Here is a 57,671-nt window from a genome sequence, read left to right on the forward strand (position 1 = left end):
GAGCCAAAAAAAGACATGTTTCCATGCCTCTTTTTTATCTTACAATTCGATATCTCCGAAAAGATCCGCCATTGAGAATCCAGATTGAGTTTCTGGAAGTTCGAAGTCACGTTTTTCTTGACGTTTTGGACGACGTGGACGTGATTGACGTTTTTCGTTGTTTTCGCCTTCTGCGTTAGCTGGACGTTCTTCAAGAGCTTTGATTGAAAGTGATACACGTTCTGCATCAGCGTTTACTTCAAGAACTTTAACAGTAACGTCTTGACCTACTGAAAGAACATCTTTTGGATTTTCAACACGTTTGTGTGAAATTTGTGAGATGTGAACAAGTCCATCGATACCTGGCAATACTTCAACGAAAGCACCGAAGTCAGTCAAGCGTTTAACTTTACCTTCGATAACATCACCAGCAGCAAGTTTTTGTTCAACGCCATCCCATGGTCCAGGTGTTGTTGCTTTAAGTGAAAGTGATACACGTCCTGCTTCTTCGTCGATAGCAAGAACTTTAACTTCAACTTCATCACCTACAGATACAACTGATTTAGGTGAAACGTTACGTTCGTGAGACAATTCAGTCACGTGAACAAGTCCGTCAACACCACCAAGGTCGATGAAAGCACCGAAGCTTGTCAAACGAGCAACTTTACCAGTTACGATTGAACCAACTTCAAGTTTAGAGAAGACTTCTTTACGAGCTTCTGCAGCTTCTGCTTCAACAACTTCACGACGTGAAAGGATGAAACGGTTTTCAGCTGGATCAACTTCTTTAATTTTAGCGTCAAATTCTTGACCTACAAATTGTTCAGTGTTACGAACAAAACGAGTATCGATCATTGAAGCTGGAATAAATCCACGAAGACCTTCAAATTCAACAGAAAGTCCGCCTTTAACAGCGCGTGTTCCTTTAACAGTAACAACTTCTTCTTCACGACCAACAAGTTTATCCCAAGCTTTGCGAGCTTCCAAGCGTTTTTTAGATACAAGGTAAGTTACAGTATCAGTATCTTTACCAACAACTTGACGAAGAACAAGCACTTCAAGTGTTTCACCAACTTTAACAAGGTCTGCAACGTTTGCGTCACGGTCGTTTGTCAATTCACGACGTGTCAAAACACCTTCGATACCAGTTCCTTCGATAACAACATTTGCTTGATCATTATCTACTGAGATAACTTCAGCTGTTACAACGTCACCTGTGTTAACTTCGCTAACACTGTTTAGCAATTCTTCAAATTCGTTCATTCTAAAAAGATCCTCCAACAAGAGCCAGCCAATTCTGACCCTTGATAACAATATATTTTTAAAGGTACCCGCAAAGACAATGGTTAACATAGACGGTGCCAATGCACCCGATACCTTTTACTGGGGTAGCTGGATTCGAACCAACGCATGAGGGAGTCAAAGTCCCTTGCCTTACCGCTTGGCTATACCCCAATAGCAAAATGCTATAAAAAAACATCTAAGTACTTGATATCGACTATCCCGATTCAGTTTCTTAGACATGGAGAGAGAGGGATTCGAACCCCCGAACCCGAAGGAGCGGATTTACAGTCCGCCGCGTTTAGCCTCTTCGCTATCTCTCCTTAAGAACAAGAAATAGTATATCACAGTTTCTTGACCAAAGCAAGCCTTTACTTTGGATTTTAATGATTAAGATTGTATGATTCAATAATGGCAGCTACTGCATCATCCATTTTTTTGTGGAAACCTACAACATTTTCCTTGTCAACAACGGCAAACTTACCATCAATTTCCACAATTTGTCCGATGACTTTCTTCCCAACAAGAAGTTCAAAACCTTCAATAGTTGCTTTATTGACGACTACTTTAGCATCATTAATTTGGATTTCAATTTTTTTATCTTTTTTACTCATAGATTTATACCCGATCCTTGGCTCGAGCCATCCTTTCTTAATGTATCTTCTTAATTCTACCGAAAAAGAAAAAAGCTTGCAAGAGCAAGCCTTAAAATAATCGTTTATCTCTTAAGAATTAGTCAACTTTGACAATCCATCCTTCTGGTGCTTCAACATCACCAAATTGGATACCTGTCAACTCATCATAAAGTTTACGTGTTACAGGACCTACTTCTGTTTCTGAATAGAAGACATGGAAGTCATCACCATGTTGTACCCCACCAATTGGTGAAATAACGGCAGCTGTACCACAGGCACCTGCTTCGACAAATTTATCCAATTCGGAAATCTTAACATCACCTTGGATAGCTTTCATGCCAAAGCGATTTTCAGCCAAGTATAGCAATGAGAACTTAGTGATAGATGGCAAGATAGATGGGCTGAGTGGTGTAACGAATTCGTTATCGGCTGTGATACCAAAGAAGTTTGCAGAACCCACTTCTTCAATCTTAGTGTGAGTTGCTGGATCAAGGTAGATTACATCAGAGAAGTTACGGTCATGTGCAATCTTACCTGGCAACATACTTGCTGCGTAGTTACCACCAACCTTAGCAGCACCTGTACCATGTGGAGCAGCACGGTCATAATCATCTTGGATAAGGAAGTTTGTTGGAGCCAAACCACCTTTGAAGTAGTTACCTACTGGCATAGCAAAAATGGTAAAGATATACTCATCTGCTGGATGCACACCAATGATATCACCAACCCCAATCAAAAGTGGACGGAGATAAAGTGTTGCACCTGTACCATATGGTGGAACATATTCTTCATTTGCACGTACAACTTGTTTACATGCATCTACAAATTTGTCAACTGGAACTTCTGGCATCAAAAGACGATCCGCAGTACGTTGCAAACGTTTAGCATTTTCATCTGGACGGAACAATTGAATAGAGCCATCTTTAGTACGGTAAGCCTTGAGGCCTTCAAAAGCTTCTTGACCATAGTGAAGGGCTGGAGATGCTTCTGAAATATGCAAAGTCGCATCCTCAGTCAATTGCCCCTCATCCCATTTACCGTCTTTGTAATATGAGATATAACGGAATGGAAGTTTACTGTAATTAAATCCTAGATTTTCCCAGTCTAAATCAACTGTCATGTGTATATCCTCTTTTCTGTTACTATGTGCTTTCTAGTATAGTCCTTTTCATTGAAAATTTCAAGGTTGTGTTGCAAAATTCTGACAATTCTTTTTAAAACAGTTCTTTAGTCTCTTAAAGAAAAAAACTCTGCTCCCTAGTAAGAGAACAAAGCTTTCTTATCATTATTTTTCAATAATCTTAGCAGAAAAGACTTCTTTGTCTGCTAAACCTTCAATAAAGCTTCCATTGCTAGTACGATCTGAAAGATTTAGAAGGGACAAATCAACCTCTGCAGTTTCACCTGTCGTGGCTGTCACAAGCAAGGTCTGAGGAGTCTCCTCTACTGGTGTTGCTAGAAGATCTATCTCACCACCAGCATTTTCTGTAAAGACTGGACCAGCCGTAAAGACGCGATGTGGTTTCGTCTTAAGCTCACGAAGAACTTGGAGACCTCGACCAGCTCGCTTAGCCTGTGGGATATCAGCTGTAGCCACACGTTTGAGACTGGCTCTTTGTGTTAGAAGGTAGAAACTTTGAGTATTTGCCACAAAAACAGCCTGAACGATATCATCATCCTTAAGATTGATTGCCTTAACACCTGCTGCCTTGGCCCCAACTACTGGCACTTCGTCCGCGTTAAAGCGAAGGGCATAACCTCTTTGAGTGATAATCATGATATCATCCAATTGAATTGGAGTGACTGTGACAATAAAATCACTATCATCCTTGAGTTTAGCGTATTTAACCGACTTAGACTTGTAGGTACGCCATGGCGTAAATTCCTTGCGTTCGAAACGTTTAATCTGACCCAACTTGGTAGCTGCTAGGTAGGTACCAGCTTCAAAATCATCCAGGATTTCAGCGTAAAGCACTTCTTCATCCTTAGATAAATTAGTGATGGTTTGTGATAGATGCTCTCCCAAATCCTTCCAACGAATATCTGGCAACTCATGGATTGGACGATAAATCACATTGGCCTGGTTAGTGAACATCAAGAGATGCTGTGTCGTCTTAGCCTGCTGAACCAGAATCAAATCATCATCATCACGTTTTCCGACTTCATCAATCGTTGAAGCATTGAAAGAACGTGGGCTAGTACGTTTGACATAGCCACCACGAGTGATGCTGACATAGGTTTCTTCTTCAACAATCAAACTTGCGGTATCAATTTCAATGGTCTTGGTTTCCGCTTGCAGCTCTGAACGACGGTCATTACCAAATTTCTTCTTGATATCACGGAGTTCACGTTTCATGACATTAAACATGGTACGCTCGTCTCCAATGATGGCAGCCAAGGTCGCAATCTGCTCACGTAAATCGGCTTCCTCATTTTTGAGAGTAACGATATCCGTATTGGTCAAACGATAAAGTTGCAAGGTCACGATAGCTTCGGCCTGTTCTTCTGAAAAATCATAGCTGACTTTAAGATTTTCCTTGGCATCTGCCTTATTTTCAGAAGCTCGGATAAGGGCAATAACCTCATCCAAAATAGAGATGACACGGATCAACCCTTCAACAATATGAAGACGTTTTTCAGCTTTTTCCTTATCAAATTTTGAACGGGCAACGATAATATCGCGACGGTGGGCAATGTAGCTAGACAAAATCTTTTGCAAGCCCACTTGACGTGGAGTGAAATTGTCGATAGCTACCATGTTGAAATTGTAATTGACTTGAAGATCCGTATATTTCAAAAGATAGTTAAGAATGGTTTGGCTGTCAGCATCCTTCTTAAGTTCGATAGCAATACGCAACCCCGTACGGTCAGACTCGTCACGAACTTCTGCAATGCCAGGAACCTTGTTATTGACACGAACATCATCGATTTTTTTAACAAGAACTGCCTTATTAACATCGTAAGGAATTTCAGTAACAATGATTTGCTCCTTACCACCTTTGAGTTGTTCAATTTCAGTACGTGAACGCACAACGACGCGGCCCTTACCAGTTTCGTAAGCCTTGCGAATCTCATCTTTACCCTGAATGATAGCCCCTGTTGGAAAATCTGGGCCAGGCAAGAATTCCATCAATTTATCCAGTTTAGCAGATGGGTGATCAATCATGTAGACAACAGCATCAATGACCTCTGCCAGATTATGTGGTGGAATGTCTGTGGCATAACCAGCAGAAATCCCTGTAGCCCCATTAACCAAGAGGTTTGGAAAGGCGGCGGGTAAAACGGTTGGTTCCTTCTCTGTATCATCAAAGTTCCAAGCCCAAGGAACGGTGTTTTTATCAATATCTTGAAGAAGGTAGCCAGCAATCTCTGACAAGCGTGCCTCTGTATAACGCATAGCCGCTGGTGGATCACCATCCATAGAACCGTTGTTACCGTGCATTTCAACTAAGATTTCACGATTCTTCCAGTCCTGGGACATACGCACCATGGCGTCATAAATGGAACTGTCACCATGGGGGTGAAAATTACCCATAATGTTACCCACCGACTTGGCAGATTTACGATATCCCTTGTCATGGGTATTGCCATCCTTATTCATGGAATAAAGAATACGACGTTGAACGGGTTTCAGACCGTCACGAATGTCAGGAAGCGCACGCTCCTGAATGATGTATTTGGAGTAGCGCCCAAAACGCTCCCCCATGATGTCCTCAAGGGACATGATTTGAATATTAGACATATAAGATACAAAGGGACGTTTCGGCTTGCCGAAAAATTCTGTAGAAAAATAGGAAATCGATGGAGGGTTCCATGAACCCAAAGCGATTTATCTTTTTTCCTAGGAAAATAGTCCCGTGTTCAGTTACTACAAATAACTAAACGATCCTTTCTGTAGTTTTAAATACGTAGTTAAATGATGGAATCATGAGCTTCACACACTTTTAGGGCGTGTTCAACTCCTTTCAAAGAAAATTGAGTAGTTTTTTGTGGAAAAGGAATTCAGTTACTACAAGTAACTAAACGACCCTTTCTGTAGTTTAAGGTTTTTAAAATAAACTATTGGATCAATGGTTCGAGAGGTTATCCTCCGCATACTTAATCATCTTCTCAGCCACTTCCTGATCATAGTCAAATCCCATCTTTTGGGCTAGACTTTGAGCTTCCCGATAAAAGATATTCATGGTAGCAAACAAAGACTGAGTAATCTGTTCTAGACTAGATAAATTAAGTAGCTTTGAGAACTCCTTCTCTTTCTCATCTGGTAGATAGTGAAAAAGATTCTTGTAATTCTTCCCGATATCAACTGCTCCCCTATCACTTACTACCTGCCAAGCCAAGATCTTGAGGAGTTCTTGCTGACAAATGCCATAGAGGTGATCAGTTGCATAGATAAGCTGATTTCTTCGTACCCCTTTGACGACATAAGTCGATACCCACCAAAATTCATTGCAAGATGCAGCAAATTCCTCTTCAGTAGGTGGATAGGTCAAATAGCGCTTGGAATTAGGCTGATAGGCTTCAAACAAACCTTTGTCGTCTTTTAGTACTCCGAAACCTGCCTCGCTATCCACCCACTCTTGGATATATTCTTTAGGACAGAGGGTCAAATCGATGCGGTTACCATCTTCAAAAAGCATAAGATAAAGATATCGATGACCAAGTAAATTGTGCTGTTCAATCAGACGGTTACCAAACTGGTTTAGCCAAGATAAATCAGAAATTAGCTCTTCCAGATTCTCAACTATATAGACCACATCATAATCTTGAAACTCATCTTTTGGGAAATCTGGAGTAGTCCGTGAACCAGACATGGCGACAGCCACGATTTGTAAGGTTTCAGCAGTCTTGAAAATTACATCGAGCATTTCTGTTTCAGTTCTCATGGGAATACCTGCCTTTTTAGTGGAGATTGAAATTAACTATATCAATTCAAAAAAGTTTCATAAAGATAGAAAGATCACACATCAAGAAACATAAGTAATTCTTCTCTAGCTATCTTTATTCTTGAAAACTCATCAAATATAAAATTTGTACATTGAATATCGTCAAAGTTTGTCAAATAATATTTTGATGAAGAATTTATCGCTCTTAATAATTTGTTAAAACTACCTAAAATTATTGGAGGGATTTCTGAATTGTTCAGATGATTAATTTCAGCTTCAATCAGATCTTCCATTGCTATAAAAATTTCACCTACTTCATCCTTAACATCAGACGACATTTTCTTCTTATTTTGTTAGTTCTCGTTGAACTCTGAGTAACTCAGTATCCGAAAAGAGTTCGTCAATCGTAATCACATAACAAGTTGAAATATACTTCTTTATTATTTTTTTGCATTCTTTAGTAATACTCGGATCTTGCTTCAAAAAACTCATATAAGAGTCTACAATTTTTTTTAAATCCATATACTTAAGAAAAGTAAGCTCATCAATAATTTTTTCGTCAATATAATCATAGAACTGCGGATTAATTTTCAAATCTTTTTTTAAAGCGAAACGGTCTTTACAGTCTATATTTTGTATTAGCCTATGTCTAATCGTTTTTTCACTTCTAAAATGTTTTTCTAAAATGCTTTTAAGAATTGTTAGATATGAAGCTAAATCATCATGATAAATCAGGATAATATTTTCTATACTATAAAAATCTATCTGATAAATTCTTTCCAGATCTTCTTTTAAAAAATCACCATCTATTACTCCGTAAAAAGCGCTGTTTTGGGATACTTTCCTTTTAATATTTGAACAAGGACCACCATTTTCCAATGTATACCTTCTAAATAATGCTATATTTTGATAATATTTTTTATTTATTTCTCCTTCAAAGAATATTTTCTTATCAGAGGAAGGCAACATTTCTTCAGCTAAATGATTTAATTCCGCAATATTTAAATTAGAAAGCGATATCTCTGTCATAGCTCTAACCTTTCAAAATCATTAGCAATACAGTCTTTAAAAATGTATGGTGCATGAGTTGCTAAAACAATTCTACTGCCTTTTCTTTCGCACAAATATACTAAGTCATTAATAAGTTTTGATTGAAAATTTAATGATAAAGATACTTCTGGCTCATCAATTAGATAAATATCTGCTTTCTCAAATACAACTGATAGAAATAATTTTATTATCCTCTTTTCTCCTGAAGAAAGTTTCTCATAATTTATAACTTCCGAATTCTTTTTGACTTTAATTCTACCAGATTGAATTACAATCTCCAATCCTCCATAGCCGGTTGACAATAATTTATTGGTAATAATAATATTATCTTGAATTTCTTTAATTTTATTGGTTATACTTTCTCGAGTTCTTTCAGCTATATCTTCCTTTTCAAAAAAAGTAAACCCATACTTCTCTATGTTTTTTTTGATTTTTTCATCAATTTTATTCATTATAGCCTCTAAATTAGTATCGGGTGATATATAACAAGTATCATTGCTATTTAATGATTTTTCAAGTCCTTTTTGAAATACCTTAATAGATTTTACTTTCTCATTATTTTCTTCCAATTCTCTGTAATGAGCATCCTCTAAAGTTCTCAATAAATATTCATTAATAGTCGAAGCCTCTCGAATATACAAAAAAACATCCCTTTCATCTGCGACCCCATTAGTAGTAGAATAAAAACCATGTGGAATGTCATTCCTTAGTTTATTTAAAGTTAAACTGCACGTCCTGAATATCCGATCCACTCTTATCAAATTGTTTATTTGCCTACGGTTTCCTCTCCCACTTTCTGCGACTTGTAACAATGATCTCAATTCATCTAAATGTCGGCTTAACAGTTCTTGAAAAACAAATGAAATTCCACTCAATTCTCTAAGTACTAAATATAAATCATTTAGTGCAAACTCTATAGATTTGACATACTTGGTTAAATAATTACTCTCTAATATCTTATTCTTGGATAAAGACAATTCTGTAAAATCTTTTCCATCAATTTTTAAAGTAGATAAATTCAATTCATCTACTAAATTAAAAATCTTACTTTGAAATTCAATACTTGCAATCTTATGCAAATTATCAATCGCAGTTAATATTCTGGTTTTTCCTCGACCATTATTTCCATAAATAACAGTATTTTTAGATAAATCTATATTTCGATGTTCATTCAATACATCCTGTGGAACATCTTTAAATGAAAATTCTAATTTCATAATATTTAACTCCTTTTCTCATCCTAAAACACTGTCGCTTCTTCCAGCGTAAACTTAACGTTATCTTCAATCCATTGACGGCGTGGTGCTGGTTTATCTCCCATAAGGACTGAGACACGACGTTCGGCACGCGCTAGGTCGTCAATAGTCACTCGGATAAGCGTTCTTGTTTCAGGATCCATGGTTGTTTCCCAAAGCTGGTCCACATTCATTTCACCAAGCCCCTTGTAACGTTGGAGAAGAGCGCCACGACCAAACTTTTGACGAAGTTCTTCAAGCTCACCATCAGTCCAAGCATATTCGACAACTTCCTTCTTACCTTTTCCTTTAGACATCTTGTAAAGGGGAGGCAGAGCGATATAGACGTGCCCTGCTTCAACCAGTGGACGCATATAACGATAAAAGAAAGTAAGTAACAAGGTCTGGATATGAGCTCCATCGGTATCAGCATCGGTCATTAAGATTTCTCTTTATTTTTTTATTTTAAATAGTGATTGGAATAATATAAAAGATGAACAGTAATCACTCCTCAGTTTACAATGTCCTTCCTTGACTTTGTAACTGTATCAGAATCGCTTTAACCTTCCTGGTTTCTATTTCGCCAACCACCAATTGAAGCATTGCACTTATCGCAATTAAAATGAAAGATACACAAGATAGTGTCAATGAGGTGGAGAGTTCGCCAAAGAATAAGATAAGGTTTAAGATTGATAGACAAGTCATGATAGATGCATTGGTTACTAAAACAATAGCCAATGGCATACGAAATAGCCTATAATGGTAAATACTTTTAATAAGAGATGTGATACTACAAGCAACACTTAGAGGAGAAAAAACATAGACATAATAGAAAGCCAATAACAAACCCGAATAGGTCCTCTGTGAGAAGGGATTATCTATCAACGATAGAAGGAAGGTCACAAATACGACTATTGGAAGGGCCACGAAGCGTGTTTTTATTGGTCTCTTTTTATAAACACTTAAATAAGCTATTGCTCCTCCACAAACAGGAAGAACTACTTGAGGATAGTAAAGTAAAAAACTTAATACCTTAAATACCATAGGTCTACCTCACACTGTCTTTTCCTGACTTAGAAATATAGTCTTTATTTTTTTCATTTGTCTGCCTCCAATTTCATTTCCTCAACCGAAAACCATTCCCAACAAAACTAAACCCTAGCGCTTTATAAAAACCGTCTTCTTCTGACACCAGCTCAATCCGTGTCGCTGGAAGCCGCGCCTCTATTTCCTCAATCAAGTGGCGCCCCAGACCTTGCCTGCGGTGACTTTTGGCAACGATGATTTCGCCGATGAAGGTCGTCTCCACATCGTCGGTGATGTAGCGGGCAAAACCAACCAGCTCGCCTGCCTCTTCCAATACCAGATAAATCGAAGCGGGCGCTTCAAGCATAGCTGCCACTTTTTCCTTGGTAAAATTCATCCACTGCTCCGCCTGATAAAGAGCGAACAACCCGTCAAGGTCGGAGGGAATAGCATTTCGTAAATTGACATGTTTCATAAAGATACCTCTTTCTTTTGGATATAAACGAGAAAAAGATATTTAACGCAATTTTACCATGATAGTCCTATCTCCTCTCTTACTTTTGGAAAATTGCAGAGCTATTTACTTGCTGGCTTCTTCCTGCTTGGGTTCTGCTTTCTTTGCGGGTTTGCGTTTTTGGTAGCGGCTGCGGATAGCATTGAGCTGGTCGCGCAGGCTAGCAAAGTAGGCTTTGACTGGGTAGGCGTAGGCATTGATTGCTGTGAAATCAACAAGAAACTCGTACAACTCTGTCAATTCAACACGCAAAGCCTTTGCTTGGCTAAGTGTTTTCCCAGCTTGCTCAGCCAAGCGCTCCTTGTAGACCTTCTCAAATTTTGCTTGGGCAGCTTTTAAGTTTTGGACGTGTTCCGTCAAATTTAGTGCTTGTATGGAGGACTGGTAGTCGCTCTGTGCCAACTGTTTCAAGAGGTGGTTAATACTTTCCGTTTCTTTTTAATAACTGGTCGTCGTAATGCCTTTGTATTGTTTGAAAAGCGGATTTAGCTGTTCATAGGCAGTCTGAATAGCTGGAACTTTCACACGCGAAAAAGCCTTGATAAAGGATAACAAAGTCACTAGAGCATCATCACGCTCACGGTCTGTTTTCTGTGAATTTTCCTGCACGAATGTTATGAAGGCATGATTGGAATTGTTCCAATAAAGGCTCCATGACGGAGGTCTTGCTGATATATACTAATTCCGTCTTATTCGCTTTTGCAAAACTATCAACAGCAGCAAAACTGTCGCTCAACAGTTGAAAGAAACTTTGTCCTTCCAATCGAGTTATATCTAAATTTGTAATCTATATTTCATTTTTTCTCCTAAAATTTCATTAAATTGTTTGTTTTTATTTCGGTGGAATTCTCCCACTTGGCAGAATGGATGTCGGTTTTTCCGCTGTTCTTCCTGCCACTTAAACTAACTTGTCGGATTTCCCGACGAGGCGGCTGGGGTCTTTTTTAGTGAATTCTTTCCTCTAATAGTCAGGGTAAAGAGGATCTTTAGCAGGGATAACTTTATCAGAAAGTTCCCTACCGAGAGAATGAAAGTTATCCTCACTCGGCTTTGCATAATCAGAAATATCCTTTTGGGGATCATATTTCATATCCCAGCGATTTCCCATAAGAGTATAAAACCTTTGCTGTTCTTCATTGTTCTTAAACCCCTCCTTTAGCATTGGAATGAATTTAGAAAATTGTGAATCTAAATATGCAAAAGCAGTATCATAAATATTATCATCTCCAACAATTTTTATTTCGTTCTCAGGAAAATGAGCGATATTTCTTGTATAATTTTCTAAATCATTATATCTAGTATCTGAAAGAGGCTCCTTACTCCACGGAGTAGTCACAAAATTCTCTGATATAGGTGTTTCCGGTTTATCTTTGTAAGAATAATTTAATTTTGTAGCTATAGCCAAAAACGGATACACTCGTAACTCACAAGCGATATTATCAATACCAGGATGACCATAAAATCTAGACCTTAAATCCCTGGCTCCTAGTTTTCCATAAAAATTTTTCGGAAGAACTGAGGTAGTAATTTCGTCAATAGTTTTACCTGTACTTGATTGACTGATAACATTATCATAAGATACAGGTAATAAAATTAAATTCGAGAAACGCTTACCGTCTTTAAAAATCCAAAATAGTTTAGCCGGGATATACATATAGTAAGACGGTTTGGGCGGTACAGTTAATGGTTTTGTAGATTCGTTATACAATGTATAGCTTGGATTCTCTTGCCAGAAATTTTGAACAATATTAAAATTTGTTGTATCAAGATATTTGCTTCTTTCCTCTGTCCTAAATCCTAGAAACATCGAAAGTAATAACGATATTATAGAAATTCCCAAAGGCAAAAACTGAATAAACTTATCAAAAGCAGTTTTATCATTATCCTTATTTTCTATCAGTAACGGTTGAGGAATGATGAAACTTGCGTTATCCGTTTTGTTTTCAATATCACTTGTATTTCCCTTTTTCTGATTAGTTTTACTAGATAGATTAACCTTCGCAACAAATTCTTTTTTAATATCTTTTTCTGGAATACTCTTTTGTTTTTTCTTTTTTTTTGCCATACACTTTTCCTTCTACGACGTGAGAAAAGCAAAACGTTATTTTTTGCTTTTCGAGCTAGTAAGGGAGTTAGCTTGTCCGCCTGATAGCGGCAAGTGTTTTTTCATTAGGAGCTTTTGCTCCAATGAAAAGTACTCCGTTAAAACACCCCCGTCTCCTCCAACGTAAACTTGATATTATCTTCAATCCATTGACGGCGTGGTGCTGGTTTATCTCCCATAAGGACTGAGACACGACGTTCGGCACGTGCTAAATCGTCAATCGTCACTCGGATAAGGGTTCTTGTCTCTGGATCCATGGTTGTTTCCCAAAGTTGATCAGCATTCATCTCACCAAGCCCCTTGTAACGTTGGAGAATAGCTCCACGACCAAATTTTTGACGAAGTTCCTCAAGTTCCCCATCCGTCCAAGCATATTCGACAACTTCCTTCTTTCCTTTCCCTTTAGACATCTTGTAAAGAGGAGGCAAAGCAATATAAACGTGTCCTGCTTCAACCAGTGGACGCATATAACGATAGAAGAAAGTAAGTAGCAAGGTCTGAATGTGAGCCCCATCGGTATCGGCATCGGTCATGATGATAATCTTATCGTAGTTGATATCGTCAAGGTTAAAATCAGCTCCAACACCTGCACCAATAGTGTAAATCATGGTATTAATCTCTTCATTTTTGAGAATATCTGCCATTTTAGCTTTCTCAGTGTTTAGGACCTTACCTCGAAGAGGCAGGATAGCCTGGAATTTACGATCACGGCCTTGTTTGGCTGATCCACCGGCAGAGTCACCCTCGACCAGATAGAGTTCATTTTTCTTAGCATTTTTAGACTGAGCTGGCGTTAATTTCCCTGATAAGAGCCCCTTGTCTTTTTTATTTTTCTTCCCGTTTCGACTAGCATCACGCGCTTTTCTAGCAGCCTCACGGGCATCACGGGCCTTGATAGCCTTACGCACCAAGTTAGAAGCTAAGTCCCCATTTTCCATAAGGAAGTAAGTCAGATGCTCTGAAACAATACTATCAACAATCGGACGAGCTAAAGGAGAGCCAAGTTTGTCCTTGGTTTGTCCTTCAAACTGAAGGTGTTCTTCAGGAACCAAAAGCGAGATAACTGCTGATAAACCTTCACGGTAATCTGACCCTTCGAGGTTCTTATCCTTTTCTTTGAGAAGACCCGTCTTACGCGCATAATCGTTAAGAGCCTTGGTAATGGCAGACTTGAAGCCTGTTTCGTGGGTCCCTCCATCCTTAGTACGGACATTATTGACAAAGGAAAGGATATTGTCAGAGTAACCGTCATTATACTGAAGGGCTAATTCCAAGTGAAATTCTTGCTGATCTCCATCAATATAGATAACTGGTGTCAACGTTTCCTTGTCCTCATTCAGGTATGACACGAAGTCTTGAACCCCATTTTCATAGTGGAATTCTTCACGAACTTCTTCTTCGCCACGCAAGTCAGTCAATGTCATAGTGACATTCTTAAGAAGAAAGGCTGATTCTTTGAGACGCTCTGAGATAGTGTTAAATTTAAAGTCAGTTGTTGAAAAGATGCTCGCATCAGGCATAAAGGTAACTTTTGTACCTGTCTTAGACTTAGGCGCTTTACCAATCTTTTCAAGCCCTGTTACAGGGTGACCACCATTTTCAAATCGTTGGCGATAAACACTACCGTCACGGGTAATTTCTACCTCAAGCCAACTAGACAGCGCATTAACAACTGAGGAACCCACACCGTGAAGACCTCCAGAAGTCTTATAACCACCCTGTCCAAATTTACCACCCGCGTGGAGAACGGTGAAAATAACTTCAACTGTTGGTTTACCCATGGCATGCATACCTGTCGGCATCCCACGTCCAGAGTCAGAAACAGAAACAGAACCATCCTTATTTAGGGTGACAGCGATAACATCACCAAAACCAGAAAGAGCTTCATCGACCGCATTGTCGACAATCTCCCAAACTAAGTGGTGAAGTCCTGTTCCATCTGTTGAGCCAATGTACATTCCAGGGCGCTTGCGAACCGCATCCAACCCTTCTAGTACCTGAATGGCATCATCATTATAATTATTTACATTAATTTCTTTTTTAGCCAAGAGTGACCTCCAAAATTTTCATCCTTATTATTTTATAAGTTTTCAGAAGAATTTGCAAAAGAAATCAAGAAAGTTCAAAAGATATCTTAAGGCTGACTGACTTTGTCAATTACTAGGCTGTATGCTATAATTATCTCATGAAAATCTTATTGTTAATCCTAATCGCCTACTTGCTAGGTTCCATTCAGACCGGCCTCTGGATTGGGAAACTTTTCTTCCATACCAATCTTCGTGAGCATGGCTCTGGAAATACTGGAACAACCAATACCTTTCGTGTTCTAGGTAAGACTGCTGGTACCATCACCTTCTTGGTGGATATGTTCAAGGGTACCTTGGCTGTTCTTCTTCCTATCTGGCTTGGTGTTACAGAGGTTTCACCTCTAGTCATTGGTTTCTTTGCCATTATCGGACATGTTTTTCCAATCTTTGCTGGATTTAAAGGTGGGAAGGCCGTTGCGACAAGTGCTGGGGTGCTTCTTGGTTTCGCCCCACTCTACTGTGTCTTCCTACTCTTGGTCTTTGCCCTAACACTCTATCTAACCAGCATGATCTCATTTTCTAGTGTCACTGCTGCAATTGTTGGACTGATTACCTTGGCTGTGTTTCCAGCCATCCACTTCTTGCTAGATGGCTATGACCTTATTTTCACTGGGGTCCTTACCATCATGGCTTTGATTATTATCTTCCGCCACACTGAAAATATGGGGCGAATCCGTAGGCATCAAGAAAACTTGGTACCTTTTGGACTTAATTTAACCAAACAAAATCCAAATAAATAATACAGATCTATCAACCACTAGCAAAAAGCTAGTGGTTTTCTTGTTCTCCTAATCAAACAATGCTTTCCAAGTCAAAGAATAAAGATCCGAAGTCTACACCTCGGATCTTTTTTAGGCTTAAGCTTTAAAGCTGACACCATTTTCTTTCAATTTTTTAACTGTCGCAGGTCCTACACCTTTGAGGGCAAGAACTTCTTCTTCAGTCACAGTAGCAAAAGCCTCTGCTGAAGTCAAACCTTCATTGTAAAGAGTCTCTACAAGGTTTGAACGAAGGCCTTCAACTTCTGGAAGTTCTGCAAAAGCTTCAAGACTAAGGTCTTTAGCTGCTACTTCTTCCTTAGCAACTGTCTTAGTTTCAGCAACAGGTTGTGGTGCTACTGGTGGCACTGGTGGAACAGGCGCAACTGGTGGGACAGGGGCTTTAACATTATTGAAAAGTCCTTGTTTTTTCAAACGGTGTTTAAAAGCTTTCTTTTTATTTTTTACTTTAGCCATGTTTAGTATTCTCCTATTTTAATCGGCGACACCTTTCCATAAAGTACTGTCGCCATTTTCTTTTTCATCCTCTATTAATAGTGACGTTCCCCGAACAAGCCATCTGGCATATCATGGAAACCTTTGCCAGCACGATAGTTGGCAAACTTACCAATTAGGAAATTGTAAGCATCCAATTTGGCTTCATAACGGTAACTTGCATCACGTGCACGCTCATCGCCATCTTCTTCCCAGATTTTCTTGCTAGCGGCCAAGGCCGTTTCGTTTACTTTAACTTGGGTAACAACCCAGGCTTCGAAGTCTTTTAGAAATTCTTGTTCGTAGGTCATATTTTCCTCTTCATTTTAAAAACCAGCTTAACGCTGGCTTCATTTTCTACTAATAGTGTGTAGAGCTCATAGCCTTACAGTCTCCTATTATAACAAATAATTAGAAATTTGACTAGGTTCTAAACTCTGCATATAAGGCTTTAATGTCATTTGGACGTGTGCGGCAGCAACCACCTAAAATCTTAACTCCAAACTGATCATGCCAATCCTTGCTGTGTTCCACTAAGGTCAGAGCATCCTTGTCCTTAGGTTTCCAAGTCTGCGTACTACCATCATAAACCTCACCTGAGTTGGGGTAAGTAATGAGAGCTTTTCCAGCATTTTTAAGAATAGTAAGAGCCTGATTATATAGCAGAGGCGAACTACAGTTGATTCCTAGAGCCAAGATTTGGTCTGACTGGGAAACAAGCTGGGTAATCTCATCTAAAGAAGTCCCATCACTGATAGTTCCTGGTTCTTGGACTGTAAAACTGATATAAGCTTCTGCTTCTGGAAATTCTTCAGCCAGAAGTTCAATCAAAGCTTGTGCTTCCAGATGATTAGGAATGGTTTCCAAAGCCAATAAATCGACACCCTGATCTAAGAGAATTTGAATGCGAGGGCGATGAAACTCCTTAAGTTCCTTGATAGTTATCCGACCATAATCACCAGTGTACTCAGAACCATTGGCCAAATAGGCTGCGTAAGGACCGACATCACCAGAAATCAATGGATAAGGACGCTTAGCTTTCTCACTGTCATCCAAAGTTGCCCAGACCTTATCGCGTGCATTCTTTGCCAACTGAACTGTCAAGGCAATAATCTGCTCCGCTTCTTTCTCAGTAAGTCCAGCGTCTATCAAGCCTGGTAAGGTTGCCTGATAAGACGATGTGGTAATCAAATCAGACCCAGCAGCTACATAGGTTTCATGGATTTTTTGAATAACTTCTGGCTTGTCAAGCAGGTACTTGGCTGACCAGAGTTTCCCAGAAATATCATAACCCAAGCTCTCCATCTCTGTTCCCAGAGCCCCATGAAGAATGAGGGGAGATTTATTCTCTAAATAGTCTTTAAATATTGCCATACAAGATCTCCTTACCATTTTTTAAAGCGAAGATAGTGATAGAGGTAGCAGAAAATCATGAAAGGAATACCAAAGTAGAGTCCCGCACGCTGCGAACTATCCCAAGCAATCCCGAGAACAGAAATGGCCAAGAGAACGATTGTAATATAAGGTAGGATTGGGTTAAACGGCGTCTTGTAGTCCAACTCATCATCAGAATGTTCTAAATTCCACTGTTTACGGAAGTTGATTTGTGCCATAGGAATAGAGAGCCAGACAACAACAACTGCAAATCCAGCGATTGATACCAAAGCTAGGTATACTGTATCTGCTGCATAGATACTTGAAAAGAGCGATAAAACTGCTCCTGCCATAGAAATCAAAAGAGCTGTCATTGGAACACCATGCTTATTAATTTTCACTAGCTTTTTATTGAGCATCCCCTCATTGGCCAAAGACCACAGCATACGGCTTGACGCATAAAGTCCTGAATTTCCAGCAGAAAGGATAGCTGTCAAGATAACAAAGTTCATGATGTCCGCCGCAAATGGAATTCCCATCTTATCAAAGACATCAACGAAAGGTGCTGAAGATACCCCTGCTTCTTTCATGGGAAGAAGCGAAGCCAAGACCACAATGGTCAAGACAAAGAAGATAACCAAGCGTCCAATCGTTGTTTTAATAGCTCGTGGAACAGCCTCTTTAGGATTGTCTGTCTCACCAGCAGCAATACCGATTAACTCTGTACCTGAAAAGGCATAGTTAACTGCCAACATGACTGACACAATGGCAAGTCCACCATTTGGAAAGAGACCGTTGGCCGTCAAGTGCTTGAACATAATAGCCTCACGGTGACCGTCAAAACTGACCAAACCAAACATAGCCCCCAGACCCAGGATGATAAAGACCAGGATAGCAATGACTTTTATTGACGAGAAGAAAGATTCTGCTTCCGCAAATGACCTCACACTTAGAGCATTAATCCCAAAAATCACCAGTGCAAAGAAGGCTGCGAACATCCAGGCTGGTACCAATGGAAACCAACGTTGCATCAGCATGGCTGCCCCCAGAAATTCTGTTCCCAAGGCAACCGTCCAACAAATCCAATAAAGCCAAGCTACCGTAAAGCCGGTTCCCGGACTGATAAATTTAGTAGCATAGGTGTGAAAGGACCCCGTTACTGGCATGGCAACTGCTAACTCACCCAATGAAAGCATGACCAAGTAAACAACGATAGCCCCCACAAGATAAGATAGTATCGCACCAAGAGGGCCTGCTTGTGCAATTGTATAGCCTGAACTCAAGAAGAGACCAGTACCAATGACACCACCCAACGAGAGCATAAAGAGGTGGCGAGAAGTCATCTTCCGTTGGAACTGACCCTCATTTTCATAATTATGGTTTTCCATAGTTTCCTCCAATATATGTGATAAAACAAGCTTAACACAATATTATCCCCTTGGATAATAAGTGGAAACTATCAAAGAGATAGTTAGAGACTATCACAAGAAAAAAACTCGGATTGCTCCGAGCTTTTCTTACAATTCTGCCAAAATCGTATCCCATGCTTCATCATAACCGTCACGTGTGACAGATGAAAAGACGATGAAATGGTCATTTTTATCAAAATTGAGTTTTTTCTTAATAATAGATTCGTGCTTGTTCCATTTTCCGCGAGGAATCTTGTCAGCCTTAGTCGCCACAACGATAACTGGAATTTCATAATACTTAAGAAATTCATACATTTGAATATCGTCTTGAGTTGGTTCATGTCGGAGGTCAACCAAGCTAACAACCACACGAAGATTGTCTCGAGTCACGAGATACTCCTCAATCATTTTCCCCCATTTGGCACGTTCTTTTTTGGACACACGGGCATAACCGTAACCTGGCACATCCACAAAGCGTAGCTTGTCGTCAATATTGTAGAAATTGAGCAACTGGGTTTTTCCTGGTTTCCCAGAAGTACGTGCGAGGTTTTTACGACCAAGAAGTGTATTGATAAAGCTTGATTTACCAACATTCGAGCGTCCTGCTAGGGCAACCTCAGGGAGGTCATCTTGGGGATAGTGACTCTTATTTGCTGCACTGAGCAAAATCTCAGCATTGTGCGTATTTAGGACTTGTTCTTCAGCCATAGGTCCTCCTTACGCTGTTTCCAAAACTGGAGCAGCTGTACCGTCAACGGCTTCTTTGGTAATACGAACCTTAGTCACATCTTCCTGGCTAGGAATTTCAAACATGACATCCATCATGACTTCTTCAATGATAGAGCGAAGCCCACGTGCACCAGTCTTACGTTCGATTGCCTTAGTTGCAATAGCTTCAAGAGCATCTTGGTCAAACTCAAGTTCAACTCCATCATAAGACAAGAGGGTTTGATACTGTTTAACCAAGGCATTTCTAGGCTCTGTCAAGATACGAACCAAGTCGTCCACCGTTAACTGTTCAAGGGCAGCAAGGACTGGCAAACGTCCGATAAACTCAGGGATAAGACCGAATTTTTGGATATCTTCAGCCACAATTTCTTGCATGTATGATGAGTCATCATCAATAGCCTTATTATTTTGACCAAAACCAATGATTTTCTCACCAAGACGTTGCTTAACGATATCTTCGATACCATCAAAAGCACCACCCACGATAAAGAGAATATTCTTCGTATCAATTTGAATCATCTCTTGGTTAGGGTGTTTACGGCCACCTTGAGGTGGAACGCTAGCTACTGTTCCTTCGATAATCTTCAAGAGGGCTTGTTGAACCCCTTCACCAGAAACGTCACGAGTGATTGATACGTTTTCACCTTTTTTAGCAATCTTATCAATCTCGTCGACATAGATGATCCCACGTTCCGCACGTTCAATATTGAAGTCTGCCGCTTGGATCAGTTTGAGGAGGATATTTTCCACGTCCTCACCCACATAACCAGCCTCTGTCAATGATGTCGCATCCGCAATCGCGAAAGGAACATTCAAGCTTCGAGCCAAGGTCTGAGCCAAGAAAGTCTTCCCTGAACCAGTTGGTCCAATCATGAGAATATTTGATTTTTGCAAATCCACATCATTGTCTTCACGACTTTCTGTGAAGTTGATACGTTTATAGTGGTTGTAAACAGCTACCGCCAAGGCACGTTTCGCACGGTCTTGTCCCACGACATAGTTGTTCAAAATATCCAAAAGTTCTTTTGGCTTTGGAGTTTCAGCCAAGTCAGCCAAAACTTCTTCTGCCATTTCCTCACGAATGATTTCTTGTGACAAGGCCACACATTCGTTACAGATAAAGACGCCATTCCCAGCGATAATTTTCTTTACTTCTTCTTGGTTTTTGCCACAAAATGAACAATAAACCATTTCTTCATTACGATTTCCAGCCATTTATTCCTCACTCTTTTCTAAAATAGGGTGCCATAGAAGGCGTGAATAGTATTGACAAGGTTGGTAAAAGCATTTAAAAAGAGAAAAACTGCTAACCCATAACGTTTCTTGCGAAAGGCAGGAATGGCAGAGAGTACACAAAGTACTCCCAATAATGCAGTAAATAACCCATAAACACTACGTTGCATGAACCTAGTCTCCTTCTTTTTCATAGCGACTTATGCTAAAGTCGTAGGCATTTTTATCATCCTTGGCCACACGTTCGTGTGATACCACTTTAAATGCCGTCATATCTAGTTGTGGAAAATACGTATCTCCCTCTAAATCAGCCTCAATAGTTGTCTTGATGAATGCATCATAATGCCCATCAAAAGCCTTGTAGACACCAGCACCACCAGCAATATAGAGATCCTTATCTTGCTGTTCAAACCAAGCTAGGGCTTCCTCAACACTCGTAACAGTCGTTACACCCTCACAGTCGAAGTCCTTGTCTCGTGTCAAAATCAAGGTTTCACGTCCTGGTAGACAACGACGGTTCATGCCATCAAAGGTCACACGCCCCATGAGAATTGCTGAGCCCATGGTCGTTTTCTTGAAATGTGCCAGTTCAGCAGGCAAATGCCAAGGCATGGTGTGATTCTTCCCAATAACATGGTTATGAGCTTCCGCCCAAATAGCAATGAGTTGTTTAGACACAGTATTTCCTTTTCTTTTTAAGTTTACAATCCATTCTAACAAAAAAAGAGAAAAAGAGCTTGGAAAAACTTTGCCAGCTCTTTATGGGCTTAATTCATAAGCATTTATTAAATTGCTAAGTCAAATTTGAGTTGAGGTTTAACAGGATCATAGTCAACCAATTCGAAATCTTCTGGTTTGATATCGAAGAAATTAGTCCCATCAGGAACATTGAGGACCAAACGTGGTTGGCAATCAGATGGCTGACGTTTGAGAAGTTCTTCAGCTTGCTCAAATTGATTGTCATAGATATGGAGATTGTTGATGAAATAAAAGAATTTACCAACTTTCCAACCAAAGTGCTTGGCAATCATCATCTGAAGAGCCACATACTGCATGGCATTAATATGATGAGCCACCAACATATCGTTAGAACGTTGCGTCAAAGTGGCGTCCAAATAAATGTCCTCGCCCACACGGCGAACGTCAAACATAGTTTGGAAGGCACAAGGCTGAAGTCCTGCTGTCGCCTCGAAGGCCTCGTAATCCCAAAGGGAAATGACATTGCGACGGTTCCACGGATTAACCTCCAACTGTGCCAGCAAACGGTTAATGATATCGTGCTTCTTAACAACCGCTCCATAACGCTGACCGATTGAACGCTTGTCTCCATTATTGGCAGGCACGCCTTCAACTTCCCAGTCATTCCAATAGTGAACATTGTATTTGTCTTCAAGGACATCTAGGCTGTTTGTCTGGTCTTGATAAATCCAAAACACTTCTTTGATGGCAGATTTGATAGCGATAGGACGAAGAGTGGTAATTGGAAACTCTCCCTTGCTCAAGTCATATTCTGCAAAAGCTCCTGTGATGTATTTGGAATTAGCTGTGGTGCCATCCTTGTATTTAGGACGTGCTTGCTCCGACCAGACGCCTTCTTCCATGATTTTAGTGATATTTTCTTTAAATATAGTGTCTGCTTTTGTCATGATTTTCCTCTTTATTCTATTGAAAACAAAGTATTTTTTGAGACTTCCCTTAAGTGATTACGGACGTCTGCGAACTTCTTCGAAGTTCCAAGACTAATTTTTGAGCCTATGGTCTCAAAAATTCCGAGTGTCTGTAAACAAAACACTTTATTTACAGACACTTATCTCACAGCGGAAAGTCTCACTTAACGCTCGCAATGATTTCAATATATAACAACAATTTTACTCTTCTAACATAGCTAAAAAACAAGTAGATTACCACTTCAATTTTACCCTATTCTGGTGTAAATGAGAACTAAAAGCTATGGCAATAGCAAAAGTAAGTCGTTTAAAATCCCCTAGTTCCTATCAAAAAATGAGATATAACTAACTATCAAAGTTTTTTCAAGGCGAAAGCGCTCTTTTATGGTAAAATCACTATAGATTAGTATCTTCTGGATACTCTACAATGAAGAAAAAAGGAAACATCATATGTCTATTGGAATTGATAAGATTGGTTTTGCGACCAGTCAATATGTTCTAAACATGGCTGATCTCGCTCTTGCCCGTGGGGCGGAGCCTGAAAAATTCAGCAAGGGGCTGATGCTTGATGCAACCAGTATTACGCCGATTACAGAAGATATCGTGACGCTTGCCTCTGATGCGGCGGCTGATATTTTAAATGACGACGACAAAAATGCTATCGATATGGTCATCGTAGCTACTGAGTCTTCCATTGACCAGTCTAAGGCTGCTGCTGTCTATGTCCACAGTCTTTTAGGTATTCAGCCTTTTGCTCGTTCTTTTGAAATGAAGGAAGCTTGTTACGCTGCAACTGCTGGACTTAACTATGCTAAATTGCACGTGGCAGCCCACCCAGATAGCAAGGTTCTGGTTATCGCTAGTGATATTGCCCGCTACGGTGTGGAATCTTCTGGTGAATCAACTCAGGGAGCTGGTGCTGTAGCTATGCTAGTCAGTCAGAATCCACGTATTTTGGAACTTGCTGATGATAATGTAGCTCAAACTCGTGATATCATGGACTTCTGGCGTCCAAACTACAGTTCAACGCCTTATGTTCAAGGCATCTATTCAACCAAGCAGTACCTTGACAGTTTGAAGACAACTTGGGCAGCTTATCAAGAACGCCATCAGACTAACTTTGCTGATTTTGCCGCTTTTTGTCTCCATCTCCCTTATCCTAAGCTAGCTCTTAAGGGACTTAACAAGATTATTCCAAAAGATTTGAATCCAGAGAATAAAGAGCGTCTGACAAATAACTTTGACGCTTCAATCACCTATAGTCGTCAAATTGGAAACATCTATACAGGGTCACTCTATCTTGGACTTCTGTCTTTGCTTGAACAGTCGCAAGACCTTAAAGCCGGAGATAAGATTGGCTTCTTCTCTTACGGTTCTGGAGCTGTCTCTGAAATTTTCTCAGGACGTCTGGTTGAAGGTTACAAAGACCTGCTTCGTTCGGACCGCCTAGATACCTTTGCCAAACGTCAACAATTAAGCGTTGCTGATTATGAAAAACTTTTCTATGAGGAGGCGCAGTTGGATGACACTGGTTCTACTCAATTCGCTGATTACCAAACCGGAGCTTTCCGTTTAGCTGAAATCTCTGAACACCAACGTATCTATAAAGGACATTAATATGACTAAACTCTCTTGGACTGGTTTTTCCAAGAAGACACCGCAAGAACGTAAAGAGCATTTGAAAACGAATGCTCTTTTGTCTCAGGAAAATCAAGATCTTCTGGATAAGAACCAACAACTCACCCTTGAAACAGCCAATCAAATGGCTGAAAATGTTATTGGTCGATTCACACTTCCCTTTGCCATTTGCCCAGATGTATTGGTAGATGGTGTGACTTATCAGGTTCCCATGGTTACCGAAGAACCTTCAGTTGTGGCTGCTGCTTCCTACGCTAGCAAGCTCATTAAGCGTTCTGGTGGTTTCACGACTACGATTCATGACCGTCAGATGATTGGCCAAGTTGCCCTCTTTGACGTTCCTGATAAGGCTGCTGCCTCAAGTAAAATTCAAGCAGCCAGTCAGGACCTTATAGAGATTGCCAAAGAGGCTCACCCTTCTATTGTTAAGCGTGGGGGTGGCCCTCGCAAGCTCTGGACTGAGACTAAAGGAAACTTCCTCATTGTCTATCTAGCCGTTGATACCCAAGAAGCCATGGGAGCCAATATGGTCAACACCATGATGGAAGCCCTGGTGCCAGAATTGGAAAACCTCTCAAAAGGTCAAAGCCTCATGGCTATTCTCTCAAATCTAGCCACTGAGAGTCTTGTGACAGCGACTTGTCGTCTTAGCACACGCTTCCTCAGTCGTAATAAGGAAGAGGCACATGACCTAGCCAAGAAAATGGAGATGGCTAGCCAACTGGCTCAGGTGGACCCCTACCGAGCAGCTACCCATAACAAGGGAATTTTCAATGGTATCGATGCCCTAGTTATCGCGACCGGAAACGATTGGCGAGCCGTTGAGGCCGGTAGCCATGCCTATGCTAGCAAGGATGGTAGCTACCGTGGTCTCTCCACATGGACTTATGATCATGAAGCTAAGGAACTAGTGGGAGAATTAACCCTCCCCATGCCAATCGCAACTCGTGGAGGTTCTATCGGACTTAACCCTAGTGCTTCTATCGCCCATGACTTGCTTAATCATCCAGATGCCAAAACTCTAGCCAGTATCATCGTCTCTCTTGGTTTGGCACAAAATCTGGCTGCTCTCAAAGCTCTGACTTCAACAGGAATACAGGCAGGACATATGAAACTCCAAGCCAAATCCCTAGCTTTGTTAGCTGGGGCTATTCCTGAAGAAATGCCTCAGGTTTTGGCTGAACTTCTCAAGGCCAAACATATGAACCAAGAAACTGCACAAGCAATTTTGGAGAAACTCAGAACCCCATAAGAAGTGATCCAAAAGCATAAAAAATCAACCTGCCTTATCACATAAAAAATAAAGATGTTGGAAATTTTATCTCAACATCTTTTTCATATCTTACAAGTTCTGACTTGACTTGAATTTCTATAATGTTATAATCTAGTTATGAAAACTAGATAAAGAGGTTTTTATAATTTGACAACACAACAATACCCTCTCTGGGAAGAATTACCAGAGATTGAACTCTATTTGGATCAGGTTTTGCTCTATGTCAACCAGGTCACCCAAAGTACTTTGGGACCAAACGACAAGGGGCTAACCGCCTCTATGGTCAATAATTATGTCAAACATGGCCATGTCGCAAAACCCATCAAGAAAAAATATAATGCTGCTCAGGTAGCTAGACTTATTGTCATCACTAGTCTGAAGACCGTCTTTGAGATTTCTGAGATTGCCAAAACCTTAGAAATCCTACGAACAGATGCTGAAAGCCAAAAGAGCTACTACAATGACTTTGTAGCCTGTATGAATGGTCAGTTTCCTCAAGAAGCTCCGCAAGTCATACTCTCAGCCTGTCAGACGCTGCAATGCTACCGAGCTACCCATCAACTTTTGAACGACCTTGAAGGAGGAAATAATGTCTAATACTGCTACTTTTAATACTTCTCCCAACCTCAAACTCAGTAAAAAACTTAGCTTTGGTGAGGAAGTGGCAAACAGCGTGACACACGCCGTCGGTGCTGTGGCCATGCTAGTCTTACTGCCAATTACTGCTGTTCATGCCAACAACGGCTATGGTATGACTGCTGCTGTCGGGATGTCTGTTTTCGTTATCAGCCTATTCCTCATGTTTTTGAGCTCAGCCATCTACCATGCTATGGATTACAACTCACCCCACAAGATGGTTCTAAGAATTATTGACCACAGCATGATTTATATCGCCATTGCTGGAAGCTACACCCCTGTTGCCCTCTCATTGGTTGGCGGTTGGCTAGGCTATAGCATCATCATCCTTCAATGGGGAACAACAATTTTTGGTATTCTCTATAAAATTTTTGCTAAAAAAATCAATGAAAAGTTCTCCCTCTTCCTCTATCTGATGATGGGATGGTTGGTTATCTTTATCATTCCAGCTATCGTCACTAAGACAGGACCAGCCTTTTGGGGGCTCATGCTTGCTGGAGGATTGTCATACACGGTTGGAGCAGCTTTTTACGCTAAGAAAAAACCATACTTCCACATGATTTGGCACCTCTTCATCATGCTGGCTTCAGCACTCCAATATCTGGGTATCGTCTACTTCATGCTTCCTTAAGCTAATACTAGACTTCTAGGTGTTATGGTATAATAAGGCATACGGAGGTAAATCATATGAAAAAAGAACTCAGACGAGATCCAAACAACAAAATCATTGCCGGTGTTTGTTCTGGTATCGCTAAATATCTTGACATCGACCCTGTCATTATTCGCCTCATTTGGGCCGCAGCGATTTTCTTATTCGGAACAGGCTTTCTTTTCTACATCATCTGCTGGATTATTATCCCAGAAGAAAGCAAGTGGTAAGTTATCATTGAATATACAAAAAAGTGATACAGACCTAAATTTCTTACTATTTAGGTCTGTATCACTTTCTTTTTTATTTTCTCAAGCGGAAAATAAAATAGCTGACATTAACAAGGAGTAAAACACTCCAAAGAATGAGAAAGGGAATATTTCCTCGGACAGCATTGTGCCAAATACCTAGGGCGTATAAGGCCATAAAGACTAGTGAGCCTAGAACTGCTGTTCCCTTATTGTTTTGTGGTTGTTTAGACATATGAACCTCCTTTGATTGCTTGGTCTGATCCGGTTTAAAGCCATAAACCAGAGCGAGAAAAAGTCTGGCTTGGCGTTTGACATCATTTGCCAAAGACCTATGAGACTGAGCATAGATGCCTTTTGGATTGTAGAAAGATTTATCAAACTGTTCAGGCGCTTGCTGTCCCCAACGTTTTTTCAATTTGTTGGGTGAACGAAAGCCCCTAGTCATTCGATTACGAAAATCAGGGTCATGTGGTTGGACCGGCTCCACATCCAATTGCCAGTGGCGCTTGAAATTACCATAGTTAAAACTGGCACCATTAACCACCCCACTCTCGGTCACCTGCTCCGCATCGACCTCATTGAGAAAGTTTCCCTGACTATCCAGAATAAACTCAATCCGATTATAGAGAAGAATTTTTAGATTAACACTTGGAATCCCATCAGGATAAACCGCCTTGCCATCACAGATAGAAATCTTTTGGTGCAAACGTCCCTGATCAAACATGGTGAAAGGCTTCCATCTCAGATAGACAGCCAAAGCTTCTTTATCTGTCATCCCTGGCTTTTTATAATGCGTTCGCACATACTGGGACTGTTGACTAGAAATCAGGTAACGTAGCTGATGGATTTGTCTCTCAATAGAGGCATTCTTAGACAAACTATCACCAGGAAAAGCCAGGTCTACCAATTTAACGACATCCTTCCAGAAGGAATCATGCGGTGCCAAGTCAGGATCAAAATAAGATAAAAGGTGTTGGGTTTCTTCAAGCTCTCCCGATAAATCCTCTGGCATCCCTATATAAGCTAACAATAGCTTTAGTACTTGCAATGGCTGGTAGTCCCTTTGCCAGTCCTCCCATAAGTTTCGAAAGGCTTTTGAACCAATGAGCATCACATCTCTCCTCGATAATATATGTAAATTTAATCAGTCGTCTTTTTGATGAACTCCTCTATCTTTGCTGCTACCTCTTTGGTCTGATAGTGATAAAGATAATGCGGAGAATCATAAAAAGTCACTTCGATATTTTTCTGGTCCTTTGCAAAGCTAGTCGCATAATGCCGCCAGTCCTTCTGGCTAAAACCAGTACCCCCACCATTCGAGACCATCAGTAAGGTTGGAATTTGTGAATCAAAGCTAGAAGTAACCTTTTTCGCATTTTCCTTAACAGACAGGCTCTCATTTAACATAGCCTTTGACAATATTTGACGATAGGCTATCCGTTGATAGAGGCGGCAGTCACTACTACTTAGATTGTCATTAGGCACATATAAGCGACTCGGTAAATACCTTAATAGGCCTAATTGACTTCCCCACCGAGCCATACGTAAAATCTGGGGATGCATTTTCAAATGGGAGTAACTTTCAGGTAGGGCCCAATCTAAACCAATGATAGCTTTCACTTCACTAGGGTATTTTTCCTGCCACAGAAGTGTCTCTAAGGAGGCCATCGAATGGGAGAGGATAATATAAGGACCTGATACATGGGCCTTGGCTAGGGCTTGACGTGTCTCTGAAAGAACCTCAGAAACATCTCGGGACTTAGACGTGTCCTCGCTGTAACCATAGCCACCCCTTTCAACAACGACTATCTTATACTGCTTCGAAAGCCCATCATACAAGTCTTTAAAATCTAGAATGGGAGAGGCTGTTCCAGCACCAGAAAGAAAAACTAGAGTTTGTGGCCCCTCCCCCTTTACAAAGACGCTCATGTCATGGCCATTGACAGACACCATTTGTCCCATAGGGTTGAGGGAAGCCTTCTCTCTTTGCAAGGCTAATCTGTGATAAGTAAAGCTAGACAGTAACAAGAGCAGGACTGCTCCCAGCAGAAATAAAAGTCTTTTCCTAAAAACGTGCATGGTTTATCCTACTAAAAAGTCAGCTAGCTTAGCTAACCGACTTTCTGAATTATTCGGCATCTGGGCGTGATTTGCGAGCAATATCAGCAAGGATATTTTCTACAAATTCTGACACAGCTTCAGTGTGTGTTTGTTTTTGTCCATAGCGACGAACGTTAACAGTTCCGTCTTCCATTTCCTTATCACCAACAATCAATTGGTAAGGGATTTTTTGTGTTTGAGACGCACGAATCTTGTATTGCATTTTCTCGTTACGTTCATCCACTTCAACACGGATACCACGGTCACGAAGTTGTTTAGCAACTTCCCAAGCGTAATCTGTGTGGGCTTCATTTGAAACTGGGATAACAGTTACTTGTTGAGGTGCCAACCAAGTTGGGAAGGCTCCTTTATAGTTTTCAATAAGGATAGCTGTAAAGCGTTCCATTGTTGAGATAACCCCACGGTGAATCATAACTGGACGGTGTTCTTCCCCATCAGCTCCGATGTATTTAAGGTCAAAGCGTTCTGGAAGCAAGAAGTCCAATTGGATAGTAGAAAGTGTTTCTTCATTACCAAGGGCAGTCTTCACTTGGATATCAAGTTTTGGACCGTAGAAGGCAGCTTCACCTTCTGCTTCAAAGTAGTCGAGTTCCATGTCATCCATGGCTGATTTCAACATGCTTTGAGCATTTTCCCACATTTCGTCATTGTCAAAGTATTTGTGAGTATCTTTAGGGTCGCGGTATGACAAACGGAAACGATAGTCAGTCAAGTTGAAATCTTCGTAAACGTCGATAATCAATTGAAGCGTACGTTGGAACTCATCTTTGATTTGTTCTGGTGTTACGAAAGTATGACCGTCATTAAGTGACATTTCACGCACACGTTGAAGTCCTGTAAGGGCACCAGATTTTTCATAACGGTGCATCATACCGATTTCAGCGATACGGATAGGCAATTCGCGGTAAGAGTGCACATGGTGTTTGTAAACTTCGATGTGGTGAGGACAGTTCATTGGACGAAGGACAAAGGCTTCACCATCTCCCATATCCATTGTTGGGAACATATCTTCACGGTAGTGATCCCAGTGACCTGAAGTTTTGTATAGCTCAACTGAGGCAATTGGTGGAGTGTAGACGTGTTGGTAGCCTGCTGCTACTTCCTTGTCCACGATGTAGCGTTCCAAGACACGACGGATTGTCGCACCGTTTGGCAACCAGAATGGAAGACCTTGACCAACTTCTTGAGAAATCATGAACAAATCAAGTTCTTTACCAAGTTTACGGTGGTCACGTTCTTTAGCTTCTTCAAGACGTTTAAGGTAAGCCTTGAGATCTTTTTTATCGAACCAAGCTGTACCGTAGATACGTTGCATCATAGCATTATCGCTATTTCCACGCCAGTAAGCACCTGCAACATTCAAAAGATGGAAGACTTGGATACGACCAGTTGATGGTACGTGTGGGCCACGGCAAAGGTCAACGTACTCACCTTGACGGTAGATAGTCAAACCACCTTCGTCTTCTGAGTGCTCTTCAATCAATTCCAATTTATATGGGTCATTTTTGAAGATTTCACGCGCTTCGTCTTTAGTCACTTCTTCACGGATTGATGGGAAGTTTTCTTTAACGATTTTCTTCATTTCTTCTTCAATACGAGGAAGGTCTTCGTTAGAAATTTGACCAGCTTCATTGTCAGTATCGTAGTAGAAACCATCTTCGATGGCTGGACCAACACCCAAATGAATATCTGGGAAAAGGCGACGAGCTGCTTGGGCAAACAAGTGAGCCGCTGAGTGACGCAAGATTGGAAGAGCGTCTTCGTGATCAGGTGTCACGATTTCGATGCTTCCATCTTCAGTGATCGCACGAGTTGTGTCAATCAATTTACCGTTAAATTTACCAGCAAGTGCCTTTTTAGCCAAAGAGTTGCTGATAGATTGTGCAATTTCAAAAGTTGTAACGCCAGATTCAAATTCACGAACAGCGCCATCTGGGAAAGTAATGTTAATCATCATATTCTCCTTAAAATTAATCTAAATTAATATCAATAATTGATGTTCTAAACTCTTTCATTCTTATACGCAATAGAAGAGTTGAGGAAGTTAAAAACCCTATAAGAGATAGGACTATAAAAACATGTTTCCATAAGGGGAGTGTAGTTCCATCTACAATCGGATATAGACGTATTGGATAGGTTGTCAATGCACTATAAAGATAAACCGCTGCAGTCGAACTACACAAGTATCCTATCTGAACTTTTAGTTTTGTCTTAGTAAGCATTAGGATGCTATAAAAGGGAATGCCAAAAACTAGAAGCGGTATCCCTAAGGCATAAAGGCTAATAAGAATGGTAACCGGTCCATCCCAAAACATTAGAGAGATAAATAACAACATATATGTTACCAAATAAAATAATATGGCACCTGTCTTAGAAAATAGGATTGTATTTCGACTCAATTAGCCTCCTCCCCTCAATTTTGGTTTAGCCCTTTAAATATGCTTAAGCCAAATATAAAAAGCGACATCCTAAAAAGGACGTCGCAACGTGGTTCCACCTTAGTTCATGTATGACAAAAAACGAGTCTGTCCTACACCTCTGATTGGCTCTAACGTGGCCACCGTTTTATGTTTGCATAAAAAGTTAATCGAGTAGTCCCAATCATGTCCTCTGCGTGATTTCCAGCGCCACACGCTCTCTGAAAGATTTCCCATGACTGATATGTCTCTATGCGTTATTATAGCATGAAACTGTAATTTTTCAAGCTAATTATCTCTTTTATTAATCAATTCTAAGATTTTATCTGACTAGAAAAATCTGGTAGCTTTCCTAATCCAATAGTTTCGTGATATTTCTGATTTTCTTGACCTGTTTGGCTGATCCTTTGAGGATACGAACAGAGCCGTTAACAGGCAAGGTAATAGCCTTAGTTGGCAAATAAGTTACCATACGCGTCAAGCGTTTCATGGTACTATCTTCACCATTCAAATCATTGTGGAAATCCTTAGAAATCGTAAGGTCCAAGTAATACTCATAGACACGTTTTCCAAAGTTTTCCGCAGAAATTTCATAAAGCTTGTCAGCCCACTTAGTTTCGTCTTTTTCTGGTGTTGCAATGGCTGCTTCCAAAATGGCCCCAGCTAAATCATTATCATGATAATAAAGCGTTCCAAACATCTGGTCTGTAATCACATTATCCAAATAAGGATTTCCATGAGCAATAATCGGGGTACCGCTAGCCAAGGCTTCCAGATAGGTCAAGCCTTGAGTCTCACTGGTTGATGCCGAAATGAAGAAATCAGCAGACTTATAATAAAGTGCTGTCTCACTAGGCGCAATCATACCAGTGAAAACCACCTTGTCCTGAATACCAAGTTTTTTGGCTTGAGACTTAAGATCTGGTAGGTAAGGACCGTCACCAGCCACAACCAAACGCACCTTGTCGTCTTCCTCCAAAACAGAAGGGAGAGCAGCCAGCACAGCCTGGATGTTTTTCTCATAGGACACACGAGAGAGGCTCAACAACATGGTCTCATCAGAGGCGATACCAAGCTTGGATCTCAAGTCTGCCACATCATCTTCAGTAATCTCTGGACGTTGGAATTTTTCAAGTTCAATTCCAGTTGGAATGACACGTTTTTCAGCTGCAACCTTGTACTTGAGCAAAAGGTCATAAACAATCTCACTCGGACAGATGACTCCATCCAAATCGCTCATAAAGCCACGAACAATGTACTTAACCATACTTGGACGGATAACCATACCTTTGGCAATATAGCGGACATAGTCTTCATACTGAGTATGGTAGGTATGCACAACAGGAATCCTAAGTTCGCGTGCAATGGCAATCCCTAGCAGACCTAATGAAAACTCTGTCTGCGTATGAATAATATCAAGCTTATATTGTTTGGCAATCTCTAGTGCCTTGGAAAAACCACGATAAGCTACACGGCGATCCTTAAAAGCAAAGAATGGCACACTCGGAATACGGACAATCTGCCAGTCTTCATAGCGGTCAACATCTCTATCAGTGGTCGTAAAGATAAAGACTGTATGTCCCATTTTTTCCAACTGCGTCTTCAGCGTGCGAATACTGGTCGCAACACCTGATACCTGTGGAAAATAGGTATCTGTAAACAATCCGATACGCATTTAAATCTCCAATACTTCTTTGTAGGCTTCAACAAGCTTTTGGGCGACATCGTCAATCGAGCGACTTTCTGCAACCTTATAGCCTTCTTCACGTTTGTCCACTTTACCATCGATAATATCTTGCAAGGCTACTACAAATTCGTCCACGTTGTGCCCAAATGAGGCCGATTTGTCATCAACCCAGCCTTCATAAACAGGAATATCACGCAAAACTACATGCTGGTGACTGGCAAAGGCTTCTAGCACCACAATCCCTTCAGTTTCCTCGTAAGATGGGAAAAAGAAAGCATTAGCACCACTCATGGCTCCCTGGAAGACGGCTCCCTTGAAATAACCTGGGAAGCTGACATTATCAGGATGCTTACCATTGACAATGTCTCGAATCTTCTTAGGAATCAACCATTTGCTGATACTACCTAACCAAATAAAACGAACATGAGGCATCTTTTCGGCAACCTTGACGAAATCTTCAATTCCCTTGCGTTGGAAATAAAGACCCGCACAAATCACCACTGGCTGTCCTTCCTTGATACCAAAGTAGTCTCGGAAAACTTCTTCCTTACGTGGATCCTTACCGTATTTTTTCAAATCAATCCCATTTGAAACAGCAATGATTGGTGTCGTAACTCCGTAAGACTGAATCAATTTTTTGGAATACTCAGATGGCGTAATCACGTAATCAGCCTTTTGGTACATGTGGGCCAAATATTTTCCAAAAAGTGGGGCCAAAAGGTTAGAACCGATGAATGAATTCTCAAAGTCCTCACGTGTCGAATGACCATGCATGATGACCTTCTTGCCACGGCGTTTTGCAGCATGCAACAACATCAAGCTGCGTGGCCCATAAGTATTAATATGAACGACATCGTAATCACCCAAGATGTCCGTTGTATAGGGAATCCCCGCCAAGTCCAAGGCATGCATCTGATGGTGGAGAGCCCGTCCGATTCCTGATTTTTCAAGAACCGATTTTCCTTCAAGATAAAGTAGAACTTTCATACTCTTCATTATAGCTTAATTTAGTAGAAATTTCATCTTGCAGTTGGCTTTATCTTGATTTCTCATTTAATGAGATAGGCGGCCAAATACTAAAAAAGATCGAGAATACTCGATCTTTTAGGTCATCATCTTAAACGTCTTTACGGCGACGATGGCTATATGCTACACCCATGACTGCGGCTACTTCTGCTGCCACTCCGAGGGCAAGCAAAGCAGTATCGTTAGCTTGACCAGTCTCTGGAAGTTGAGGTCCTGATTTCTCAGAGGATTGAACTGGTTTAGCTGGTTTTGGAGTCACTGGTGGAGTAGGCGGAGTTGGTGGTGTTGGCGGAACCACTGGTGGTTTAGGTGGGACACTTGGTGGTGTCGGTGGTGTTGGCGGTGTTGGCGGTGTAGGAGGTTTTGGAGGAATGTAACTATTGTTAAATTCTGTATCCAAAGGAAGAAGGACAGCTGCTACAAGCAGATTTTCCTTTTCACCTACAGTCTTAGTAACGGTCACCTGGAATTTAGCCACCATGTTATCATAAACCACGTCAGCTTCATTGCCCTTGACTTCTTCAACAGTGTAGTAGTAAACACCTGGTTTGTCGTAGACAATATTTTCAAAACTAATGTTTCCTTGTGCATTATTGGTCACTGTTTGGATAACATTACCCTTGTCGTCCTTGAGAACGAAACTAAACTCACCATCTTTGAGGTTACGACCTGTAAGAACCTTGGTCAATTCGAATTTGGCCTTAGCTGGTTGCACGTCTTTCACATAGTTATTGAAAACAGTATCTTTTGGATTAGCAACTGTTGATACCAAAGCATCACCATCTCGTGTCACTGTAATCCAGACAGTTGCTTTCATACCATCATAGATGATATCTTCGTTAGTTCCCTTAACTTCTTCAACAGTATAAGTGTAAGTTCCTGCCTTATCAAAGTGAAGTTCACTAAAGGCAACACGACCATCAGCTGTATTACCAACTGTTTCGACAATATGACCGGCACTATCTTTGAGAACAAATTGGAACTCATTAGCAGTCAAAGTTTGGTTGACACCTGCCTTAGTCAATTCCTTACTGAACTGAATAGCGGCCTTAGCTGGAGTCACAAACTTGTTGTTAAAGATAGTGTCTTTAGGATTAACCACGGTTGAAACAAGGGCGTCGCCATCACGTGTTACCGTGATAGAAACAGCAGCTTTCATGCTGTCATAAACAATCGAGTCATCCTTACCTGTAAGCTCTTCAACAGTGTAGTTGTAAGTACCTACCTTGTTAAAGGTTAACTCACTAAAAGCAACCTGACCATCAGCTGTATTACCAACAGTTTCAAGGACTTTTCCAAAACGGTCTTTGAGAACAAATTGGAATTGATCTGCTTTTAGATCTTGTTTAACGCCTGCCTTGGTCAATTCCTTACCGAATGCGATTTTAGCTTTAGCTGGAGTGACCAATTTATTATTAAAGATAATATCTTCTGGATAGACAACTTTGGCAACCAATTTAACTTGATTATCCACAGTTTCACGAACAACCTGAATAGTGATATTAGCTTCTAGTTTGTCATATACCACATCTTCATCATTACCTGGAACCTCTGTCACACGATAATGATAGATGCCTGGCTTACTGAGTGAGAGATCTGAAAAGATGATTTTACCCTTGGCATCATTAGTGGTTTCCCCTAAGTCAACAGGATTGGCACTATCAGTCACATCAACCAATTTGAAGGTAAATTCTTTGTCCTTGAGGTCTCTACCCGCCAAGTCCTTCTCAAGCTCAAGATTGAAATGAGCGAGGTTATCTCCGATGGCATCTCCTCGGCCACCAACCAAGCGAATAGTTGACTTGTAAGAATCGGAAACAACATCAGCATGAAGTTTAATACGGTTGACAGGGTTAGCTGATTCTTCAACAGGTTGTGTCAAACGGGTTTGATACCAAACATAAACCATGCGGTCCAACTGATTGAGTTTAAGCTCAAAATGGCTATCATCATAAGAGAAACTCTTAATCAGATCCATAGCTGATCCCTTGTCAATCCAAGGATCTGCCGAATCAATGTAGCGAAGTTGCAAAGAACCGTCCACAAATCTTTGATTGTCAGACCAAGTATCAACCAGTTTCAAGTTGTTAAGGAGACGTCGTGAGTAATTGAGACGCATCTGCCAATTCAAAAGCGTAGGATCATGCTTGTCTTGACTACCCCACTTAGAAATAACCTCTTGACCTGGAGGAGGTGATTGCACTTTACCCACTGAAACATGAATGATACGTCCCTCAAAATCAAGAGTAAGATGTTCCCCTTCATCTACTTCTTCAGAATAAAGGGTATCCAACTCCAAACTCATGAGCTTATTGTTGGGATGTGTTTGGAAATAGTTATTAAAGGTCGTTGTGACACGATTCTTCTCAGGATCAATTTGAGCCAGACCTACAATTTGATTGTCTGGATTATAGACATTGATATCGTAGCTAGTACGGAAACGCAACTGCTCAGGCAAATTAAAAATGACCTGATCCCCTTCATTGATAGTCATATCATCAGGGAAAGGAATATTGTGGTAGACAACCTTGCTAGTAGCGTACTTACTATTTCCGTTCGGAAATTCCATTTCCACATCAGGATTTTGAACAGTGATTTCAGTACCTGTCTTAGTCACCTTGACATCCGCTGGAATCGGGCGACTTAGGTTGGTAACCTTAAGTCCAAAATTATCAGACGAAGTGGAACTCGTATTGTTAGCTGCAGCGAGGTCGCTAGCGCTAGCTTCTCGTGTTTCATTGACTGTAACAGGTTTCTCACTGAGCCCCTCACTAGTCTTATCTTGTGATGTACTCTTTTGTTCAGAGCTTGCAACCGTTTGCTCTTGAAGCGCAACTTCACTAGAAACAGCAGTTACTGAGATAGCACTGGTACTTTCTGCTTGAACGGTAGGTTCAGCTGTCACTTCTTGACTTGAGGCACTAGTGCTTGTCCTTTGGCCCCCACCATCAGACTCACTGGCTTCCTCAAGTACACTCGTCGCTGGTTGCCCTTTAGGCTCTTCAGCTTGATCTGCTTTGGCGGTACTTACACCAAAAACTGCAGACGAAAGTAAGACCGAAGCAACGCCCACCGTAAACTTACGGATGGAGAAACGCTGCCTCGAATCACCGAATCGGTTATTCATGATTCTATCCTCCCATTTTTACAAATCTTAACATTTTTGTAACCCTTTTCATTCTGAATTATACACTATTTTCAGAACTTTGCAAGATAATTATTTACCCCTTTGGAGGTTTTGTAAAGCTTTCTAAGATATCAATAGATAGTGAAATTTGTAAACCCTTATATGATAAGCTTTCTTTCGGAGTCTCTTTTTTAATATTATTTTTCTTTCTCATTTTATTGCCATAATTTTAATTCAACTTCCGTCTGAAAAATGCTAAAATTCAGATTTTTTCTTTAAAAAATGAGAAGCTTATCTTATCTAAAAGCAGAAAAAAACTGCCATTCTTAAATGAATAGCAGTCATCTTTAAATTAATTAAGAAAATGAGCATAAGCACTCATTTAATGTATTTTAGGCAAGTTCTTTGAGAAACTCAACCAAGATAGCAGCTGATTGTTTCCCCGCCTGAATAATGAATTCATCAAAGGTAATGTTAGCATCATGAGCCGCTGTATCACTCATGGCACGTACAACGATGAAAGGCTTTTTGACACTGTGTGCGGCTTGAGCAATAGCTGCTCCCTCCATCTCTACAGCCAAGACTTCTGGAAAATGCCCCTTAATGGCATCAATCTTGTCTTGACCTGCAATGAAGCTATCACCCGTAGCGATAAGCCCAATCTTAGAATCAATGGAAGCCTGAGCCAAGACCTTTTCGAAAGTCTCTACGAAGGTAGAGTCACTTTCAAAGTAAAGTGGCTGCATAGACATTTGCCCATAATCATAGCCAAAGGCTGTCAAATCAACATCGTGATAGGCTAATTTTGAAGCTACAACCACATCTCCAATTTTAAGTCCAGGTGCTACTGCTCCTGCAGAACCAGTGTTAATGAGGGCATCAACGCCAAAATGGTCTGCCAAGACAGCCACAGACATGGCTGACATAACCTTACCAACACCTGATTGTACCAAAACGACGTCGTGTTTTCCCAAACGTCCTGTGTAGTAGGTATTGCCAAGAACAGTTTCTTCAACCTTATTTTCCAATTGCTCCACTAGAAGCACTAACTCCTGCTCCATGGCAGCGATAATTCCGATTTTCATATAGTTCCTTTTCAGCTTGTAATCTTTCCTGAATCAGTAGCTAGGGCTATCTGACTCATAGACTTTTTAGAAATAAAAGACAGCAATGAAGAGAAGAATCAAGAGGACCACTACCCAAAAGAGGATGCGATTAAGCTTGTGTTGAAATTGATTGCGTTTGGCATTCTCAATTCGACGGCTCTTGTAGGCAGAAGGCTGATAATCAGCCTCATAATCCTCGTCATAGAACTCTTGATCATAGTCCTCATAATAAGGATGTTCCTCTAAATCGATTTCCCCACGCTTGGCCTGCTCAATGATATCGTCGGTCAAAAGTGGTTTGCCCATAGCTTATTTTCCTCCGAAATGAAGTGCATAGTATTGGAGTGCGATGATAGTTTTGGCATCCTGGATAGCCCCTGACGCTACAAGTTCCATACACTCTTCATAGGTCAATTCATAGAGTTTAAGGAACTCATCATCATCAAGTGGACGTGGATTTTCCACAGGTTTAAGGTTGGTCGCTACATAGAGTTTGATTCTCTCATTACAAAAGCCAATGGCTGTGTAAAATTCATAAATCAATTCCAGATCACCCTTGTATTGAGTCTCCTCTTCAAGTTCACGCGCTGCTGCAGCCATCTCATCGCCAGCTTCACCGACTTCCAGTTTGCCTGCAGGAATCTCGTAAGAAACCGCCTCAATAGCCTTACGGTATTGTTTTACGATAATGATTTTTCCTTCTGGGGTAACCGCTAAAACGGCTACTGCTCCCTTGTGGAAGATGAGTTCACGACCAGCCGTCTTACCGTCTGGCAAGAGGACCTCGTCTACTGCAACTTCAAAAATATGTCCCTTAAATTTTGACTCACGTTTGAGTGTTTTTTCTTCAAACTCCATGAATTGACTCCTTTTACTTCTGACCTCATTCTAAGCTACCTCTACTCTACAAGAGAATCTAGCTCAGATAGTCTTAAGCCTACTTTTGTTGGCTTGGGTGGTGAGGTTTCTTAATGGCATAGCCTTCTTTATTGACCTGACGGCCACGTCCAATGGCTACGCTGTCAGCTGGCACATCATCTGTGATGGTTGAACCAGCCGCTGTGAGAGCGTTAGCCCCAATTTCAAGCGGTGCAATCAAGGTTGAATTGCTTCCGATAAAGACATTGTTAGCAATTTGTGTCTTGAACTTGTGTTGTCCATCATAGTTTACGGTAATTGTTCCGGCACCAAAGTTAACGTCAGAACCAACTTCCGCATTACCAATGTAGGTTAAGTGACCAGCCTTGGTATTTTCACCGATAGTAGACCCCTTAACCTCAACGAAGTTACCGATATGAACATCTTTTTTGAGGGTTGAATCTGGACGAACATGGGCAAATGGACCAACGGTAACACCTTCTTCAACCACTGAGTGCTCAATCATAGAGTTAGTGATAACAGTTTTGGCACCGATAGTTGAATCAACAATATAAGTACCATTAGTAAGCACTGACTCTGCACCAATCTTAGTTTGTCCTTTAAGTGTCACATTAGCTTCAATGACAACATCTGGCTCAATTTCCACATCCACGTCGATATAAGTAGCGTTTGGATTTTGGAAAGTAACACCGTTGACCATGTGAGCTTTGTTGATACGACGACGCATAACATCTTCTGCCGTAGCTAGGGCAACACGGTCATTAACCCCAAGACTTTCTTCAAAGTCACGAAGGGTGAAGGCACCTACTTTTTCACCATTCTCACGGAAAATAGAAATGACATCAGTCAAATAGTATTCCCCTTGAGCGTTGTTAGTGTTGATATTTTTTAGTGCTTCAAAGAGACGTTTATTGTCAAAAACGTAAGTCCCTGTATTGATTTCTTTGACCTGTTGTTCAAACTCATTGGCATCTTTTTGCTCAACAATCTTAGTCACTTCGCCATTTTCGTTACGAATGATACGACCATAACCAAATGGATTGTCCGCAGTTGCAGTCAAGATAGTGGCAACATTTTTGTGATTAACGTGGAAATCAATAAGGTTTTTAAGACTTTCACCAGTAATCAAAGGCGTGTCACCAGCAATAACAAGCGTTTGACCTTCAAGTCCAGCCAACTCATCTTCAGCCATCATTACTGCGTGACCAGTCCCCAACTGCTCAGTTTGCAAAGTGAAGGCAGATTGACCATCCAAAACCTCACGAACAAGTTCAGCCTTGTGACCAATAACAGTAACGTTCTTAGCTGGATCAATGGCTGAAACTGCACGGAAGACATGCTCAAGCATAGTGATGCCTGAAACCTTGTGCAATACTTTTGGAAGATCTGATTTCATGCGAGTTCCTTTACCCGCAGCAAGGATAATTGCGTAATTACTCATTTTCTTTTTCCTTCTTAAGATTTTTTTGTGATGGTTTCCTTCGTGGCGGTCTCAGCCTTGAGCCCCAAATCTCAGGGCCTCCACCTCCCACTGGGATAGCCTACGAAAGAAAGGGGCCTTGAAAACATAGTCTCTCATTTCTTAGAAAATATGTCCTCATAACTGAAGTTTTTTAGGGCCTCTGATTATCTATAATCGCCCTATTATACCATAAATGAAAAGGTTTTGGCAGAATGAAAGGTAATGAAAAAAGAGCTTACGCTCTTTTTTCTAAGGATAGTTGTCCTATAACCATTCTTTATATTTCTTAATATAGATATGCTTCACAAAGGTAACACTAAGCATATACAAAACGATAATAACAAACAAGAGAATGAAATAGAGACCATTTAGATGACTAAGTTTTAAGAGACTAGCCAATGGACTGTAGGGAAGAGAGGTTACAAAAACAGCAGCAAATAGGGTTGTCACAACAACAGATAGTGCTGGGTGGCTTTGAATAAATGGTAGTTTTGGTGAACGTAACATGTGGATAACCATGGTTTGAGACCACATAGATTCGATAAACCAACCTGTTTGGAAAATGATGATAAAGGCTGCTGCTTCTGGTGAACCATGAACATAACCATGCCCTAAAATCATTGGCACAATGATGAAATAGAGCAAGGTGTAAGTCAAAATATCAAATACAGATGAAATAGGTCCAAACCAAGCCATAAAACGCATGATTGATTTGGCTTCCCAGATATGTGGCTCTTTAAGAAATTCCTTGTCCACATTGTCAAATGGAAGAGCGATACAAGAAATATCATAGACAAGATTAAGGACAATCAAATGCACAGGTGCCATTGGTAGGAATGGTAAGAAGATGCTGGCAAAGAGGAGAGAAAAGATATTCCCGAAATTTGAAGAAACGGTCATCTTGATATATTTGGTCATATTAGCATAGACCTTCCGTCCTTCAACCAAACCTTTTTCCAAGACCATTAAATCCTTATCAAGCAAGATAACATCTGCAGTTTCTTTGGCGATATCAACAGCTGTATCCACAGAAATCCCCACATCTGACACCTTCATGGATGGGGCATCGTTGATACCATCACCCATATAGCCTACCTTATGCCCATTTTCCTTAAGGCTTAGGATAATTCGTGCCTTTTGGTCTGGGGATAACTTAGCAAAGACTGTTGTCGTTTCCACAGCCTTAGCCAAATCTTGATCTGACATGGTATCAAGATCACTTCCAAGTAGAATGTGCGTCACATCTAGACCAACTTTTTCACAGACAGCCTGTGTCACCTTATCATTGTCTCCAGTCAAAATTTTTGTGGTCACACCATATTCCGCCAAAGCCTTGATAGCAGGTGCTGCTGATGGTTTTGGTGGGTCAAGGAAGGCAAGATATCCCGTCAAAATCATATCACTTTCATCTTCGACACTAAAGACGTCATTTTCATTAAGCTGTGATTTGTAGCTAACACCGAGAACACGCAAACCTTGTTCATTCAACTGTGCAACTTCCGCAAGGACTTCCTCACGAACATCGTCAGTCAATGGGATAATGTCTCCCTTGTATTCCACATAGTTAGAAACAGAGAGCATTTCTTCAAGGGCACCTTTTGTCACCATGCTAACAAATCCATCAGTGTCTTGAACAATGACACTCATGCGACGACGTTCAAAATCAAAAGGTAGCTCATCAATCTTGTGGAAGGTCTGGTCAAGGTCACGAACGATGTCATGTTTCTTAGCTTCTCTTTCAGTTCGGCTAATAATGGCACGGTCCATAAGATTTTTTAAGCCAGTTTGGAAATAAGAATTAAGATAGGCTCTCCGAAGTACTGATAGGTCAAGGTCACCATGGATATCAAGAGGGTACTCAAGAACGATTTCATCCTGAGTCAGGGTTCCTGTCTTATCCGTACAAAGGATGTCGATAGCCCCTAGGTCTTGAATAGCATTAAGTTTTTTGATGACCACCTTTTCCTTGGCCATAATGATAGAACCCTTGGCAAGACTGGCTGTGATAATCATCGGCAACATTTCTGGGGTCAAACCGACTCCCACACTAAGGGCAAAGACGCCGGCTTCAAGCCAGTCCCCATCTGTTAAACCGTTAATCACAAAAACAACAGGAACCATAACCAACATGAGTCGAATCAAGAGCCAAGAAATGGAATTCATCTCACGTTCAAATGAAGTTGGTTCGTCATAAGTATTGATGGTCTGCTCAATTGCTCCCATCATGGTTTCATCACCAACAACTAAAACCAAGGCTGTTGCACGACCAGAGATAACATTAGTTCCCATGAAAGCAAGGCTCTCACTTTCAAGCAGGCTCTCTAGATTTTGACCATCTGCTTTAGCCAGACAAGCTTTTTCCACAGCATCGCTTTCACCTGTCAAGCCAGACTGTTGAACAAAGAAATCACGAGAATCTAGTAAGACCACATCAGCCGGAATCATATCTCCCGCACTTAGTTTGACCACATCTCCAACCACAATTTCATCAATTGGGATTTCTTGCTCACTGCCATCTCGAAGTACTGTTGCTGTATTGACAATCATGCGAGACAAATTACTGGCAGCCTTGTCGCTACGAAGTTCTTGAATAAAACGGATACCACCAGATATCAAAACTAGAGTGACAATGATGATAGAAGTCGTTGGGTCTTCTTCACCCGGTTTAGCAAGCCAGACATTGGTGATAAAGGAAACCAGAGCAATGACTAAGAGAATAACAGTAAAGGGATTGATGATAGATTCATAAATCTTTTTTATGATAGAATCCTCTTGTCCTTTGGTTATGACATTTTCCCCATAAAGGTCACGGTTTTCTTCTACTTGGTCTTCCTTCAAGCCATCCAAATGAGTCTTGTAGCGAGTAAGGGTTGTTTCAAGTGGCTCTTGAAGAGCAGCAATAAGTCTTTCTTTATTTGTTGACATTGGAATCTCCTTATTTAATCAGGAGCCAATCACTTATGGAGTCCCTAAGACACTAATCAGCGATTGACTGGTTAGGTGCGGTTCGGGGTGATCGTCGATTAGTCTCATAGGTTTCTCCTTTCATTTTTTTACATAGTGGGTGGACCTCAGACAAAAGAAAAGAGTCCTACCCATATACAGGTAAGACTCTATAAACTCGAGGTTGATTTTTTAATAGATTCTGTCAAAAAATGGACCGTTCAAGCTTTAGCTCCGCAAGGCAATGAAATGAGCTTAGTCTTGACCTTTGCGATCAGGACTGTTGACCAACGAGTAGTGTCTCCACTGCTTTGCGGTAGTCATCCGTATCCTTGTGGTAGCCTCACCTACCGTATTTCACTGAAAATAATACTCCTAAGGCGGTAACTTGTCAAGGGGAAAAGTTACTTTTTGCTTGAGTGGGTAATAAAAAAAGAGCTTCCGCTCTTTTTTGTAAGATATTCTTTTGTAAAATGGATTTTTTTAGACTTTCCTTAAGTGAGTGCGGACGTCAGCGAACTTCTTCGAAGCTCCATGACTAATTTTTGAGCCCCTTCACTTTTTAATTTCTAGGCTCAGGCTAAAACAGTTCCCCAAACTGTTTTACTCTCAAAAATTCCGAGTTCTAGAAATACAAGTATTTCTAGAACTTTTCTCACAGCGGAAAGTCTCGTTAATTGCTCACTTAGCTCGCTAGAAGCAAGGCAATCGATGACAAAAACAACCAAATTAGTCTTTTGGTCGAATGCGTTAAAATTGTCAAACCAAGATTGAGAAACAAAATTAAGGATTTTAAAAAAGAAACAATTTACTTCTTTTAAAATTTCTTTTGCTTAATTCTAGAAATTTCACGCTCTTTCCTACTTTCTTTGCTTGATATAAGTCCCTTGTAGCTTACCGTGTAAGATGTAATCTACAGATTTGAGCTCATCAACAGTTTGACAATCAAGGGCACACATGATGAGACGAAGGTCATCCTTCCAGCCATTGACAATAGCCACAACCTTATCCACAGGATTACGTTCCACCAATTCAAGAACTGTTCGTGAGAGGCCTACACCTTTTACTCCTAAGACCAGACATTTAACCATATCAAGTGGATTGCGCACGCCGCCAGAGGCTAAGATTTCCACATCTTCACGAAGGTCTTGGGCTTGCAAGAGGGTCTGAACGGTGCTTTGTCCCCAGTCATTGAGGTAATCACGGTTACCGCCTCTACTATTTTCAATATAGGCGAAGCTAGTCCCACCACGACCTGAGATATCCACAGTTTTGATACCCTGAGACATGGCGTAACGAATGGTTTCCACATCCATACCAAAGCCGACCTCCTTAAGCACAAGAGGAACCTCTATTTTCTGTGCATAAGCCGCCACATTTTCCTTCCAGGTATGGAAAATACGCTCTCCTTCAGGCATGAGGAGCTCTTGCATAAGGTTGACATGAAGTTGTAGAAAGACTGGATTCATTGCTCCCACAGTCTTAATCCCCAAGTCCACAGGCTTATCCACACCGATATTGGTTGCAAGGTCTAAGTCTGGAAACTCTTGGCGATAGTCAAAGGATTCTGGTGCTTCCCCCTTTAGAGCAGCACTGTAGGAACCTGTCACCATGAGAATACCTGTTCGACTGGCCACCTCAGCTAGTTTTCGATTGACAGCCCCACCCTTGGCAGAACCACCTGTCATGGCATTAATATAAAAAGGAAAATCCCAATCTCGTCCCGCAAAATGTGTGGACAAGTCAATCTGATCTAAATCATAAGTCGGTAGAGACTTGTGGATAAGTTCCATATCGTCAAAACTATTGTAGGGCGACTGGTACTTGAGGGCATAACGGATGTGATCGTCTTTACGATTTGTCATAGGTTATTTCTTTACTTTCTTGCGTGATAATGTCTACTTAGCTGACCCCTAAACCTCATACAAAAGCTCTATTCCTTCCTCTTGCCAGCGCTCAACTAAGGTATCTCGGCTTGCTTGGTCAAAAGCAAAGGCGATACCACAGTCGCCACCTCCTGCTCCAGAGGACTTAGCAATGGCATCTAGGCCTTGCTCAGCTTCTTTGAGTTTTTTCAGCTTGTCCACATAAATATCTGGACTAAGTGATTCCAACTGGTCACTGACAGTTTGAAGGCTGCTCTTAAGTAAATTCTTATTTCCTGTTTCCAGTGCCTTGAGGGCATCTTGGACAGCAACTTCTGTTTCACTTAGATACTTGCTTGATATACGAGATTTGGCCATCTTAACCATGTCTTTTGAAATAGCAGCTTGCTTGGTCCACCCCACCAAAAAGTGAGCTTGGAGAACTGGCACTACAGGACTGATACGATAGCCCCAGTCTTTATCCAAAAGCTCTGATAGAGTTATTTGGTCTATAAGCTCTGCTATTTTTTCACGGTCAAAAGAACGATAGGAAATCAGATCCTCGTATACGATACAAGCTAAATCTCCCATAGAACCATTATCTCCTTGCTTGAGGAGGGTGTAGCTAGCTAATTTAAAGAGAATGTCTTTGGATAAGTCTTTCTGAAGGGCTGCTGCCAAGGCCTTGAGGGTCAATACCACAACAGAACCCGAAGAACCAATACCAAATTTAACCCCATCTCGTTCCAACTTTCCAGTGATGGAAAGGTCCAGAGCGGGTAACTTCTCACCACAAAAGGCCTCAAAAGTATTCAAAGCCTCTTGAATGAGGGCGTAATTTGCGTCTAGCTCACGGCCCACACTATAGTCAAACATGTCTGAGGACAACTGGGTAGTTTGTGCTTCCTTGACATCTGCTGACATGAAAATAGGAATAAATTGGATTAGGGCTGTCTGCCCAGCTGTTAAGACTGAGTATTCTCCAGCAATGTAGAGTTTCCCACCTGTTTTTACTGTGACCTGATTGACCGACTGCTTAGGCATCTGGCAACTCCTTGGTGAGTGAAACAATGACCTGATAGTCCTTACGGAAGTGGTCAGCTAGGCGGTCTAGGTCTTCTTCCAGACAGAGCACCTTAACATTTGGTCCTGCATCCATAGTAAAGTAACACTGCTCACCAGAGGCACGGAGGGCCTTAACCTTGTCCATAGCCTGATAAGAGGCTTCCGTTAGATATGAAAATGGTGGGTTAGCCGTACTTGTTGTTTGGTGCATACGAAGAGCATTAGCTTCAGTGAGCTCACCGACTGCTTGGAAATCATTAGCCTTGAGATAGTCTAACATATCCTTGTAATCCTGCTCAGACTGTTTAATCCACTCTGGGAAAGAGGTCGATGTTTCGGTGCACAATTTCATACCGTCCCGGCTTGATACGGGTTTCTTTTGATCTGTCAAAACCAGCATAATCATGGCCAATTTAAGGTCTGTTTCAACCGGGTAAACCTCACCACTATCCTTGTCCCAGGCTGCCAATGGTCCAAAGAAAGAACGTGATGATGAGCCTGAAGCAAACTTGGCAATTTGAGCTAATTCAGACTGCGTTTTTCCGACTTGGAAGAGCTCGTTAGCTGCTTTAACTAGGGCAGAAAGTCCTGAGGAACTTGAGGATAGACCCGCTGCTGTTGGCATGTTGTTCCAAGTTTCAATCTTGACATGTTGGTTTGGATTAGTACGGAAGAGATCTAAAACCTTGCTGGCCTTGGTTGTTTCTTTTTCCCCTTGGAGCTCATCATCGATATACATGACATCACCAGTCGCATCCTCAGGCAGAAAAGATAACTTGGTTTCCGTATACATATTTTCCAAAGTCAGTGAGATACTACTGGTTGAAGGAATCATACGCTCCGCATCCGCCTTACCCCAGTATTTGACAATAGCAATATTTGCGTACGATTTGACGCTTACAGGCTTTCTATCCACGTGTTTACGGCTCCTTTTTCTTGAAGTTTTTTAGCAATCGTTCGGGCTTGGTCTTTAGTACTTGTTAGGGCAATAATGCAACCACCCAATCCTCCACCTGACATCTTGGCTCCCAGTGCACCTTGCTCCAGAGCAGTTGCTACTAGAAGATCCGACAAATCACAAGACACCCCTAAAGATTTAAGGTGATTATGGGCTTGAGACATGAGCTGACCAAGAAGCTTTTGATTCTTGGCTTTGAGGGCTTCCTCTGCCTGCTGACTTAATTCGCCCAGTTGGTTGAGATCTGACAAGGCATCTAAACCAATATCCTCAACCTTTTCCACGGCCTCACGGGTATTTCCATGGATTCCCGTATCAGCAATGACCAGATAGGCACCTAAATTGACCTCGATTTCCTTGAAACCAATGTTTCGCGTAAAGCTAATGGCTTTGTCACTCAAGCAGGTCTTTGCATCTAAACCACTAGGTTTACTATGGGCAATAGTCTCCGCCTGATGAACCAGCATTTCCAAGGTCTCCTGGCTAAGCTCCTGATCAAAATAATCAAAGACCGCTCGAATTGCCGCAATGGCCACTGCAGCAGACGACCCCATGCCACGCTTCTCAGGGACACTAGACTTAATAGCATAGCTGATAGGCTGATTCTTGATTTTCAGATAATTAAGCGCTGAAAAAATCGCCGTCGTCAAGGGATCTTGAGCCTTGAGCGTCAAAGGAGTCTCAGCCGCCTGAATCTGACAGACAACCTCAATATCCTTAAGAGGGAGGGCAAGAGCAGGATGACCATAAACGACCGAGTGCTCCCCCATCAAAATAATCTTACTGTGAGCCTTGCCCACTCCTACTTTCTTAGTCATAAGCTATACACACTCACAGACGAATTTGCAGGCGAGTGTCTTTCTAGATTTTTCATACAGATTCTAGTGGTGACTCAAGGTCAATCAAGCATTCAAAGGAGACAAAGAGCACCAATCTAAGGAATTTTCCTATGTCACTTCTATCTTATCATCAAAGCGCAAAAAAAGCGACATCTAACCTAGAGTGTTGCTTTGTATGGATGATATACTCACAAAAAAGAGCCTCTCGGCTCTTTTCATTTTAAATCGCAAACAAATCGTTTAGGTTCTCAGCCATAGTTGGGTGAGTAAAGATTTGTTTAGCCAAATCTGTATATGGAATGTGATGATTCATCGCCAGGGTAATTAGATTGATAATTTCATGGGATTCTTGACCAAAGAGGGTCACTCCCAAGATTTCCTTAGTTTCAGGGTTTACCACAGCTTTGAAAGCACCGCGCAAATCACCGTTAACATGACCACGAGGCATACCTGCCACTGGCATTTCTTTAACTGCTACTGGCAAACCTTGTTCCTTGGCTTGGTCTTCAGTAAGGCCAACCTGTGCCAAAGGTGGGTTGAGGAACATGGCAGTTGGAACTGCTCCACGTGTTTCAAGGTTATAGCTACCATCCCCTGTCAAGTAGTTAAAGACAATACGGAAATCATCTAGTGAAATGTAAGTGAATTGGAGACCACCATTAACATCCCCCACCGCAAAGACACCATGAACACTTGTTTCCAAATGTTTATTGACCTGGATACCACCACGTTCAGTCAAGGCAATATCTGTATTTTCCAAGTGAAGGGGTTCGATATTAGGCTTGCGTCCTGTCGCATAGAGGAGCGCATCAAAACGGAACTCGCCTTTGTCAGTAACAACGACAACTTCATCACCGTCATTCTTAACTTCAGATGTTTTAACACCTTGCTCAAAGACAATGCCGTCCTCTTCCATGTATTCCTTGGCCAACTTAGCAATAGATGGCTCTACACGTGGCAAGAAGCTAGTCGCTGCATCCAAGACAGTCACTTGGCTTCCCAAACGGTTATAAAGACCAGCAAATTCAAGACCGATATTACCACCACCTAGGACACCCAGACGTTTTGGCAAGGCTTTAAGGGTTTGAATACCAGTTGAATCATAGACATGCTCAGTTGTTGTCAAACCAGGAATAGGCAAGACATTAGACACAGCACCAGTATTGATAACAATAGTCTCAGCTGTAAGCTCTTGGCGGTCATCACCAGCTACTACTTCAATAACCTTATTTGACACAAAATGTGCCTCTGCATCAATGACATCAACGCCATTGTCTGCCAACATCTTATAATTCTTAGCATTAAGACGACCAGTCACCGCACCACGTTCTTTCATAGTGTCGTCAAAAGACCAGCCCTTCTCAGCCGCAACAATCATAGTCTTAGTTGGGATACAAGCAATATTAATGCAAGTACCACCATACATCGCTTTACTGCGCTCGATGACAGCAACTTTCTTACCAGCTGCATTCATCTTAGCAGCCAGAGTTTTACCGGCTTTACCGAAACCGATAACAATCAAATCATAGTTTAACATTTCTGTATCCTCCTATCTACCGCCATTCTATCATTTAATTTTTCAGACTGCACACAATTGAACTGGAAATAAAAAGAGGCTACAGCTTTTATTGTAACCCCTTTCTCATTCTATTTTAATAGTTTTTCTATCGGTCCACTACCTAAGCATTCTTTCGCAGAAATTCTAATATCATTTTATTAAATTGCTTACTTTCAATAAAGGCTGCGTGCCCCAGTTTACTAAATTCATAATAGGAAGCATTTGGAATGCTATTTGCAAGTTCCCTTGCACCATCCACTCCCAGAACCAAATCTTTTTTAGCCCCCAAGACAAGAGTCGGGCAGGTGATTTTATCAAGGGACTTATGGCAATCAAACTCAAGAATTGACTTGGCTAAACGGACAAATCGTTCTTGTTTTTCAACACTCACAGTCTTCAAAAATAGTTTATTAATCACATATAATTTCTTTAACATAGGAGACGAAAATGTTTTACACATTGAATCCTTATTGAGCTTAGCTATCTCACCATTTTTAGCCATCTCAATCCAGCCTCCGATAGTGTCTCTACTGATTTCATTATTTCGAGAGAATGTCAGAGCTAACACCAGACTAGTCACCTTTTGAGGATACTTAATAGCAAACAGCTGAGCAATCATACCACCTTGTGACATGCCTATGATAGAGGCATTAGCAATATGCAATTCTTGTAAAGAATGATAGAGGTCATCAACCATATTCTCAATTGAAATACCTTCTTTGATATGGTTCTTTCTATCAAAAATATAGACCGTATACTCCTTAGCATATCGATAAAATAACGAGCAAATGGCAAGGTCAGACATATCACTTAAGCCTTGCAAACTTAATCCCGTAATGATAACGAGAACCTTATCTCCTCGACCAAAAGTGACATAGTCAACGCCCTGGTCTGACAAATGATTTCTATGAATACTAAACATTATTTAAATTCTTTCATTGCAAAATTTAAGTATTATCATGCGTCCGGTGCATTATTTGATGCCATGATGATAATACTTACCAAGACAACAAAGGTAACTTGCCAAAGAATGAAGGCCATGAAATCCCCACCTTTAAAAATAAGCAGGTCACAAAGTAAAATAGCCAATAGTACAGCATTTTTTCTAAAAAGTTGGTCACAGTTTTTCCAAAAAGTTTCAAAAGAAATATTGGCTCCTATCTTACGAACAAGCTTCACATGATAAATAATCTCAACCAGGGATGCCGCAGCTACTGTAGTTAGCAGTTCGGTCAAAGAGACATCCATACGAAAACCAAAATAAAGAACGACAAGCTGAGAAAAGACAATTGCTGTGAAAACGCGAACATGATTAGTCACGATAAAACCTCCTATTGGTAAGCAAGAATAAAAAGCATTATAGGTACTCATTACTGCCCTTATTATTTCTACTCATTATAGCATAAAATAAGAGTAACATTAGAAAAACTCCTATATTTTCAGTCTTTGTGGCAGTTCTTATCTTAGACCACAAAAAAAGGAGTCAACCACATCATGGTACAACTCCTCTTTGTTTATGGTCAATAGTCTATTTATGCCAATTCGTCAATGGCAGTATAATCTCTGTTTAGTCCCTTTGCAACCGGTTTGCTAGTGATATGACCTTGGTAGGTTGTAACCCCTTGACGAAGACCTTCGTCGTCGTTAATTGCCTTTCTGAATCCTTTTCCTGCAAGGGCTTCGATATAAGGCAAAGTGACGTTGGTAAGGGCAATGGTTGATGTACGTGCCACAGCTCCTGGGATATTGGCAACGGCATAGTGAAGAACACCATGTGTTTCATAAACAGGTTCATCGTGAGTGGTCACACGATCCGCAGTTTCAACAACCCCACCTTGGTCGACAGCAACGTCCACAATAACTGAACCTGGACGCATTTGTTTAACCATATGGTCAGTAACGAGTTTTGGTGCTTTTGCCCCTGGGATAAGAACTGCACCGATAACCACGTCAGCATCACGAACACTCGCTTCAATGTTGAGCGGATTTGACATCAGTGTTTGAATTTGGCTACCAAAGACCTCTTCAAGGACAGACAAACGTTTGGCACTGATATCAAGGATAGTCACTTGAGCTCCAAGTCCAAGGGCAATACGGGCTGCATGTGTCCCTACGACACCACCCCCGATAATAGTCACTTTACCTTTAGGAACACCAGGCACACCACCTAGGAGAACACCTGAACCACCCTCTTGTTTGGTCAAGAAATGTGCACCGATTTGAACAGCCATACGTCCTGCTACTTCACTCATTGGAACCAAAAGTGGTAGGTGACCTTCTTGGCTACGTACTGTTTCATAGGCCACACCTGTTGTCTTAGCATTGACCATAGCATCTGCCAATTCTGGAGCTGCTGCCATGTGCAAGTAAGTAAAGAGTAAAAGGTCTTCACGAAGGAAGCCATATTCTGCAGCAAGAGGCTCCTTAACCTTAACTACGAGCTCAGCTGCCCATGCTTCTGCAGCAGTTGCAACAATTTTGGCACCTTGTTTTTCGTAGTCTGCATCAGTAAAGCCAGATCCAAGACCTGCATTGGTTTCAATGAGGACTTCATGACCTTTAGCTACAAGACTTTGCACCCCAGCAGGCGTTAGAGCCACACGGTTCTCGTTATTTTTGATTTCTTTTGGAATACCAATTAACATACGTTTCTCCTTATTCGGAAGTTATAAGGTAAAACATCATAAAGATGACTTAACCACTTCCTATCTATTTTTTTAAAATGATAACGCTTTCATTTTATCTAAAAAGCTTAAAAATAGCAAGTGAAAAATTCTCACCCCTTTTTAAGTCCTGAAATCTTGCTTCTAAAATACGACAAAAGAACCCAACCAATCGGCTGGGTTCTTAAGTGTAAACTAAATGATCAAAAGAATATTTCTCCTTAAGCACGTCCTCCTTTTCAATTTCAAATGTGGCACCAATGTAAAATCCTAAAACCTTATTTAAAACTCTTAACAAAATAATCAAAGAGTCCTTGGTCTGCTAATTGCTTATGTCCCAAGAGAAACTCAGGATGCCACTGAACACCTATAAATAGGACTTCCTTCTTCGACAGGTTTTTCATTACTGGTAATACCGATTAAGGGAATGGTTATTTTTCTTGCTCCTTAAAATAGTCAAGTAGAAAGAGGGCGTTTTCCACATAGTAATTCACAGCTACTGGCAAGGCCTCGTCTTTCACAAGGAAATCATCATGGTGCCAGTCTGGTGCATTCTCTTCACCATTTGAGCCAACAAAGGCAAAGACTCCTGGTATTTCCTTTTGATAAGCCGCAAAGTCTTCGCCCCCTGTTGATGGCAAGGTTTCAATCACTTCTGCGAAGGCTTTAGAATTTTCAAAGATGAGTGGTGTGAGAGTATGGTCATTGTAGGTCACGTAAGGTGAATTGCCCCAAGTAATGTCAACTTGAGCACCAAACTGATCCGCTGTCGCCTGAACAACTTTTTCAAAGCGAGCAATGACATCTTCACGAACCTTAGGCTCAAAGGTACGAATTGTTCCTTCAAAAAAGCCTGCTGCTGGAAGAACGTTCCAGGTATTTCCAACTTCGATATGAGTAACTGACAATACTGCCGATTCAAAGGGCGATACCGTACGAGCAACAATCTGTTGTAAATTGTTGATGATGGTCGTAGTGACCAAGACCGCATCCACACCCAAATCAGGACGGGCAGCATGGGACGAAACACCTTTAACATCAACCCTAAACTGCTCCACACCTGCCATGATAGCTCCCGAACGAAGACCAATCTGACCAGGTTTCAAGTGAGGATTATTGTGATAACCGATGATAGCTGACACACCGTCAAGACCACCCGCTTCAATGACCTGATAGGCCCCTTGGAAATTTTCCTCGGCTGGTTGAAAAATCAATCGAACGGTCCCATTAAGCTCGGCTTCTCTTTCTTTTAAAAGCTGAGCAGCTCCGAGAAGAGAGGTCTGGTGAAAATCATGACCACAAGCATGCATGGCCCCATTGTCGCTGGCATAAGGAAGTCCTGTCTTTTCCTTAATCGGTAGGGCATCAATATCAGCACGCAAAGCAATAATCGGATGACCTGACCCAATCTCAGCGATAAGTCCCGTCTTCAAGGGATAATTTAAAGGCTCAATACCTAGATTTCTCAAATAGCCTTTCAAAAAGACTGTCGTCTCATGCTCCTCCTCAGAAACCTCTGGATGTTGGTGAATCTGATGACGTGTCTTTGCTAAATGATCGTAAAATGCTTCTGTCATAATGACCCTCCCTCTCTGATTAGTCTCGGATTGTCAATCCTTTTTTGAAACTCTCAATCGAATTGATTCCATCATACCACCAGAAGCGACACTTGAGAAATCAAAAATACTTATAGTATTCCATAAGTATTTCTTATACCTCTAAAAAACACTGTCATTATAGGTATTGTAGTATAAAGACTAGCGATAAGATAGGCTTATCAGGTGATTGAAAGTTCCTATCGCACCTTAAGCCACATAGGGCTACTAACCCAAATAAGTACGCAAGATTGTTTTTTCCGCTTCAGTCAACGTACGGTAGGAACCTACTGCCATCCCTTCATCAAGCTTAAACTCTCCGAAAGAGATACGCTTAAGATAGGTCACCTTGACTCCATAAGCCAAGAACATCTTTTTCACTTGATGAAACTTCCCTTCCGAAATCGTGATATGAGCACTACTCTTATCACTTGCAGAACTTAGAATTTCTAGCTGAGCTGATTTACAAACAGTACCATCCTCAAAGACTACACCTGACTCAAAAAATGCAGGTGCATCAGGCCCAAGAACATCATTAACCTCAACATAATAAGTCTTAGCCACATGATAGCGGGGGTGAAGCATGGCAAAGCCCAGAGGGCCATTGTTAGTAATCAGCACCAAACCCTCCGTGTCTCTATCCAATCGGCCCACAGGATAGAGACCGTCTCGCTGATCTTCAAGCTTAATCAAATCAATGACTGTCTGGTGTTCCTTGTCCTTTCGAGCTGACACTACACCTGCTGGCTTATTCATGAGATAGTAAACTTCTGGCGTATGCTCCAGTTCCTTACCAGAAACCGTGATGGTTTGAAGACTAGCATCCACATTAAGATTATCTCGATCCGCCAAGACACCGTCTACATAAACTTGACGACTACGAATGAGCTTCTTGACCTGATTGCGGGAACCAAAGCCTGCCTGTCCTAATAATTTGTCTAAACGCATAACCTTATTGTACCACGGATAAGCCTGGTCTAGCAGACTAAAAAAAGAGGACAGAAGAAAGGTCTCAAATGAACGCTTGATAAAACAAAAAGTCTACCTTAAAAGATAGACTTATCACATTATTAACACTTACACATTTACATGGAAGATATGCCCGACCAAGAAGGTCACAAGCATGGTCAAGAGTCCTACTGTCAAGTTACGCAACATCGCTTGTTTAACAGGTGCTTTTCCGAGCTTAGCACTGATATAACCAGTCAAGAGCAAGGTAAGGGCAACCACGACCACTGTTACAGGAATACGGTAAGGCTCTGGGAACAGCATGATAGCTAGTGCTGGTGGCAAGGAACCAACTGAAAAGGCCAGGAAGCTAGATACAGCAGCATGCCATGGATTCGTAATTTCATCCAAATCCACCCCATATTTTTCTTCAACTAAGACCTTAATCGGATTCTTATTGAAGGCTTGATTAACCTTAACTTCAGCTGCCGTTTCACAATCCCCCTGACTGAGGAAGGTTTGATACAAACTCTCTCTAGCCGCCTCAGTAGAGCGGTCCAAGAGGGCTTGTTCCTTAGCGATAGCAGCTTCTTCAGTATCTTTTTGCGTTGACACACTGACATATTCGCCACCTGCCATCGAAAAGGCACCGGCAAAAATCGCTGACAAGGCAGAAATCAAGATGAACCAGATGTTAGATGTCGCACTGGCCACACCGATAACCACTCCCGCAATGGAAATAATACCATCATTAGCCCCCAAAACACCAGCTCTCAAAATATTCAAACGTTCTGCAAAATTCTTATCTTCCAATTCTCTTACTCCTTATTTAGAATGATTCTAAAAAGTATTATAGCAGTTATTTAGAATGATTACAAATAAGAAGTTTAAAAAGTAGAATTTTTAAGGTTTACTCCAGTCACACGCAAACTCCAAAGCTAATAAAGCCACCTTATCTTTTTCATCTAAATCCTCATGACTAGATAAGGTTCGGATATCCCATTTTTCTTCCGAGAGGTGGTCTGCCGCGTAGAAGAAATGGCAGAGCTCAAAGCCTCTATAAGCTGCTAAAGCTGCCACTGCTGAACATTCCATATCCACACAGATGGCTCCTGCTGCCTTTCGTCGCTTCATCTTGTCGATGGTTTCCCGGTACGGTGCATCTGTCGTCCACACTTTTCCCGACTGATAGGAAACCTTGTGGCTTTCCAGAAAGGCTTGGAAGAGCGGAAGGGTTTTCTTGTTTACTTCCACTTCATCACTAGCTGGAAGATAGTGGTAACTGGTCCCCTCGTCGCGAAGAGCAGCTATTGGAATGATGATGGAGGTCGCTTCGATATCTCGATCTAAAACTCCACAGGTCCCAAAAAGAACGAGCTTTTCCATCCCAAATTGAATTAGGTCCTCAATAATCCCCACACAGGAAGATGCCCCAACGGGTGCATTAAAGGCACCAATCTGTTGGTCTCCAATAGTGATCCCATAGACCACGACTTCAAAATTAGCCATAGAGGTTCTTGCAATGACCTCATGGTCATAATTCTCAAGGAGGCGAGCAAAAGTTACTCTTGAAAAGCAAGAGATGACAACTTTGGGAAATCCTTCAATTGGTTCGTGTAAGTCTTGTGGATTGATAATCGCTTGTCTATTATCATCAAATTCAGTTAGTAGCATACGTGACCTCCTTAGGTTTTAGGACCCATTATAACACAAAAAAATCAGACCAAAAAGAACGGTCTGATTCTATCACTATTTATTCTTCATTCTCCAAATCGTCCAGCTGTTTTTCAAGACGTCTTCTCTCATATCTTCCCAGTGCTGTGAGAGCCCAATTCATAAAAAAGACAAAGGGAATATACAAAATATAAGTAAGTGGCCAAGCCATGAGATATCTAGGATCCAGGGGATTATTATGATAGACATTGTGGTTAAACTGATAGTTAGCTGACATTATCATAAGAGTGATAAGCGCAGTCACCAGTAAACAACCTAAGACTGTCATTCCGGAACCCCCAAATGTGTTAACACTAAGTCGTTCAGATCTATAAATAGACCAAATCCATGCTATAAACAATGGGAAGGCTAAGTAATTAGAGGTAATAACCCCCTTGTTAAAGAAGGAACTATAGACCAAGCACGCAAGCGTCCCAGCAATCATTATGTAAAAACATTCTGCACCAACTTTATTATTTAGAGCTTTTTCTCGTTCATCTGTAACTTTATTATTAACAAGCTTAAATTTCATCATCTTTACTTCCTTCCTAAATCTCCCAAAACAGTTGATCCAAAGTCCTGTCCAGTGTTTTGCAAATGGCAATGCATAAACCTAGGCTGGGATTGTACTTTCCAGCTTCAATCAAGCCTATGGTTTGTCTTGTTGCACCTACCGCTTCTGCCAAGTCACCCTGGGTCATATCATGCTCTGCTCGAGCTGCTTTTAAGCGTAAATTCTTTGCCACATGCCCTCTCCTTTTCATCTTATCTGATATTATCGTCGACATTG

At 41.1% G+C, this 57,671-nt stretch carries 50 protein-coding genes, 2 tRNA genes, 3 pseudogenes and 1 riboswitch; of the genes and pseudogenes, 6 read left to right on the forward strand and 49 right to left on the reverse strand.

The window, feature by feature from the left end; all coding sequences use genetic code 11:
- Window positions 1-39: 39 nt before the first annotated feature.
- The 15 genes and pseudogenes from rpsA to parE form a co-directional block, all read right to left on the reverse strand.
- Window positions 40-1,242 carry a 30S ribosomal protein S1 gene (gene rpsA, locus HMPREF1519_RS01200; protein WP_002885935.1) on the reverse strand — a complete coding sequence of 401 codons (1,203 nt, stop codon included), beginning with the start codon at window positions 1,240-1,242 and terminating at the stop codon, window positions 40-42.
- A gap of 120 nt (window positions 1,243-1,362) precedes the next feature.
- Window positions 1,363-1,434: transfer RNA gene (locus HMPREF1519_RS01205), tRNA-Gln, on the reverse strand.
- A gap of 68 nt (window positions 1,435-1,502) precedes the next feature.
- A tRNA-Tyr gene (locus HMPREF1519_RS01210) sits at window positions 1,503-1,583 on the reverse strand.
- Window positions 1,584-1,643: 60 nt separating this feature from the next.
- Entirely contained in the window at window positions 1,644-1,874 is a 231-nt protein-coding gene (locus HMPREF1519_RS01215; protein WP_002886057.1) for a DUF2969 domain-containing protein, read from the reverse strand.
- 118 nt (window positions 1,875-1,992) lie between these two features.
- Window positions 1,993-3,024, reverse strand: a pseudogene (locus HMPREF1519_RS01220) (branched-chain amino acid aminotransferase); the annotation flags it as partial.
- 156 nt (window positions 3,025-3,180) lie between these two features.
- The gene (parC, locus tag HMPREF1519_RS01225; RefSeq protein ID WP_037610864.1) at window positions 3,181-5,637 is read right to left on the reverse strand and encodes a DNA topoisomerase IV subunit A; all 2,457 of its coding nucleotides are present in this window, start codon (window positions 5,635-5,637) and stop codon (window positions 3,181-3,183) included.
- Window positions 5,638-5,962: 325 nt separating this feature from the next.
- The gene (locus tag HMPREF1519_RS01230; protein WP_037610812.1) at window positions 5,963-6,781 is read right to left on the reverse strand and encodes an aminoglycoside 6-adenylyltransferase; all 819 of its coding nucleotides are present in this window, start codon (window positions 6,779-6,781) and stop codon (window positions 5,963-5,965) included.
- A 74-nt stretch (window positions 6,782-6,855) separates the two neighbouring features.
- Window positions 6,856-7,119, reverse strand: coding sequence for a hypothetical protein (locus HMPREF1519_RS01235; RefSeq protein WP_037610814.1), 264 nt, complete (start codon window positions 7,117-7,119; stop codon window positions 6,856-6,858).
- Window positions 7,120-7,126: 7 nt separating this feature from the next.
- Entirely contained in the window at window positions 7,127-7,810 is a 684-nt protein-coding gene (locus HMPREF1519_RS01240) for a hypothetical protein (protein WP_037610816.1), read from the reverse strand.
- Entirely contained in the window at window positions 7,807-9,048 is a 1,242-nt protein-coding gene (locus HMPREF1519_RS10185; RefSeq protein ID WP_081721212.1) for an AAA family ATPase, read from the reverse strand. The genes HMPREF1519_RS01240 and HMPREF1519_RS10185 overlap by 4 nt, the downstream gene beginning before the upstream one ends.
- 23 nt (window positions 9,049-9,071) lie before the next feature.
- A pseudogene (locus HMPREF1519_RS01255) lies at window positions 9,072-9,512 on the reverse strand (toprim domain-containing protein); the annotation flags it as partial.
- A 671-nt stretch (window positions 9,513-10,183) separates the two neighbouring features.
- The gene (locus HMPREF1519_RS01265; protein WP_037610823.1) at window positions 10,184-10,567 is read right to left on the reverse strand and encodes a GNAT family N-acetyltransferase; all 384 of its coding nucleotides are present in this window, start codon (window positions 10,565-10,567) and stop codon (window positions 10,184-10,186) included.
- 105 nt (window positions 10,568-10,672) lie between these two features.
- Window positions 10,673-11,215 (reverse strand): annotated as a pseudogene (locus tag HMPREF1519_RS01270) (DUF6261 family protein).
- 352 nt (window positions 11,216-11,567) lie between these two features.
- On the reverse strand, window positions 11,568-12,671 hold the full coding sequence (locus HMPREF1519_RS01275) for a hypothetical protein (protein WP_037610825.1): 1,104 nt from the start codon (window positions 12,669-12,671) through the stop codon (window positions 11,568-11,570).
- Between the two features lie 137 nt (window positions 12,672-12,808).
- Complete coding sequence (gene parE, locus HMPREF1519_RS01280; RefSeq protein ID WP_022495917.1) at window positions 12,809-14,758, reverse strand: DNA topoisomerase IV subunit B; 1,950 nt, start codon at window positions 14,756-14,758, stop codon at window positions 12,809-12,811.
- Between the two features lie 137 nt (window positions 14,759-14,895).
- Here parE and plsY point away from each other — a divergent pair, with 137 nt between their 5' ends.
- Window positions 14,896-15,537: a glycerol-3-phosphate 1-O-acyltransferase PlsY gene (plsY, locus tag HMPREF1519_RS01285; protein WP_013990943.1), complete on the forward strand. Its 642-nt coding sequence runs from the start codon at window positions 14,896-14,898 to the stop codon at window positions 15,535-15,537.
- 117 nt (window positions 15,538-15,654) lie between these two features.
- Here the strand turns inward: plsY and HMPREF1519_RS01290 are convergent, their stop codons facing one another.
- The 9 genes from HMPREF1519_RS01290 to HMPREF1519_RS01330 all read right to left on the reverse strand — a co-directional run bounded on the left by HMPREF1519_RS01290 (window position 15,655) and on the right by HMPREF1519_RS01330 (window position 22,441).
- Window positions 15,655-16,032 carry a helix-hairpin-helix domain-containing protein gene (locus HMPREF1519_RS01290; protein ID WP_002885939.1) on the reverse strand — a complete coding sequence of 126 codons (378 nt, stop codon included), beginning with the start codon at window positions 16,030-16,032 and terminating at the stop codon, window positions 15,655-15,657.
- A gap of 74 nt (window positions 16,033-16,106) precedes the next feature.
- Window positions 16,107-16,361, reverse strand: coding sequence for a DUF1912 family protein (locus HMPREF1519_RS01295; RefSeq protein ID WP_002886199.1), 255 nt, complete (start codon window positions 16,359-16,361; stop codon window positions 16,107-16,109).
- A gap of 112 nt (window positions 16,362-16,473) precedes the next feature.
- Window positions 16,474-17,424 carry a homocysteine S-methyltransferase gene (mmuM, locus tag HMPREF1519_RS01300; protein ID WP_002885890.1) on the reverse strand — a complete coding sequence of 317 codons (951 nt, stop codon included), beginning with the start codon at window positions 17,422-17,424 and terminating at the stop codon, window positions 16,474-16,476.
- Between the two features lie 11 nt (window positions 17,425-17,435).
- Window positions 17,436-18,812: an amino acid permease gene (locus HMPREF1519_RS01305; RefSeq protein WP_022495918.1), complete on the reverse strand. Its 1,377-nt coding sequence runs from the start codon at window positions 18,810-18,812 to the stop codon at window positions 17,436-17,438.
- Between the two features lie 129 nt (window positions 18,813-18,941).
- Entirely contained in the window at window positions 18,942-19,541 is a 600-nt protein-coding gene (gene yihA, locus HMPREF1519_RS01310; protein WP_002885996.1) for a ribosome biogenesis GTP-binding protein YihA/YsxC, read from the reverse strand.
- A 9-nt stretch (window positions 19,542-19,550) separates the two neighbouring features.
- Window positions 19,551-20,777, reverse strand: coding sequence for an ATP-dependent Clp protease ATP-binding subunit ClpX (gene clpX / locus HMPREF1519_RS01315; RefSeq protein ID WP_002886084.1), 1,227 nt, complete (start codon window positions 20,775-20,777; stop codon window positions 19,551-19,553).
- A gap of 17 nt (window positions 20,778-20,794) precedes the next feature.
- Window positions 20,795-20,965 carry a hypothetical protein gene (locus HMPREF1519_RS10475; RefSeq protein WP_022495919.1) on the reverse strand — a complete coding sequence of 57 codons (171 nt, stop codon included), beginning with the start codon at window positions 20,963-20,965 and terminating at the stop codon, window positions 20,795-20,797.
- Between the two features lie 4 nt (window positions 20,966-20,969).
- Window positions 20,970-21,473 (reverse strand): dihydrofolate reductase, encoded by a 504-nt coding sequence (locus HMPREF1519_RS01325; RefSeq protein ID WP_013990945.1) that lies wholly within the window; start codon window positions 21,471-21,473, stop codon window positions 20,970-20,972.
- Window positions 21,474-21,580: 107 nt separating this feature from the next.
- A complete protein-coding gene (locus HMPREF1519_RS01330) occupies window positions 21,581-22,441 on the reverse strand; it encodes a thymidylate synthase (protein WP_021144511.1) in 861 nt (286 codons plus the stop codon).
- A gap of 471 nt (window positions 22,442-22,912) precedes the next feature.
- Here HMPREF1519_RS01330 and HMPREF1519_RS01335 point away from each other — a divergent pair, with 471 nt between their 5' ends.
- The 5 genes from HMPREF1519_RS01335 (at window position 22,913) to HMPREF1519_RS01355 (ending at window position 26,888) form a co-directional block, all read left to right on the forward strand.
- Entirely contained in the window at window positions 22,913-24,079 is a 1,167-nt protein-coding gene (locus HMPREF1519_RS01335) for a hydroxymethylglutaryl-CoA synthase (protein ID WP_021144512.1), read from the forward strand.
- A 1-nt stretch (window position 24,080) separates the two neighbouring features.
- Window positions 24,081-25,352: a hydroxymethylglutaryl-CoA reductase, degradative gene (locus tag HMPREF1519_RS01340; protein ID WP_021144513.1), complete on the forward strand. Its 1,272-nt coding sequence runs from the start codon at window positions 24,081-24,083 to the stop codon at window positions 25,350-25,352.
- A gap of 168 nt (window positions 25,353-25,520) precedes the next feature.
- Window positions 25,521-25,970, forward strand: coding sequence for a DUF1836 domain-containing protein (locus HMPREF1519_RS01345; protein ID WP_002885964.1), 450 nt, complete (start codon window positions 25,521-25,523; stop codon window positions 25,968-25,970).
- The gene (gene trhA / locus HMPREF1519_RS01350) at window positions 25,963-26,640 is read left to right on the forward strand and encodes a PAQR family membrane homeostasis protein TrhA (RefSeq protein ID WP_002886236.1); all 678 of its coding nucleotides are present in this window, start codon (window positions 25,963-25,965) and stop codon (window positions 26,638-26,640) included. The genes HMPREF1519_RS01345 and trhA overlap by 8 nt, the downstream gene beginning before the upstream one ends.
- Window positions 26,641-26,696: 56 nt before the next feature.
- Window positions 26,697-26,888: a PspC domain-containing protein gene (locus HMPREF1519_RS01355; RefSeq protein WP_002886147.1), complete on the forward strand. Its 192-nt coding sequence runs from the start codon at window positions 26,697-26,699 to the stop codon at window positions 26,886-26,888.
- 73 nt (window positions 26,889-26,961) lie between these two features.
- Here the strand turns inward: HMPREF1519_RS01355 and HMPREF1519_RS01360 are convergent, their stop codons facing one another.
- The 25 genes from HMPREF1519_RS01360 to HMPREF1519_RS01490 all read right to left on the reverse strand — a co-directional run bounded on the left by HMPREF1519_RS01360 (window position 26,962) and on the right by HMPREF1519_RS01490 (window position 57,627).
- On the reverse strand, window positions 26,962-28,020 hold the full coding sequence (locus HMPREF1519_RS01360) for a DUF3114 domain-containing protein (protein ID WP_037610828.1): 1,059 nt from the start codon (window positions 28,018-28,020) through the stop codon (window positions 26,962-26,964).
- A 29-nt stretch (window positions 28,021-28,049) separates the two neighbouring features.
- Window positions 28,050-28,988: an alpha/beta fold hydrolase gene (locus HMPREF1519_RS01365; RefSeq protein WP_037610830.1), complete on the reverse strand. Its 939-nt coding sequence runs from the start codon at window positions 28,986-28,988 to the stop codon at window positions 28,050-28,052.
- 49 nt (window positions 28,989-29,037) lie between these two features.
- Window positions 29,038-30,984 carry a threonine--tRNA ligase gene (gene thrS, locus HMPREF1519_RS01370; RefSeq protein ID WP_002890325.1) on the reverse strand — a complete coding sequence of 649 codons (1,947 nt, stop codon included), beginning with the start codon at window positions 30,982-30,984 and terminating at the stop codon, window positions 29,038-29,040.
- 815 nt (window positions 30,985-31,799) lie between these two features.
- Window positions 31,800-33,122: a glycosyltransferase family 4 protein gene (locus tag HMPREF1519_RS01380; protein WP_037610833.1), complete on the reverse strand. Its 1,323-nt coding sequence runs from the start codon at window positions 33,120-33,122 to the stop codon at window positions 31,800-31,802.
- Window positions 33,123-34,121, reverse strand: coding sequence for a glycosyltransferase family 4 protein (locus HMPREF1519_RS01385; RefSeq protein ID WP_021144521.1), 999 nt, complete (start codon window positions 34,119-34,121; stop codon window positions 33,123-33,125). It abuts the gene before it with no gap.
- A gap of 130 nt (window positions 34,122-34,251) precedes the next feature.
- Window positions 34,252-37,287 carry a Spy0128 family protein gene (locus HMPREF1519_RS10100; RefSeq protein ID WP_051413945.1) on the reverse strand — a complete coding sequence of 1,012 codons (3,036 nt, stop codon included), beginning with the start codon at window positions 37,285-37,287 and terminating at the stop codon, window positions 34,252-34,254.
- Between the two features lie 392 nt (window positions 37,288-37,679).
- Window positions 37,680-38,372, reverse strand: coding sequence for a 5'-methylthioadenosine/adenosylhomocysteine nucleosidase (locus HMPREF1519_RS01400; RefSeq protein ID WP_002886153.1), 693 nt, complete (start codon window positions 38,370-38,372; stop codon window positions 37,680-37,682).
- A 66-nt stretch (window positions 38,373-38,438) separates the two neighbouring features.
- Window positions 38,439-38,699 (reverse strand): cell wall synthase accessory phosphoprotein MacP, encoded by a 261-nt coding sequence (gene macP, locus HMPREF1519_RS01405; RefSeq protein ID WP_013990959.1) that lies wholly within the window; start codon window positions 38,697-38,699, stop codon window positions 38,439-38,441.
- 3 nt (window positions 38,700-38,702) lie between these two features.
- Window positions 38,703-39,251 (reverse strand): NUDIX domain-containing protein, encoded by a 549-nt coding sequence (locus HMPREF1519_RS01410; protein ID WP_037610835.1) that lies wholly within the window; start codon window positions 39,249-39,251, stop codon window positions 38,703-38,705.
- Between the two features lie 79 nt (window positions 39,252-39,330).
- On the reverse strand, window positions 39,331-40,713 hold the full coding sequence (glmU, locus tag HMPREF1519_RS01415) for a bifunctional UDP-N-acetylglucosamine diphosphorylase/glucosamine-1-phosphate N-acetyltransferase GlmU (protein ID WP_014633437.1): 1,383 nt from the start codon (window positions 40,711-40,713) through the stop codon (window positions 39,331-39,333).
- Window positions 40,714-40,998: 285 nt separating this feature from the next.
- Complete coding sequence (gene mgtA, locus HMPREF1519_RS01420) at window positions 40,999-43,659, reverse strand: magnesium-translocating P-type ATPase (RefSeq protein ID WP_022495739.1); 2,661 nt, start codon at window positions 43,657-43,659, stop codon at window positions 40,999-41,001.
- 224 nt (window positions 43,660-43,883) lie between these two features.
- A riboswitch (M-box (ykoK) riboswitch) is annotated at window positions 43,884-44,039 on the reverse strand.
- 498 nt (window positions 44,040-44,537) lie between these two features.
- On the reverse strand, window positions 44,538-45,542 hold the full coding sequence (gene fni, locus HMPREF1519_RS01425) for a type 2 isopentenyl-diphosphate Delta-isomerase (RefSeq protein WP_037610838.1): 1,005 nt from the start codon (window positions 45,540-45,542) through the stop codon (window positions 44,538-44,540).
- Window positions 45,543-45,590: 48 nt separating this feature from the next.
- A complete protein-coding gene (locus HMPREF1519_RS01430; protein ID WP_037610840.1) occupies window positions 45,591-46,586 on the reverse strand; it encodes a phosphomevalonate kinase in 996 nt (331 codons plus the stop codon).
- On the reverse strand, window positions 46,579-47,523 hold the full coding sequence (mvaD, locus tag HMPREF1519_RS01435) for a diphosphomevalonate decarboxylase (RefSeq protein ID WP_037610842.1): 945 nt from the start codon (window positions 47,521-47,523) through the stop codon (window positions 46,579-46,581). Before mvaD ends, HMPREF1519_RS01430 begins: the two co-directional genes overlap by 8 nt.
- Window positions 47,505-48,383: a mevalonate kinase gene (gene mvk / locus HMPREF1519_RS01440; protein ID WP_022496401.1), complete on the reverse strand. Its 879-nt coding sequence runs from the start codon at window positions 48,381-48,383 to the stop codon at window positions 47,505-47,507. The genes mvaD and mvk overlap by 19 nt, the downstream gene beginning before the upstream one ends.
- Before the next feature lie 241 nt (window positions 48,384-48,624).
- Window positions 48,625-49,941, reverse strand: coding sequence for an FAD-containing oxidoreductase (locus HMPREF1519_RS01445; RefSeq protein WP_022496400.1), 1,317 nt, complete (start codon window positions 49,939-49,941; stop codon window positions 48,625-48,627).
- 142 nt (window positions 49,942-50,083) lie between these two features.
- Window positions 50,084-50,884: an alpha/beta fold hydrolase gene (locus tag HMPREF1519_RS01450; protein WP_022496399.1), complete on the reverse strand. Its 801-nt coding sequence runs from the start codon at window positions 50,882-50,884 to the stop codon at window positions 50,084-50,086.
- Window positions 50,885-50,919: 35 nt separating this feature from the next.
- Window positions 50,920-51,282, reverse strand: a complete 363-nt coding sequence (locus HMPREF1519_RS01455) for a hypothetical protein (protein WP_022496398.1) — start codon at window positions 51,280-51,282, stop codon at window positions 50,920-50,922.
- A 212-nt stretch (window positions 51,283-51,494) separates the two neighbouring features.
- On the reverse strand, window positions 51,495-52,607 hold the full coding sequence (gene ald, locus HMPREF1519_RS01460) for an alanine dehydrogenase (protein ID WP_037610845.1): 1,113 nt from the start codon (window positions 52,605-52,607) through the stop codon (window positions 51,495-51,497).
- 449 nt (window positions 52,608-53,056) lie between these two features.
- Window positions 53,057-54,202, reverse strand: a complete 1,146-nt coding sequence (locus HMPREF1519_RS01465) for an amidohydrolase (RefSeq protein ID WP_037610847.1) — start codon at window positions 54,200-54,202, stop codon at window positions 53,057-53,059.
- Between the two features lie 246 nt (window positions 54,203-54,448).
- On the reverse strand, window positions 54,449-55,168 hold the full coding sequence (locus HMPREF1519_RS01470; protein WP_037610849.1) for a 16S rRNA pseudouridine(516) synthase: 720 nt from the start codon (window positions 55,166-55,168) through the stop codon (window positions 54,449-54,451).
- A 129-nt stretch (window positions 55,169-55,297) separates the two neighbouring features.
- Window positions 55,298-55,981: a VIT1/CCC1 transporter family protein gene (locus tag HMPREF1519_RS01475; RefSeq protein WP_037610851.1), complete on the reverse strand. Its 684-nt coding sequence runs from the start codon at window positions 55,979-55,981 to the stop codon at window positions 55,298-55,300.
- 90 nt (window positions 55,982-56,071) lie between these two features.
- Window positions 56,072-56,842, reverse strand: coding sequence for a nucleoside phosphorylase (locus HMPREF1519_RS01480; RefSeq protein WP_037610853.1), 771 nt, complete (start codon window positions 56,840-56,842; stop codon window positions 56,072-56,074).
- A 79-nt stretch (window positions 56,843-56,921) separates the two neighbouring features.
- Window positions 56,922-57,416 (reverse strand): DUF6773 family protein, encoded by a 495-nt coding sequence (locus HMPREF1519_RS01485; RefSeq protein ID WP_014621324.1) that lies wholly within the window; start codon window positions 57,414-57,416, stop codon window positions 56,922-56,924.
- Window positions 57,417-57,429: 13 nt separating this feature from the next.
- A complete protein-coding gene (locus tag HMPREF1519_RS01490) occupies window positions 57,430-57,627 on the reverse strand; it encodes a helix-turn-helix transcriptional regulator (RefSeq protein WP_002885991.1) in 198 nt (65 codons plus the stop codon).
- Window positions 57,628-57,671: the final 44 nt, after the last annotated feature.

The organism is Streptococcus sp. SR4 (assembly GCF_000517725.1).
In the GTDB taxonomy this organism is placed as follows: Bacteria; Bacillota; Bacilli; order Lactobacillales; family Streptococcaceae; genus Streptococcus; species Streptococcus salivarius_F.

Excerpts from the sequence above, each read along its gene's own strand:
- HMPREF1519_RS10475 (WP_022495919.1), bottom strand. The coding sequence starts at position 20,965 with ATGCAACGTAGTGTTTATGGGTTATTTACTGCATTATTGGGAGTACTT.
- HMPREF1519_RS01290 (WP_002885939.1), bottom strand. The coding sequence starts at position 16,032 with ATGGCTAAAGTAAAAAATAAAAAGAAAGCTTTTAAACACCGTTTGAAA.
- HMPREF1519_RS01265 (WP_037610823.1), bottom strand. The coding sequence starts at position 10,567 with ATGAAACATGTCAATTTACGAAATGCTATTCCCTCCGACCTTGACGGG.
- HMPREF1519_RS10100 (WP_051413945.1), bottom strand. The coding sequence starts at position 37,287 with ATGAATAACCGATTCGGTGATTCGAGGCAGCGTTTCTCCATCCGTAAG.
- HMPREF1519_RS01340 (WP_021144513.1), top strand. The coding sequence starts at position 24,081 with ATGACTAAACTCTCTTGGACTGGTTTTTCCAAGAAGACACCGCAAGAA.
- HMPREF1519_RS01230 (WP_037610812.1), bottom strand. The coding sequence starts at position 6,781 with ATGAGAACTGAAACAGAAATGCTCGATGTAATTTTCAAGACTGCTGAA.
- yihA (WP_002885996.1), bottom strand. The coding sequence starts at position 19,541 with ATGGCTGAAGAACAAGTCCTAAATACGCACAATGCTGAGATTTTGCTC.
- rpsA (WP_002885935.1), bottom strand. The coding sequence starts at position 1,242 with ATGAACGAATTTGAAGAATTGCTAAACAGTGTTAGCGAAGTTAACACA.
- plsY (WP_013990943.1), top strand. The coding sequence starts at position 14,896 with ATGAAAATCTTATTGTTAATCCTAATCGCCTACTTGCTAGGTTCCATT.
- HMPREF1519_RS01355 (WP_002886147.1), top strand. The coding sequence starts at position 26,697 with ATGAAAAAAGAACTCAGACGAGATCCAAACAACAAAATCATTGCCGGT.
- HMPREF1519_RS01295 (WP_002886199.1), bottom strand. The coding sequence starts at position 16,361 with ATGACCTACGAACAAGAATTTCTAAAAGACTTCGAAGCCTGGGTTGTT.
- HMPREF1519_RS01335 (WP_021144512.1), top strand. The coding sequence starts at position 22,913 with ATGTCTATTGGAATTGATAAGATTGGTTTTGCGACCAGTCAATATGTT.
- HMPREF1519_RS01385 (WP_021144521.1), bottom strand. The coding sequence starts at position 34,121 with ATGAAAGTTCTACTTTATCTTGAAGGAAAATCGGTTCTTGAAAAATCA.
- mmuM (WP_002885890.1), bottom strand. The coding sequence starts at position 17,424 with ATGGCAATATTTAAAGACTATTTAGAGAATAAATCTCCCCTCATTCTT.
- clpX (WP_002886084.1), bottom strand. The coding sequence starts at position 20,777 with ATGGCTGGAAATCGTAATGAAGAAATGGTTTATTGTTCATTTTGTGGC.
- HMPREF1519_RS01430 (WP_037610840.1), bottom strand. The coding sequence starts at position 46,586 with ATGCCTAAGCAGTCGGTCAATCAGGTCACAGTAAAAACAGGTGGGAAA.
- HMPREF1519_RS01330 (WP_021144511.1), bottom strand. The coding sequence starts at position 22,441 with ATGACAAAAGCAGACACTATATTTAAAGAAAATATCACTAAAATCATG.
- thrS (WP_002890325.1), bottom strand. The coding sequence starts at position 30,984 with ATGATTAACATTACTTTCCCAGATGGCGCTGTTCGTGAATTTGAATCT.
- mgtA (WP_022495739.1), bottom strand. The coding sequence starts at position 43,659 with ATGTCAACAAATAAAGAAAGACTTATTGCTGCTCTTCAAGAGCCACTT.
- HMPREF1519_RS01450 (WP_022496399.1), bottom strand. The coding sequence starts at position 50,884 with ATGTTTAGTATTCATAGAAATCATTTGTCAGACCAGGGCGTTGACTAT.
- HMPREF1519_RS01365 (WP_037610830.1), bottom strand. The coding sequence starts at position 28,988 with ATGCACGTTTTTAGGAAAAGACTTTTATTTCTGCTGGGAGCAGTCCTG.
- HMPREF1519_RS01445 (WP_022496400.1), bottom strand. The coding sequence starts at position 49,941 with ATGTTAAACTATGATTTGATTGTTATCGGTTTCGGTAAAGCCGGTAAA.
- parC (WP_037610864.1), bottom strand. The coding sequence starts at position 5,637 with ATGTCTAATATTCAAATCATGTCCCTTGAGGACATCATGGGGGAGCGT.
- HMPREF1519_RS01275 (WP_037610825.1), bottom strand. The coding sequence starts at position 12,671 with ATGGCAAAAAAAAAGAAAAAACAAAAGAGTATTCCAGAAAAAGATATT.
- HMPREF1519_RS01240 (WP_037610816.1), bottom strand. The coding sequence starts at position 7,810 with ATGACAGAGATATCGCTTTCTAATTTAAATATTGCGGAATTAAATCAT.
- HMPREF1519_RS01215 (WP_002886057.1), bottom strand. The coding sequence starts at position 1,874 with ATGAGTAAAAAAGATAAAAAAATTGAAATCCAAATTAATGATGCTAAA.
- HMPREF1519_RS01470 (WP_037610849.1), bottom strand. The coding sequence starts at position 55,168 with ATGCGTTTAGACAAATTATTAGGACAGGCAGGCTTTGGTTCCCGCAAT.
- HMPREF1519_RS01235 (WP_037610814.1), bottom strand. The coding sequence starts at position 7,119 with ATGTCGTCTGATGTTAAGGATGAAGTAGGTGAAATTTTTATAGCAATG.
- trhA (WP_002886236.1), top strand. The coding sequence starts at position 25,963 with ATGTCTAATACTGCTACTTTTAATACTTCTCCCAACCTCAAACTCAGT.
- macP (WP_013990959.1), bottom strand. The coding sequence starts at position 38,699 with ATGGGCAAACCACTTTTGACCGACGATATCATTGAGCAGGCCAAGCGT.
- HMPREF1519_RS01465 (WP_037610847.1), bottom strand. The coding sequence starts at position 54,202 with ATGACAGAAGCATTTTACGATCATTTAGCAAAGACACGTCATCAGATT.
- HMPREF1519_RS01305 (WP_022495918.1), bottom strand. The coding sequence starts at position 18,812 with ATGGAAAACCATAATTATGAAAATGAGGGTCAGTTCCAACGGAAGATG.
- HMPREF1519_RS01480 (WP_037610853.1), bottom strand. The coding sequence starts at position 56,842 with ATGCTACTAACTGAATTTGATGATAATAGACAAGCGATTATCAATCCA.
- HMPREF1519_RS01360 (WP_037610828.1), bottom strand. The coding sequence starts at position 28,020 with ATGCTCATTGGTTCAAAAGCCTTTCGAAACTTATGGGAGGACTGGCAA.
- glmU (WP_014633437.1), bottom strand. The coding sequence starts at position 40,713 with ATGAGTAATTACGCAATTATCCTTGCTGCGGGTAAAGGAACTCGCATG.
- HMPREF1519_RS01400 (WP_002886153.1), bottom strand. The coding sequence starts at position 38,372 with ATGAAAATCGGAATTATCGCTGCCATGGAGCAGGAGTTAGTGCTTCTA.
- ald (WP_037610845.1), bottom strand. The coding sequence starts at position 52,607 with ATGTTAATTGGTATTCCAAAAGAAATCAAAAATAACGAGAACCGTGTG.
- HMPREF1519_RS01410 (WP_037610835.1), bottom strand. The coding sequence starts at position 39,251 with ATGGAGTTTGAAGAAAAAACACTCAAACGTGAGTCAAAATTTAAGGGA.
- fni (WP_037610838.1), bottom strand. The coding sequence starts at position 45,542 with ATGACAAATCGTAAAGACGATCACATCCGTTATGCCCTCAAGTACCAG.
- HMPREF1519_RS01380 (WP_037610833.1), bottom strand. The coding sequence starts at position 33,122 with ATGCGTATCGGATTGTTTACAGATACCTATTTTCCACAGGTATCAGGT.
- HMPREF1519_RS10185 (WP_081721212.1), bottom strand. The coding sequence starts at position 9,048 with ATGAAATTAGAATTTTCATTTAAAGATGTTCCACAGGATGTATTGAAT.
- HMPREF1519_RS01485 (WP_014621324.1), bottom strand. The coding sequence starts at position 57,416 with ATGATGAAATTTAAGCTTGTTAATAATAAAGTTACAGATGAACGAGAA.
- mvk (WP_022496401.1), bottom strand. The coding sequence starts at position 48,383 with ATGACTAAGAAAGTAGGAGTGGGCAAGGCTCACAGTAAGATTATTTTG.